This window comes from Sphingopyxis sp. H115 (assembly GCF_001468465.1).
GTDB lineage: Bacteria > Pseudomonadota > Alphaproteobacteria > Sphingomonadales > Sphingomonadaceae > Sphingopyxis.
On record NZ_LNSA01000004.1, the window covers coordinates 1 to 57,671 of the forward strand.

48 protein-coding genes and 1 riboswitch (1 of these 49 running past the window's edge) are annotated in these 57,671 nt (G+C 65.5%); of the genes, 29 read left to right on the forward strand and 19 right to left on the reverse strand.

Annotation, left to right across the window (positions count from 1 at the left end; genetic code table 11):
- On the reverse strand, positions 1–263 hold a 263-nt coding region (locus ATE71_RS22790; RefSeq protein ID WP_235587895.1), incomplete at its 3' end, for a hypothetical protein.
- Between ATE71_RS22790 and ATE71_RS04115 the strand changes: the two genes are divergently transcribed.
- The 7 genes from ATE71_RS04115 (at position 256) to ATE71_RS04145 (ending at position 14,121) form a co-directional block, all read left to right on the forward strand.
- The gene (locus ATE71_RS04115) at positions 256–2,880 is read left to right on the forward strand and encodes an Rne/Rng family ribonuclease (RefSeq protein WP_201022921.1); all 2,625 of its coding nucleotides are present in this window, start codon (positions 256–258) and stop codon (positions 2,878–2,880) included. The two genes, ATE71_RS22790 and ATE71_RS04115, sit on opposite strands and share 8 nt — an antisense overlap.
- 242 nt (positions 2,881–3,122) lie before the next feature.
- Positions 3,123–4,526: a M48 family metalloprotease gene (locus ATE71_RS04120; RefSeq protein WP_082665077.1), complete on the forward strand. Its 1,404-nt coding sequence runs from the start codon at positions 3,123–3,125 to the stop codon at positions 4,524–4,526.
- Between the two features lie 56 nt (positions 4,527–4,582).
- Positions 4,583–6,172, forward strand: a complete 1,590-nt coding sequence (locus tag ATE71_RS04125) for a thioredoxin domain-containing protein (protein WP_058802185.1) — start codon at positions 4,583–4,585, stop codon at positions 6,170–6,172.
- Positions 6,173–6,181: 9 nt separating this feature from the next.
- Positions 6,182–8,008: a tetratricopeptide repeat-containing sulfotransferase family protein gene (locus ATE71_RS04130; RefSeq protein ID WP_058802186.1), complete on the forward strand. Its 1,827-nt coding sequence runs from the start codon at positions 6,182–6,184 to the stop codon at positions 8,006–8,008.
- A gap of 128 nt (positions 8,009–8,136) precedes the next feature.
- The gene (locus ATE71_RS04135; protein WP_414892435.1) at positions 8,137–10,569 is read left to right on the forward strand and encodes a TonB-dependent receptor; all 2,433 of its coding nucleotides are present in this window, start codon (positions 8,137–8,139) and stop codon (positions 10,567–10,569) included.
- A 58-nt stretch (positions 10,570–10,627) separates the two neighbouring features.
- Positions 10,628–11,917: an APC family permease gene (locus ATE71_RS04140; protein ID WP_058802187.1), complete on the forward strand. Its 1,290-nt coding sequence runs from the start codon at positions 10,628–10,630 to the stop codon at positions 11,915–11,917.
- A 233-nt stretch (positions 11,918–12,150) separates the two neighbouring features.
- Positions 12,151–14,121, forward strand: coding sequence for an AAA family ATPase (locus tag ATE71_RS04145; protein WP_058802188.1), 1,971 nt, complete (start codon positions 12,151–12,153; stop codon positions 14,119–14,121).
- Here the strand turns inward: ATE71_RS04145 and ATE71_RS04150 are convergent.
- The 3 genes from ATE71_RS04150 to ATE71_RS04160 form a co-directional block, all read right to left on the reverse strand.
- Entirely contained in the window at positions 14,098–15,702 is a 1,605-nt protein-coding gene (locus ATE71_RS04150; protein WP_058802189.1) for a phytoene desaturase family protein, read from the reverse strand. The genes ATE71_RS04145 and ATE71_RS04150 overlap by 24 nt on opposite strands.
- Positions 15,699–16,919, reverse strand: coding sequence for an FAD-dependent oxidoreductase (locus ATE71_RS04155; RefSeq protein WP_058802190.1), 1,221 nt, complete (start codon positions 16,917–16,919; stop codon positions 15,699–15,701). Before ATE71_RS04155 ends, ATE71_RS04150 begins: the two co-directional genes overlap by 4 nt.
- A gap of 108 nt (positions 16,920–17,027) precedes the next feature.
- Positions 17,028–18,191, reverse strand: a complete 1,164-nt coding sequence (locus ATE71_RS04160; RefSeq protein WP_058802191.1) for an aromatic ring-hydroxylating oxygenase subunit alpha — start codon at positions 18,189–18,191, stop codon at positions 17,028–17,030.
- A 33-nt stretch (positions 18,192–18,224) separates the two neighbouring features.
- Here ATE71_RS04160 and ATE71_RS04165 point away from each other — a divergent pair, with 33 nt between their 5' ends.
- Complete coding sequence (locus ATE71_RS04165) at positions 18,225–18,818, forward strand: TetR family transcriptional regulator C-terminal domain-containing protein (RefSeq protein WP_058802192.1); 594 nt, start codon at positions 18,225–18,227, stop codon at positions 18,816–18,818.
- A gap of 19 nt (positions 18,819–18,837) precedes the next feature.
- On the opposite strand, the gene ATE71_RS04170 is transcribed toward ATE71_RS04165, so the two are convergent.
- On the reverse strand, positions 18,838–19,572 hold the full coding sequence (locus tag ATE71_RS04170) for an SDR family oxidoreductase (RefSeq protein ID WP_058802193.1): 735 nt from the start codon (positions 19,570–19,572) through the stop codon (positions 18,838–18,840).
- Between the two features lie 181 nt (positions 19,573–19,753).
- Between ATE71_RS04170 and ATE71_RS04175 the strand changes: the two genes are divergently transcribed.
- Positions 19,754–20,635 carry an AraC family transcriptional regulator gene (locus ATE71_RS04175; RefSeq protein ID WP_268801410.1) on the forward strand — a complete coding sequence of 294 codons (882 nt, stop codon included), beginning with the start codon at positions 19,754–19,756 and terminating at the stop codon, positions 20,633–20,635.
- 9 nt (positions 20,636–20,644) lie between these two features.
- On the opposite strand, the gene ATE71_RS04180 is transcribed toward ATE71_RS04175, so the two are convergent.
- Positions 20,645–22,018 carry a M20/M25/M40 family metallo-hydrolase gene (locus ATE71_RS04180; protein ID WP_058802194.1) on the reverse strand — a complete coding sequence of 458 codons (1,374 nt, stop codon included), beginning with the start codon at positions 22,016–22,018 and terminating at the stop codon, positions 20,645–20,647.
- Between the two features lie 46 nt (positions 22,019–22,064).
- A complete protein-coding gene (locus ATE71_RS04185; protein ID WP_058802195.1) occupies positions 22,065–22,655 on the reverse strand; it encodes a TetR/AcrR family transcriptional regulator in 591 nt (196 codons plus the stop codon).
- A gap of 76 nt (positions 22,656–22,731) precedes the next feature.
- Here ATE71_RS04185 and bdcA point away from each other — a divergent pair, with 76 nt between their 5' ends.
- Complete coding sequence (gene bdcA / locus ATE71_RS04190; RefSeq protein ID WP_058802196.1) at positions 22,732–23,445, forward strand: SDR family oxidoreductase; 714 nt, start codon at positions 22,732–22,734, stop codon at positions 23,443–23,445.
- 45 nt (positions 23,446–23,490) lie between these two features.
- Here the strand turns inward: bdcA and tadA are convergent, their stop codons facing one another.
- Entirely contained in the window at positions 23,491–23,946 is a 456-nt protein-coding gene (tadA, locus tag ATE71_RS04195; RefSeq protein ID WP_058802197.1) for a tRNA adenosine(34) deaminase TadA, read from the reverse strand.
- A gap of 153 nt (positions 23,947–24,099) precedes the next feature.
- Here tadA and rpmB point away from each other — a divergent pair, with 153 nt between their 5' ends.
- The gene (gene rpmB, locus ATE71_RS04200) at positions 24,100–24,393 is read left to right on the forward strand and encodes a 50S ribosomal protein L28 (RefSeq protein ID WP_058802198.1); all 294 of its coding nucleotides are present in this window, start codon (positions 24,100–24,102) and stop codon (positions 24,391–24,393) included.
- A 58-nt stretch (positions 24,394–24,451) separates the two neighbouring features.
- On the opposite strand, the gene ATE71_RS04205 is transcribed toward rpmB, so the two are convergent.
- Positions 24,452–25,462 carry an esterase-like activity of phytase family protein gene (locus tag ATE71_RS04205; RefSeq protein WP_058802199.1) on the reverse strand — a complete coding sequence of 337 codons (1,011 nt, stop codon included), beginning with the start codon at positions 25,460–25,462 and terminating at the stop codon, positions 24,452–24,454.
- Positions 25,463–25,625: 163 nt separating this feature from the next.
- Between ATE71_RS04205 and ATE71_RS04210 the strand changes: the two genes are divergently transcribed.
- The 14 genes from ATE71_RS04210 to cobU all read left to right on the forward strand — a co-directional run bounded on the left by ATE71_RS04210 (position 25,626) and on the right by cobU (position 38,984).
- A complete protein-coding gene (locus ATE71_RS04210) occupies positions 25,626–26,027 on the forward strand; it encodes a glycine zipper 2TM domain-containing protein (protein ID WP_058802200.1) in 402 nt (133 codons plus the stop codon).
- Between the two features lie 191 nt (positions 26,028–26,218).
- The gene (locus ATE71_RS04215) at positions 26,219–27,322 is read left to right on the forward strand and encodes a Ppx/GppA phosphatase family protein (protein WP_058802201.1); all 1,104 of its coding nucleotides are present in this window, start codon (positions 26,219–26,221) and stop codon (positions 27,320–27,322) included.
- The gene (locus ATE71_RS04220) at positions 27,319–28,044 is read left to right on the forward strand and encodes an RlmE family RNA methyltransferase (RefSeq protein ID WP_058802202.1); all 726 of its coding nucleotides are present in this window, start codon (positions 27,319–27,321) and stop codon (positions 28,042–28,044) included. The genes ATE71_RS04215 and ATE71_RS04220 overlap by 4 nt, the downstream gene beginning before the upstream one ends.
- A 13-nt stretch (positions 28,045–28,057) precedes the next feature.
- Complete coding sequence (locus tag ATE71_RS04225; RefSeq protein ID WP_082665078.1) at positions 28,058–29,530, forward strand: S41 family peptidase; 1,473 nt, start codon at positions 28,058–28,060, stop codon at positions 29,528–29,530.
- 33 nt (positions 29,531–29,563) lie between these two features.
- Positions 29,564–29,749, forward strand: a riboswitch (cobalamin riboswitch).
- Between the two features lie 143 nt (positions 29,750–29,892).
- Positions 29,893–31,845, forward strand: coding sequence for a TonB-dependent receptor plug domain-containing protein (locus ATE71_RS04230; protein WP_058802203.1), 1,953 nt, complete (start codon positions 29,893–29,895; stop codon positions 31,843–31,845).
- Positions 31,845–32,387 carry a hypothetical protein gene (locus tag ATE71_RS04235; RefSeq protein WP_058802204.1) on the forward strand — a complete coding sequence of 181 codons (543 nt, stop codon included), beginning with the start codon at positions 31,845–31,847 and terminating at the stop codon, positions 32,385–32,387. The genes ATE71_RS04230 and ATE71_RS04235 overlap by 1 nt, the downstream gene beginning before the upstream one ends.
- Positions 32,387–32,794, forward strand: coding sequence for a DUF1636 domain-containing protein (locus ATE71_RS04240; protein ID WP_058802205.1), 408 nt, complete (start codon positions 32,387–32,389; stop codon positions 32,792–32,794). The genes ATE71_RS04235 and ATE71_RS04240 overlap by 1 nt, the downstream gene beginning before the upstream one ends.
- The gene (gene cobT / locus ATE71_RS04245) at positions 32,791–33,807 is read left to right on the forward strand and encodes a nicotinate-nucleotide--dimethylbenzimidazole phosphoribosyltransferase (protein ID WP_058802206.1); all 1,017 of its coding nucleotides are present in this window, start codon (positions 32,791–32,793) and stop codon (positions 33,805–33,807) included. The genes ATE71_RS04240 and cobT overlap by 4 nt, the downstream gene beginning before the upstream one ends.
- Entirely contained in the window at positions 33,804–34,373 is a 570-nt protein-coding gene (locus tag ATE71_RS04250) for a histidine phosphatase family protein (RefSeq protein WP_058802207.1), read from the forward strand. The genes cobT and ATE71_RS04250 overlap by 4 nt, the downstream gene beginning before the upstream one ends.
- Positions 34,370–35,089, forward strand: a complete 720-nt coding sequence (locus ATE71_RS04255) for an adenosylcobinamide-GDP ribazoletransferase (protein WP_058802208.1) — start codon at positions 34,370–34,372, stop codon at positions 35,087–35,089. Before ATE71_RS04250 ends, ATE71_RS04255 begins: the two co-directional genes overlap by 4 nt.
- The gene (locus ATE71_RS04260; protein WP_058802209.1) at positions 35,086–36,054 is read left to right on the forward strand and encodes a threonine-phosphate decarboxylase; all 969 of its coding nucleotides are present in this window, start codon (positions 35,086–35,088) and stop codon (positions 36,052–36,054) included. Before ATE71_RS04255 ends, ATE71_RS04260 begins: the two co-directional genes overlap by 4 nt.
- Positions 36,047–36,985 (forward strand): adenosylcobinamide-phosphate synthase CbiB, encoded by a 939-nt coding sequence (gene cbiB / locus ATE71_RS04265; protein WP_058802390.1) that lies wholly within the window; start codon positions 36,047–36,049, stop codon positions 36,983–36,985. The genes ATE71_RS04260 and cbiB overlap by 8 nt, the downstream gene beginning before the upstream one ends.
- Positions 36,973–38,430, forward strand: a complete 1,458-nt coding sequence (locus tag ATE71_RS04270; RefSeq protein WP_058802210.1) for a cobyric acid synthase — start codon at positions 36,973–36,975, stop codon at positions 38,428–38,430. The genes cbiB and ATE71_RS04270 overlap by 13 nt, the downstream gene beginning before the upstream one ends.
- The gene (cobU, locus tag ATE71_RS04275; RefSeq protein WP_058802211.1) at positions 38,427–38,984 is read left to right on the forward strand and encodes a bifunctional adenosylcobinamide kinase/adenosylcobinamide-phosphate guanylyltransferase; all 558 of its coding nucleotides are present in this window, start codon (positions 38,427–38,429) and stop codon (positions 38,982–38,984) included. Before ATE71_RS04270 ends, cobU begins: the two co-directional genes overlap by 4 nt.
- On the opposite strand, the gene ATE71_RS04280 is transcribed toward cobU, so the two are convergent.
- The gene (locus ATE71_RS04280) at positions 38,981–40,792 is read right to left on the reverse strand and encodes a DUF885 domain-containing protein (protein ID WP_058802212.1); all 1,812 of its coding nucleotides are present in this window, start codon (positions 40,790–40,792) and stop codon (positions 38,981–38,983) included. The genes cobU and ATE71_RS04280 overlap by 4 nt on opposite strands.
- A gap of 49 nt (positions 40,793–40,841) precedes the next feature.
- Positions 40,842–42,644, reverse strand: coding sequence for a hypothetical protein (locus ATE71_RS04285; RefSeq protein ID WP_152998641.1), 1,803 nt, complete (start codon positions 42,642–42,644; stop codon positions 40,842–40,844).
- 579 nt (positions 42,645–43,223) lie between these two features.
- Between ATE71_RS04285 and ATE71_RS04290 the strand changes: the two genes are divergently transcribed.
- A complete protein-coding gene (locus ATE71_RS04290) occupies positions 43,224–45,224 on the forward strand; it encodes a hypothetical protein (protein WP_235587898.1) in 2,001 nt (666 codons plus the stop codon).
- A gap of 163 nt (positions 45,225–45,387) precedes the next feature.
- Here ATE71_RS04290 and ATE71_RS04295 read toward each other — a convergent pair whose 3' ends face one another.
- The 6 genes from ATE71_RS04295 to ATE71_RS21500 form a co-directional block, all read right to left on the reverse strand.
- On the reverse strand, positions 45,388–47,121 hold the full coding sequence (locus tag ATE71_RS04295) for a ParB/RepB/Spo0J family partition protein (protein WP_058802214.1): 1,734 nt from the start codon (positions 47,119–47,121) through the stop codon (positions 45,388–45,390).
- A gap of 99 nt (positions 47,122–47,220) precedes the next feature.
- Positions 47,221–47,664 carry a DUF2958 domain-containing protein gene (locus ATE71_RS04300; protein WP_058802215.1) on the reverse strand — a complete coding sequence of 148 codons (444 nt, stop codon included), beginning with the start codon at positions 47,662–47,664 and terminating at the stop codon, positions 47,221–47,223.
- A gap of 600 nt (positions 47,665–48,264) precedes the next feature.
- A complete protein-coding gene (locus tag ATE71_RS04305) occupies positions 48,265–51,639 on the reverse strand; it encodes a TM0106 family RecB-like putative nuclease (protein ID WP_058802216.1) in 3,375 nt (1,124 codons plus the stop codon).
- 62 nt (positions 51,640–51,701) lie between these two features.
- Positions 51,702–52,169 carry a DUF6527 family protein gene (locus ATE71_RS04310; RefSeq protein ID WP_058802217.1) on the reverse strand — a complete coding sequence of 156 codons (468 nt, stop codon included), beginning with the start codon at positions 52,167–52,169 and terminating at the stop codon, positions 51,702–51,704.
- The gene (locus tag ATE71_RS04315; protein ID WP_058802218.1) at positions 52,166–53,362 is read right to left on the reverse strand and encodes a ThiF family adenylyltransferase; all 1,197 of its coding nucleotides are present in this window, start codon (positions 53,360–53,362) and stop codon (positions 52,166–52,168) included. Before ATE71_RS04315 ends, ATE71_RS04310 begins: the two co-directional genes overlap by 4 nt.
- Entirely contained in the window at positions 53,337–53,999 is a 663-nt protein-coding gene (locus tag ATE71_RS21500; protein WP_063132292.1) for a multiubiquitin domain-containing protein, read from the reverse strand. The genes ATE71_RS04315 and ATE71_RS21500 overlap by 26 nt, the downstream gene beginning before the upstream one ends.
- Positions 54,000–54,151: 152 nt before the next feature.
- Between ATE71_RS21500 and ATE71_RS04325 the strand changes: the two genes are divergently transcribed.
- Positions 54,152–54,541: an antitoxin Xre/MbcA/ParS toxin-binding domain-containing protein gene (locus ATE71_RS04325; protein ID WP_058802219.1), complete on the forward strand. Its 390-nt coding sequence runs from the start codon at positions 54,152–54,154 to the stop codon at positions 54,539–54,541.
- Positions 54,522–55,241, forward strand: a complete 720-nt coding sequence (locus ATE71_RS04330; RefSeq protein ID WP_058802220.1) for an RES domain-containing protein — start codon at positions 54,522–54,524, stop codon at positions 55,239–55,241. Before ATE71_RS04325 ends, ATE71_RS04330 begins: the two co-directional genes overlap by 20 nt.
- Before the next feature lie 14 nt (positions 55,242–55,255).
- Here the strand turns inward: ATE71_RS04330 and ATE71_RS04335 are convergent, their stop codons facing one another.
- Complete coding sequence (locus ATE71_RS04335) at positions 55,256–55,657, reverse strand: DUF4357 domain-containing protein (RefSeq protein WP_058802221.1); 402 nt, start codon at positions 55,655–55,657, stop codon at positions 55,256–55,258.
- A 164-nt stretch (positions 55,658–55,821) separates the two neighbouring features.
- On the opposite strand from ATE71_RS04335, the gene ATE71_RS04340 reads away from it, so the two are divergent.
- Positions 55,822–56,979: a phospholipase D-like domain-containing protein gene (locus ATE71_RS04340; RefSeq protein WP_082665079.1), complete on the forward strand. Its 1,158-nt coding sequence runs from the start codon at positions 55,822–55,824 to the stop codon at positions 56,977–56,979.
- Here the strand turns inward: ATE71_RS04340 and ATE71_RS04345 are convergent.
- Positions 56,976–57,671 carry the 3' portion of an Eco57I restriction-modification methylase domain-containing protein gene (locus tag ATE71_RS04345; protein ID WP_235587912.1) on the reverse strand. The gene runs 903 nt beyond the window's last position, so 696 of the gene's 1,599 nt are visible here — the last part of the coding sequence; its start codon lies off the right edge, out of view; its stop codon occupies positions 56,976–56,978. The two genes, ATE71_RS04340 and ATE71_RS04345, sit on opposite strands and share 4 nt — an antisense overlap.

Sequence of the window (57,671 nt, forward strand, 5' to 3'; positions counted from 1 at the left end):
CGCCCTGCCCGCCCGCTCATCCCGTAACAGGTTGATGCCGCATGAGGCTTGCCATGCCCTCTTCTATTCGCGACGCGGGCGCTTTCGCCCCGGCCGTCGCCGGATACGAAGACCGCATGCGCGTCCAGGACCGGACGCAGGCCCCCCGCGGCAATAACGTCTTTTTCCTTTTCACCCTTTTCCGCCGCAGCAACCCTTCGGGGTGGTTCGCGGGATTTTTTGATGGCGCGCCGAGGCGCGCTTGGAGTGTAACGAATGACCACGCGCATGTTGATCGACGCGCGGCACCGGGAAGAAACCCGGGTCGCCGTCACCAAGGGAAACCGCATCGAGGAGTTTGATTTCGAGTCCGCCGAGCACAAGCAGCTCAAGGGCAATATTTATCTGGCCAAGGTAACCCGCGTCGAACCGTCCCTGCAGGCGGCGTTCGTCGAATATGGCGGCAACCGCCACGGCTTCCTCGCCTTCAGCGAAATCCACCCCGACTACTACCAGATTCCGAAGGAAGACCGCGAAGCGCTGTTGCGCGAAGAGGCAGAACATGCCGCCGCCGCCGCGCAGCGCGCCGAGGAGGACCTCGACGAGCTCGAGGGCGATGTCGCCGACGTCGAATATCACGACGAAGACGAGAATGGCGACGCCCCCGCGCCCGAAACCATCGGTGAAGAGACCGAAGGCGACGAGGAAGAGGGTGCCGATAATGGCGATGCCGACGACGGCGAGGAAAGCGCCGAAGAAGGCAAGGACGGCCGCAGCGACCGCAAACGCCGTGGCCGCGACGGCCGCAAGGGTGGCCGGGGTCGTGGACGCGGCCGCCGGGGCGACGATGAGGATGGCGAAAGCCGTATGTCGCTGCGCCGCCGTTACAAGATCCAGGACGTCATCCGCCGCCGTCAGGTGATGCTGGTGCAGGTCGTCAAGGAAGAGCGCGGCAACAAAGGCGCGGCACTCACCACCTACCTGTCGCTCGCCGGCCGCTACTGCGTGCTGATGCCGAACACGATGCACGGCGGCGGGATCAGCCGTAAGATTTCAAACGGCGCCGATCGCCGCAAGCTGAAGGCAATGATCGACGAACTCAACCTGCCGCCGACGATGGGCTGCATCGTGCGCACTGCGGGGATGAGCCGCACCAAGGTCGAGATCAAGCGCGACTTCGACTATCTCGCGCGCCTGTGGGACGAGATTCGCGAGAATACGCTCGGTAGCTCCGCGCCGGCGCTGATCCATTCGGACAGCGACCTCGTGAAGCGCGCGATCCGCGATATCTATCACAAGGATATCGAGGAAGTGCTTGTCGAGGGCGAGGAAGGTTACAAGGCCGCCAAGCAGTTCATGAAGCTCTTGATGCCGAGCCACGCGCGGCGCGTGAAGCAATATGCCGACCCCGTCTCGCTCTATCAGCGCTATGGCGTCGAGGACCAGCTCGCGGGGATGCTCAATCCCGTCGTCCAGCTGAAATCGGGCGGCTATCTGGTGATCAACCCGACCGAGGCGCTGGTGTCGATCGACATCAACTCGGGCCGGTCGACGCGGGAGCATAATATCGAGCAGACCGCGCTCAGCACCAACCTCGAGGCTGCGGCCGAGATCGCGCGCCAGCTGCGCCTGCGCGATATGGCCGGGCTGATCGTGATCGACTTCATCGACATGGATCATGGCTCGAACGTCCGCAAGGTCGAGCGCGCGATGAAGGACGCGCTGAAGAACGACCGCGCGCGTATCCAGGTGGGCCGCATCTCGGGCTTCGGCCTGATGGAGATGAGCCGCCAGCGCCTGCGCACCGGCGTGCTCGAAGCGTCGACGCGGCCCTGCCCGCATTGCGAGGGTACCGGGCTCGTCCGCACCGCTTCGTCGGCGGGCCTCAGCGCGCTGCGCCTGATCGAAGAGGAAGCCGCGCGCGGCAAGGGCAACAAGATCACCCTGCGCGCGAGCCAGGAGGCGACCTTCTACCTGCTCAACGAAAAGCGCCGCGAACTGCGCGAGATCGAAGAGCTTTACGGCGTTACCGTCGAAATCCTGCCGGATGGCGAGACCGAGGGTGCGCGCATGGCGGTCGAAGTGAGCGGCCCGCCGCCGGTCGCGCGCCGCAGCTTCGCACCGATCGCACCGATCGAGGACGACGACGACGAGGACTTCCCCGAAGAGGAGGAAGAGGAAGCCGCCGAGGAAGAGAGCGAGCGCCCGGCCCGGTCGCGCGACCGTGAAGACGGCGAAGGCGATGGCGAGGGCCGCAAGCGCCGTCGCCGCCGTCGCCGCGGTCGCCGCGGCCGCCGCGACGAGGATGGCAACGAAATCGGCGAAGGCGGCGATGAGAGCGGAAGCGACGCCGGCGAAACCGAAGAAGGCGATGCCGCGCCGACGGAAATCGTCGAGTCGACGCCCGAAGCAGCCGAGGCTGAGGCGGACGACGCCGATGCCAAGCCGCGGCGCCGCCGTGGCGGCCGTGGTCGCAAGAAAGCCGATGCGGTAGAGGCGGCCGACGAGGCCGCGACCGAAGCCGAAGCGCCCGCAGAGGTGGTGGAAGCCCCCGAGCCTGTTGCCGAAGAAGCCCCGGCCGCAGAGGAAAAGCCGAAGCGCAAACGCGCTCCGCGCAAGACCAAGGCGGCCGCAGCAGCCGAAGCTGCCGAAGCCTCAGAAACTGCCGAAGCCCCTGCCGCCGAAACGCCGACGGAAGAGGCCGTGGCCGAGCCTGTGGCCGAGGCCGAACCCGCCAAGCCGGCGCCGAAGAAGCGCGCGAGCCGCGCGAAGAAGGCGGTCGCCGCCGAGGCGGCAGCCGAACCCGCAACCGCGGGCGAAGCCGAGCCGGAGGCCGCCGGTGACGAAGGTGCCGATGGCGAACCGCGCCGCGGCTGGTGGCAGCGCACGTTCGGCAATTGATCGGCTAAGCCGATCGGGCGGCAATTGATCGGCTAAGCCGATCGGGCGGCAATTGATCGGCTAAGCCGATCGGGCAGCAATTGATCGGCTAAGCCGATCGGGCGGCAATTGATCGGGCAAACCGATCGGGCAGCAATTGATCGCATAAGCGCGATCTGCACCTTGCGCCCGCGCGCGCTGGACCCCAATAAGCCTTGATGGCTTCACTTGGGGTTCAGGCGCGCGGCGCAAGAGACGCGGGGATGACCGCTTTCCCGCCGCAGCCCATGTTCGGCGCGCAAAGGCTGCGCGCCATGTTCCGTATCCTTCTCACCTTGCTCGCGATGTTCGCCATCGCGACGCGTCCGGCCGCGGCGCAGTCGATCCTGCGCGACGCCGAAACCGAGGCGCTGTTCCAGGACATGATGGACCCGCTGCTCATAGCGGCGGGGCTCCAGCCGGGGCAGGTGCGCGTCCACTTGCTCGGCGACCGCAGTATCAATGCGTTCGTGGCGGGAAGCCAGGACATCTATGTCTTCAGCGGGCTGATCGAAGCCGCCGACAGCGCCGAGGAAGTCCAGGGTGTGCTGGCGCACGAACTGGGCCATGTGATGGGCGGCCATGCGATCCGGGTGAACGACGGGGCGCGCGCGGCGACGAATATCTCGCTGCTCAGCCTGCTTCTCGGCGCGGCGGCGATCGCCGCGGGCGGCGGCGAGGCGGGCATGGGCATCATGATGGCCGGCCAGCAGGCGGCGCTCGGCAAATTTCTCGCTTTCAGCCGCGTCCAGGAATCGACCGCCGACGCCGCAGGCGCACAATATCTGTCGAAGGCGGGGATCAGCGGCCGCGGCAGCCTGGCTTTCTTCAAGAAATTGCAGAATCTCGAATTTCGCTATGCGGTGAAGCAGGACGACGATCAGGCCTATGGCCGGACCCACCCGATGTCGGGCGACCGTATCCAGACGCTGCGCGAAGTCTATGTCATCGATCCCGCGTGGGACAAACCGGCCGACCCCGTCATCGAAAAGCGTTTCCAGCGGATCAAGGCGAAGCTTTCGGGCTATATGTCGGATCCCGAACGAACGCTGCGCCAGTTTCCCGAAAGCAACAACAGCATTCCCGCGCGCTATGCCCGCGCCTATGCCTGGCACAAGAGTGCCTATCCGCAAAAGGCGCTCACCGAAGTCGAGGGCTTGCTCGCCATCGACCCCGAAGATCCCTATTTCCTGGAACTCGAAGGACAGGTGCTGCTCGAATCGGGGCGGCCCAAGGAAGCGATTCCGGCGCTGCGCAAGGCCGTCGCGCGGTCGCGATCGCAACCGTTAATCAGCGCGACGCTGGGCCACGCGTTGATCGCGACCGAGGATCCCGCCAATTTCGCCGAAGCCGAAAAGGTGCTGAAGACGGCCGTTGCGCTCGACAATCAGAACCCGTTTGCCTGGTACCAGCTCGGCATCGTCTATGCCAACAAGGGCGATCAGGCGCGCGCCGCGCTCGCCTCGGCGGAACGCTACAGCCTTGAGGGTGGACAGGCCGGGCTGGCGCTGCGTAATGCCGAAACGGCGATGCAGGGCCTGCCCCAGGGGTCGCCCGACTGGATCCGTGCACAGGATATTTCGCTGGTTGCCCGCGCCGAGGTGGAACGGACACGCAAACGGCGCTAGATTCACCGGAACAATGCGGGGACCGCATCGCCAATACCGATGCGCAAGGGCAACAAGTGACTGACAAAAAAGACGATTATTACCAGCCATGGCTGCGCGACCCCGCGCCCACGCCGGGCGTGGGCGCGACCCGGCATGACGAGGGGCTGGCAAAGCCCAAGGACGAGCCGCCGGTCGGCATCGACCTATCGCGTTACACAAGCGCCGAGAAACTGCGCGATCCGCTGGTGAAGCGCGACGCGATCAAGGCCGGCGCGGCGAGCCTATGGGATCGCATCCGGGACGGCGCCGAGTCCTTTGCCGACTGGACGATCCGCGTCGGCGAGCGCGCCGACATCCCCGCGCGCGTCGAGGCGATGGAAATCCCGCGCCGTTCGCGCGAACTGGCTGCAAAGACCGGACATTTGACCGCGCGCGCGGCGCGCGCGGCCGGACGCGGTTCGGCAAAGGCCGGCCGCGTCGCCGCCAAGGCCAGCGGCGAGGCGTGGGACAGGATGGCGCTGGGCGACAAGGCGCGGAAGCTGTCGAGCGCAGCCGGGCGCGGGATCGGCCAAGTCGCGGGCAAGACCCGGGCCGGGGTCGCGGATGTCGCTCGAGCGAGCGGCGAAAGCCTTCGCGAAGGCATCGGCGATGCGGCGAGCAAGCTTCGCCCTGCTCCCCGCGAGGAACCCGCGCCGCCGCCCTCGGGACTCGAACAATTGCTCGCGCGCGAAGAGGCCGCCGCGTCAGAGGCGAAGGTGCCGACCGTGCCCGACCTGCCGCTGTTCGCGGGCGACGCCGCGATCCCGGCAACGGCGAGTACCGCGGTCTCTCTGGAGGGCGACGACCGGTCGCCACCCCCGCCGCGGGCGAAAAAGACGGCAGGAACGAAGGCGATGTCGGCACCGCGCTTGCCGGAAACGAGGGGGACGGAAATGAATGGCGTCATAACACGCCCATGGGCTGCGGCAGCGGGCGGAATCCTCATGCTCGCCGCCGTTTTCTGGCTCGGGGGCCGCTTCGGCGGGGGAATGAGCAAGAGCGAGGTCGAAACCGTCGTCGCCGATTATATCAAGGCGAATCCGCAGATCATACCCGAAGCGCTCGAAGCGCAGCGCGGGCGCGAAATCGCCAAGGCGATCGACGCGATCCGCCCGGCGCTTGAAAAGCCCTATGCCGGCGCATGGGCGGGCAATGCCGACGGCGACGTGACGCTCGTGGTATTCACCGATTATGCCTGCGGATTCTGCCGCGCGAGCGTGCCCGACGTCGACCGGCTTATCCGCGAGGACAAGCGCCTGAAAGTCGTGTTCCGCGAACTGCCGATCATCGCCACGCAAAGCCGCGACGCCGCGATCATGGCGCTCGCCGCCGCGCGGCAAGGTAAATATGACGCCTTTCACCACGCAATGTTCCAGGCAAGCTCGCTCGACCGGACGGCGATCGCCGCGGCGGCGGCGAAGGCCGGCGTGGTTACCGACGGCAGCGCCGATGCGACCGCGAACGAAGCGCTGTTCCAGCGTGAACTCGACAGCAATCTGGCGATCGCGACGCAGCTCCAGCTCAACGCAACCCCGACCTGGATCGTCGGCGACCAGCTGCTGCAGGGGCAGGTCGGCTATGACACGCTGCGGCAGGCCATCGGCAAAGCGCGGGCCGCGAGCTGAGGCGCGGCATTGGCGACGGTCACCCATGACGAAGCGCTCGCCAACGCCCGCCGGCTGCTGAACGGGCAGCCCGGCGCCGCGCTCGAGCAGGCGCGCGCGATCGTCGGTGCCGTCCCTACCTCGGCAGCGGCGCACCGGATCGCGGCAGAAGCGCTGCGCCGGCTGGGGCGCGAAGACGAGGCCGCCGAGGCCGCGCTCGCGGCGGTTGCCGCCGCGGTGCATGACGAGGCGATGATCGATACGGCGCTCGCGCTCGCCGAAAACCGCCTGCCCGATGCCGAAGCGGCACTCCGCGCGCGGCTGAAGGAAGACCCGACCGACGTCGCGGCGATCCGCATGCTCGCCGAAGTCGCCGGGCGGATCGGCCGCTATGGCGACGCCGAAAAACTGCTCACCCGCGCGCTCGAACTGGCGCCGGGGTTCGGCGCGGCGCGCGCCAATCTCGCCACCGTGCTTTACAAGCAAAACCGCTATGCCGAGGCTGTCGAAACGCTCGACGCGGTGCTGGCGGGCGACCCCGACAACCCCGCGCACGCGAATCTGAAGGCCGCCGCGCTCGGCCGGATCGGCGGCTATGACGAAGCGATCGCGCTTTATGCCGAGCTGGTCGAGCGCTTCCCCGGCCATGCGAAGCTGTGGATGAGTTACGGCCATATGCTGAAGACGGTGGGACGCCAGGAAGACAGCGTTGCCGCCTATCGCCGCGGCCTCGATGCCGAGCCGGGACTGGGCGAAATCTGGTGGAGCCTCGCCAACCTCAAAACCATTCGCTTTGGCGAAGCCGACCGGCAGGCGATGGAAGCGGCACTCGCGACCGCCGCGCCCGCCGGCACCGAGCGCGACGACGACCGGCTGCACCTGCATTTCGCGCTGGGCAAGGCCTATGACGATGCGGGCGAGCCTGCCGCTGCGTTCCGCCATTATGCCGCGGGCAATGCGATTCGCGCCGGCCAACTCGGCTATGACGCCGCCGAGACGCGCGCGATCGTCGATACGGCGATCGCGACCTGCACCGCCGGCTTCTTTGCCGAACGCGCCGGACAGGGGGACCCCAGCGGCGACCCGGTCTTCATCCTGGGGATGCCGCGCGCCGGATCGACGCTGATCGAACAGATTTTGGCTAGTCATTCGGCGATCGAGGGGACGATGGAATTGCCCGACATCCCCGCGCTCGCGCTCGGCCTCGGCCGCGAGACGAAGGGTGACGGCCGCCACTGGATCGCCGCCCTCGCCGAGGCTTCGACCGACAAGCTCGCCGAGATGGGGGCCGCCTTCCTTCGCCGCACCGCAGTGCAGCGCAAGACCGCCAAGCCGCTCTATATCGACAAGCTGCCGAACAATTGGCTCTATACCCCGCTGATCCGGCTGATCCTGCCCAATGCTAGGATCATCGACGCGCGGCGCCACCCGCTCGATTGCTGCTGGTCGAATTTCCGCCAGCATTTCGCCAAGGGACAGGCGTTCAGTTACCGCCTGTCCGACATGGGCGCCTATTACCGCGACTATGTGCGGCTGATGGCGCATCTCGACGCGGTGCAGCCGGGGCGCATCCACCGGGTCATCCATGAGGCGCTATTGAGCGATCCGGAGGCCGAGGTGCGCGCCCTGCTCGCTTTCCTCGGACAGCCGTTCGAGGAGGGCTGCATGGATTTCCATGCCAATGCGCGCGCGGTGCGCACGGCGTCGAGCGAACAGGTGCGTCGCCCGATCAACCGCGACGGGGTCGACCAATGGCGACCTTATGCCCGGTGGCTCGGACCGCTGGAGGAGGCGCTGGGGCCTGTTCCGAGCGCCTATCCGGCCGTTCCGGACGAATATCGGCCAACCACAGGGTAAATTCGTTGCCTTTGGGCAACATCTGGCGACATTTTCGACCAACGGCCGGGCGCGCCGACGAACTAGACTTGCGCTTGCGCTGCACCGCGTCATTCTCATGTCACATGCTTGTCATCTGTGGGGGGTCCATGATGCGGAATCGGTCGGCACTTTGGGTTAAGGGCGGCGCGATGCTGCTCGGTAGCACCATCCTTGCCACGTCGGGAACGGCGTTGGCGCTGCAGTCGAATACGGGGGGTGACAGCGACATCGTCGTCACCGCCTCTAAGCGCGAGGAAAATCTTCAGGACGTGCCGCTGGCGATCACCGCGATCGGCAACGAACGGCTCGGCGAGCTTCAGGTCAAGGAATTCCAGGACGTCGTCAAATTCCTGCCGTCGGTGACGATCCAGACGCTCGCGCCCGGGTTCAGCCAGGTCTATTTCCGCGGCGTCGCATCGGGCGAGAATGCCAACCACTCGGCATCGCTGCCGACCGTCGGCACCTATCTCGACGAGATGCCGATCACGACGATCCAGGGCTCGCTCGACATCCACGCCTATGACCTCGCGCGCGTCGAGGCACTCGCGGGGCCGCAGGGCACGCTCTATGGCGCGAGCTCGATGGCGGGCACGATCAAGCTCGTCACCAACCAGCCCGACACCAGCGGCACCTATGGCTCGCTGGGGATCGAACTCAACAGCGTCACGAGCGGCGGTATCGGCGGCGTTGCCGAAGGCTTCATCAACGCCCCGCTGGGCGAGCGCGCCGCGCTGCGCCTCGTCGGCTGGTATCGCCACGACGCCGGCTATATCGACAATATCGCGGGCAGCCGCATCTATCCTTCGCTGGAAGCAGAACAGGGCACCGCCGCGGCGACACAGGACAATGCCGCGCTCGTCGAAAAGGATTATAACGACGTCGATACCTATGGCGCCCGCCTCGCGCTAGGCATCGACCTCGACGACGACTGGACGATCCGCCCGACGCTGATGGGCCAGGTGCAGAAAGCCAATGGCAGCTTTGCGCAGGAACGGTCCAGCGCGGTGACGCGCAAGCTGCAGACGGTCCAGTATAACCCCGAGGTCAGCAAGGACAAATGGATCCAGGCAGCGCTGACGATCGAGGGCAAGATCGGCAGCTGGGACCTGACCGCAACCGGCGGGCACCTGCGGCGCAAGACGACAACCGAAAGCGACTATTCGGACTATGCCTATTTTTATGACGCCCTCTATGGCTATGGCGCCTATTTCTATGACAATAACGGCGATCTCGTCAGCCCGAACCAATATATCCAGGGCATCGACCGCTATAAGCGCAGCTTTGCCGAAGTTCGCGTCGCGTCGCCCGCCGACGCGCGTATCCGATTCATCGGCGGGGTGTTCTGGCAGCGCCAGTCGCACAATATCGAACAGAATTATGTTATCGACAATATCGCCGATTCGATCACCGTCACCGGGACGGACAGCGATATCTGGCTGACCAAGCAGCTGCGCGTCGACCGCGACTATGCAGCGTTCGGCGAAATCAGTTTCGATATCACCGACAAGTTGACGCTGACCGGCGGCGGCCGCGTGTACAAGTTCGACAACAGCCTTGTCGGCTTTTTCGGCTATTCGGCGGGCTATTCGAGCCGCACCGGCGAGGCGGCCTGTTTTGGGGGGCCGATCGTTTCGGGTTCTCCGTGCACCAACCTCGACAAGAGCACGAGCGACACCGATTTCATCCACAAGCTGAACCTGACGTATAAGGTCACCGACGATGTCATGATCTATGGCACCTGGTCGCGCGGCTTCCGTCCCGGCGGCATAAATCGCCGCGGCACCTTGCCGCCTTACGGTCCCGATACGCTCGACAATTATGAGTTCGGCTGGAAGACCAGTTTTGGCCCGTTCCGCTTCAACGGCGCGGTCTATCAGGAGGACTGGAATAATATCCAGCTCTCCTTCCTCGGCGCCAACGGCCTCACCGAAATTCGCAACGCGGGTATCGCGCGCATCCGAGGGATCGAAGCCGATCTGAGCTTCCGCGAGGGCGGCTTCTCGCTGAACCTTGGCGGCAGCTACAATGACGCGACGATCCGCCGCGATTTCTGCAAATTCGCCAACCCGGAGTTCGACTGCACGATCCCGGGACCTGACGGGACCGATGCCGATACGCTGCCCGACGCCAATGCCTTGCTTGCGCCGGCGGGTTCGCGCCTGCCCGTTACCGCCAAGTTCAAGGGCAATGCGGTGGCGCGCTATGAATTCCCGATCGAGGGCATGGACGGCCATATCCAGTTCGCGGCCAACCATATCGGCAAGCGCCGGTCCGACCTGCGTCCGTTCGAGAATGGCATCGTCGGCAATTTTAAGGCCTATACGACCGTCGACTTTAGCATTGGCGTCAAGGGCGAAAGCTGGGATGCCGAGCTGTTCGCGACCAATTTGTTCAACAGCAACGGCGTCATCAACAGCGCGGTCCAGTGCGGCGAATCGATCTGCGGCGACCCCGACGGGATCAGCAACACCGGCGGCGTCTTTTACGACAATGTCATCCGCCCGCGACTGATCGGGATCAAGGTGAGCAAAGATTTCTGACCGGGTAACCGATAGGACGACCAACAGCGAAAGGCCGGGCCAAAAGCTCGGCCTTTTGATGTGCGTCGCGCTCGGCATGGGCAATATGATCGGGTCGGGGGTGTTCCTGCTCCCGCGCGATCTGGCTCCGCTCGGCTGGAACGCGGTGATCGGCTGGGGCGTGTCGATCGCGGGTACGCTCTGCCTCGCGGTCGTGTTTGCGCGACTCGCGAAGCGGCTGCCCGAAGGCTGCGCCGCCTTCACCTATGGCGCCGCGGCTTTCGGCCCCGGGACGGGTTTCATCGTCGCATGGAGTTACTGGATCAGTTGCTGGACGGTGGTGGCGACGCTAGCGGTCGCGGCGATCAGCAACATGTCGATCCTGATGCCCTGGCTCGGCGACCAGGGGGCAGCGCCCGCGTGGATCGCGATCGGCTGCATCTGGTTCTTCACCCTGGTCAACCTGTTCGGCGTCCGCCGCGCCGGCGGCGCGCAGCTCCTGACCCTCGGCCTCAAACTGATTCCCGTGATCGGCGCGGTGATCGTCGGCGCCTGGGCGCTCGGCAGTGGCGCCGCGCCGCCGCCAACGATGGCGGGGACCGAACCCCTCAGCCTGTCGGGGGTCAGCTCGGCGGCGACACTGACCCTGTTCGCGCTGCTCGGTTTCGAAAGCGCATGCGTCGTCAGCGACCGCGTCAAGGACCCAGAACGCACCGTCCCGCGCGCGACAGTGATCGCGGCAGCCGCGGTCGGCCTGCTCTACCTGTTGTCGTGCACGACGGTGACGCTGCTGGTGCCGCTCGACGTGCTGCAGCAGTCGAACGCGGCCTATGCGACCTTCTTCGGTCGCCTCGTCAGCCCCGCCGCCGGCGACATCGTCGCGCTGTTTGCAGCGATCGCGGCGCTGGGCGCGCTCAACGGCTTCGTGCTGTTACAGGGCGACATCCCGCGTGACCTCGCGCGCCGCCGCCTGCTGCCGCAGGCGTTCGGCCGCGACAATGAATATGCCTCGCCGTGGGTCACCCAGCTCGTGTCGAGCGGGCTCGCGAGCCTCATCGTCTATGCCAATTATTCGCGCGGGCTCGCCGACCTGTTCGCCTTCATGGTGAAGGTCACGACGTCGACCGCGATCATCCTTTATATCGTCGGATCGCTCGCGGCGCTGGTCCTCGAACGGCAGGGCACCCTCAAAGTCTCCGCGGGCTTCGCCGCCGCCACGATCGCGGGCTTTGCCTATAGCTGCTGGGCCTTTTACGGCGCCGGGATCGAGGCCAGCCTGTGGAGTCTCGTCATGACCGCTGCGGGTGTGCCGATCTACCTGCTGATGCGCCAACGGCGCGCCGTCGTCGCCCGACGCCTTGTGCAATAACAAAAAATGGCCTATCGGCCGCGCTCCACTGGCCCGGTGCCAGGCCTTTTTTCGGAGACGTGACGTGTCGGACCGCCGAAATATTCAGGGGTTGAAACCCTGCGGCATCCGCCCGCTGTCGTAGCGCATTCGTCCTGAGGCGGTGCGCCACGGGCGCTGCCGCAATTTCCAACCCGCCAATCATCACTTCTGCCGCCGGGCGCCGTGCGTCCGCCGGCTGCAGGCAGGTATTTATGTTGCACGACAGCTTTTGGGCGCGCGCTCTCGCGCGCGCCATCGCCGCGGATCATCCCGGCAAGACCAGGACCGGCCGGGCGCTGCTCGGTTGGGCCCGCGCGCGCGCCGCCGCGCTCGGGTTCGAAGACAAGGCGATTGTCCGCGCGGGGTTGCTCGGGCCCTTGGCCCCGCCGCCCGAAACGCGCGGAGAGGAAAACCTGATTCAGGCGAACCGGCTGGCCGACGCGCTCGACCTCGCCGCCGAAGAGCGTGCGCTGCTGCTCTTCGCTACCGCCATGGATCGCGGGCCGCTGACGCGCAGCCTCGTCAAGCTCGTCGAAGCCGAGGCACTCGACATGGAGGCGCTGGCCGGAACGCTCACCGGCTTCGCACCGCACGCCATTCGCTCCGCCGAAGTAGTGCGGCTCGATCTCGTCGGGCGCTGGACAGGCAAGGAAGGAAAGATCGAGTTCGGCCTCTGCTGGTCGTTCGAGCGCCTGCTGGACGCCAAGGCCGGGCAGCATGAAAGCCTGCTGGACGGCCTGCTCGGGCAGCGGCAGCGTGCGCGCCATGCGCTCGCCGACTTCCCTGCGCAGCAGAGCGAAGCCAACCTGGCACTCGCGCTCCTGCGCGGCGCGCTGGCCGGCGGTGCGCGCGGGATCAATATCCTGATCCACGGGCCGCCGGGAACGGGGAAAACCGAACTCGCGCGGACGCTCGCAGCCGCGCTCGGCGAGCCGTTGCATGCAGTGGGCGAAGCCGACAGCGACGGGGAGGAGCCGAGCCGATTCGACCGCGTCGCCGCGTTGCGGCTGGCGCTGCGCACGCTTGAGAAGCGCGGGCGCGCCCTGTTGCTGTTCGACGAGATGGAAGATCTGCTCGGCAACGCGCAGGCCGAACCGGATGGGCGCATTCGCAACCGGGCCGGATCGAAGCTGTTCGTGAACCGACTGCTCGAGGACAATGTCGTGCCGGTCATCTGGACATCGAACTCCATCGTCGATGTCGATCCCGCCATTCTGCGCCGGTTCAGCCTGTCGGTCCGCATGGATTTTCCCGGCGTCGCGCACAGTCCGGCGATGCTGGAGCGGGTAAGCGCCGAGGAAGCGGTCGCGGTCGATCCGGCGTTGCAAGCCCTGGCGGCACGCGCACCCGAGGCGGCATCGCTGTTCCGCGTCGCTGCGCGCGCCGCCGGGCTGGCCGGCGACCCGGCGAGCGCAAGCCGCTTTGCGGGGTCTGTGCTTGGGGCCATGCACGGGCACGACATCGAACCCCGCGCGCCGCGCGCCTTCGACGAAAGCCTGCTCGTCGCCGATACCGACCTGCCGGCCCTTTTCGCGCAGTTGACGCGCGCAGGAGCGCCGGCCGATTTCTCGCTGCTGCTCACCGGATTGCCGGGAACGGGCAAGACCGAGGCGGTGCAGGCGCTGGCCCGGCAGTTGGGGCGTCCGCTCCACGTCAAGCGCGCGTCGGATCTGATGTCGAAATGGGTCGGCGAGACCGAGAAGCGCATCGCCGGCGCGTTCGCCGAAGCAAGGCGCCAAAGAGCGATGCTATTTTTCGACGAGGTCGATTCGCTGCTCGCCGACCGGCACGGCGCGTCAGCGGGCTGGGAAGTCAGTCAGGTCAACGAACTGCTGACCTGGATGGAGGAGCATCCCCTGCCCTTCGCCGCGGCGACCAACCATGCCGCAAGGCTCGATCCCGCATCGGCGCGCCGCTTCGTCTTCAAGGTCGAGATGCGCGCACTCGACACGGCACGGGCACGGCGGGCATTCAGCCATTTCTTCGGACGCGAAGCGCCCGCCCTACTCGACCGGGCCGACGGGCTGACGCTCGGCGACTTCGCGGTCGTTGCACGCCAGTTGCGCTTTCTGGGGGCGCAGGACGACAAGACGCTGGTCGAGCGTCTGCAGCGCGAGCAGGCGGCGCGCCCGGCGATGCTGCAAGCGATCGGTTTCTGCTCAGCGCCAGCGCGGGGCGAATAGGCTCCGGTCGCGCAGGATCACATGCGCGGCATTGTGCCCCGGCGCGCCCGTGACACCGCCGCCGGGGTGCGTGCCCGCGCCGCAGATATAGAGCCCCTTGACCGCCCCGCGATAGCCGCCATTGCCGAGCACCGGGCGCGCGGCCCACAGCTGGTCGAGGCTCATATTGCCGTGCATGATGTCGCCGCCGACGAGCCCGAACTTGCGTTCGAGGCCCTTGGGCGACAGCCGCGTCTGGGCGATGATGCTCGCGCGGAAACCGGGAGCGTGCTTTTCGACGGTGTCGATAATGCAATCGGCGGCGGCTTTCTCCTCGTCGTCCCAGTTGCGGCCGTCAGGCAATTCGGGCGCGAACTGCTGACAGAAGAGGCTCGCGACATGCTGGCCCGGAGGCGCGAGGCTGTCGTCGACGGTCGACGGGATCAGCATCTCGACGATCGGCGCCTTCGACCAGCCATATTGCTTCGCGTCGAGGAAGGCACGGTCCATATAATCGAGCGTCGGCGCGAGGATGATCCCCGACTGGTGATGCTCGCCGGGTTCCGGAAGGCAGGTGAATTTTGGGAGCTCGCTGAGCGCGACATTCATGCGGAAGGTGCCGCTGCCCGCCTTGAACCCCTTGATCCGGCGTTCGAAACCCGCGGGCAGGTCGCTTGCGTCCATCATCCGTTCGTAGAGCAGTTTCGGCCCGACGTTTGCGATGACGCGCGCCGACGCGATCTCCTCGCCGCCGACGAGCTTGACGCCGACCGCCTTGCCGCCATCGACAAGCACTTTCGCAACCGGGCTTTCGAGGCTGATCTCGACCCCCATGTCGCGGCAAACCTTCGCCATGATCTCGGTGATCTTGCCCATGCCGCCGACGCTGTGGCCCCACGCGCCCTTCTTGCCGTTCACCTCGCCAAAGACGTGGTGGAGCAGGACATAGGCGCTGCCGGGCGTGTCGGGGCTGGCATAATTGCCGACGACCGCGTCGAAGCCGAAGGCGGCCTTGACCGCTTCGCTCTCGAACCAAGCGTCGAGCATCGTCCGCGCCGACTTGGTGAAGAGGTCGAGCACGTCGCGCTGTTGTTCGAGGCTGAGCGTCGCGAAGCGCCGCCCCTGCCGCGCGCCGTCGAGCAAGGTGCGCAGCCCCTCGCCGACGTTGGGCGGTACCTTGAGCGCGAGATCGCGGAGCAATTCGGCGACATTTTCGAGCGCGTCATAATAGGCGGGCAGCACCTCGGCGTCGCGCGCGCTGAACTTGCGAAACTCGGCCTGCGTGCGTTCGAGCCCGCCGCCGAGCTTCAAATAGCCGCCATCCTCTTGCGGCAGGAAATTGCTGATCGGCCGCTCGATCACGCGATAGCCGTGATCGGCGAGCTTCATGTCGGCGATCACCTTCGGCTGGAGCAGGCTGACCGTGTAGCTCGCGACCGAATTGCGGAACCCCGGCGCGAACTCCTCGGTCACCGCGGCGCCGCCGACGACGTCGCGCGCCTCGACGATCCGCACTCTCAGCCCCGCCTTGGCAAGATAGAAGGCGCAGACGAGGCCGTTGTGGCCGGCGCCGATAATCAACGCGTCATAGGCTTTGGTCATGAAAAGTCTTTCGCAAGCGGGGATTGGACATGCTGCCGGCCGAAGCCAAGGCCGAGAATGCGGCCTGGAATGCGGCGGAGCAGCGGGATGCGGTCGAGCAGGCGCACCGCGAGGGGCACGCGGGTAATTTCGCCGCGGAGCATCGGTTCGATGATATTCCGGTGCGCGAAACGCTGGAGCCCCTGCATCCGTACCGTCGGTTTCCAACGGCGCGCCTGCACGCGGGCGAGCAATGGGTCGGGATCGGCGCCCCCGGCAAGCGGTGCGGCAAGGATATTCGCCGCGGCAACGGCATCCTGCACCGCAAGGTTGATGCCGACCCCGCCGACGGGGGACATTGCGTGCGCGGCGTCGCCGATCGCGAGCAGCCCGGGACGCGACCAGCGGGTCAGCCGGTCGAGCGCGACCGAAAGCAATTTTACATCTGCAAAGCTGTGGATCGCATTGATCCCCGCGGCAAGGCCGGGGGCGATAGCAACGACCTGCTCGCGGAAGGTCGCGATGCCGCGCGCCTCGATCGCGGCAAAACCGCCCTTTTCGATGATCCGGGCACATTGCCAATAATCGCCGCGCGGGATCGCGACGACCATCCCGCGCGTGTCGACCGAGCCGAGTGCGACTTCGGACATGTCCATACCCGCAGGCACGGGGACGCGGAACCACAGCACGTCCATTGGCGCGCCCAAATCTTCGAGCGGCAATTCGGCGGCATCGCGCAGCACCGAGCGGCGCCCGTCGGCAGCGATGACGAGCCGCGCGGGCAAGACCTCGCCGTTCGCGAGCGTCACACCGCTGACGCGTCCGCCGGCGTCATAGATGAGCCCCGTCGCCTCGGTCGACATGCGCAGGTCGAAGGTCGGGTAACGCCTGCCCTGCCCCGCGATGAAATCGAGCAGGTCCCATTGCGGCATCATCGCGACGAAGCGCGCCGCGACGGGCAGATGCTTCATCGTCGCAATCGTATAGCGCCCACCCAGCAGGCCCAGCGTCATCGTGTCGATCGCGGCGTGCGGTTCCTTGAGAAGTTCTTCGAGCAGTCCGATTTCGTTGAACAGCTCGAGCGTCGAGGGGTGGACGGTGTCGCCGCGGAAATCGCGGAGGAAATCGGCGTGTTTTTCGAGCACGGTCACGCGCACCCCGGCGCGCGCGAAGAGCAGCCCCGCGACCATGCCGGCGGGTCCGCCGCCGACGATGATGACTGGAAGGTCGCTCTTCATTCTCCCCTCCCGCTTGCGGGAAGGGCCGGGGGAGGGCCTGTCCCACTGACAATCGACCGGGAGGAAACAGGCCCTCCTCTAACCCCTCCCGCAAGCGGGAGGTGAATTTTACCGGCTCCAACCCGCCCGCGGCGCGTGCTCCAGCCGCGCCTCGGGGATGATGTCGCGCATCCGCGAACAGAAATGCTTGAGGCACACTTCCTTGTCGCTGAGCGGCCCCATCGAAAAGCTTTTCGACTGCATGCCTTGCTGGACGCGGGTGATCAGCGCCGTATCCTCGGCGTTGACCTGCCGGTTGATGCGCCAGTTGAGATAACGCGCCGCCTTCATCTCGCGCCGCTCATCGGGCAGCACGTATGAAATTTCGCGGATCAGGCAAGTCGTCGGCCCGGTCGGCAACCATTGCATGAAATCGACCTGGTCGGGATAGATGTCGAAGGCGACATTGGGCCAGAGCTTGAAATAGAGCCAGTGACGCTGCCGGTCTTCGGGCAGGTGCGGCACCGGCGGCAGCAGGCGCTGATACATGCGCTCGGACCAGTTCACCGAGGGCCGGTCGATCAGGTCGCCCCACATGCGGTCAACCCGCTCCTCGGCCTCGACGCCATAGCTTTTGCCGAACAAGCGGGTGAGGCCGGGATGGGCGACGGGAATGTGGAGGCCGTCCGAATAATTGTCGCCGACATTTTTCCAGTTCACGTCGCGCGGGCGGAGCGTGACGCGGCCGAGCGCGCCGAGGTGCTCGAAACGATAGGGTTCGACCATCGCCTCATAGGGCGCCATCATCGCCGCGACCGACGGGCCACCGTCATTCTCGAGCCGGACGAACCAGAAGCCGCGCCATTGTTCGAGGCCGACGACGACGAGCCCCGCATTGCTCTTGTCGAGCGTGGGATAACTCGCCGAATCGGGAACGCCGCTCAGCCGGCCGTCGAGTTCGTAAGTCCAGGCGTGATAGGGACAGACGAGCTTTTTCGCGCAGCCTGCCGCGCCGTCTACGAGGCGCGAGCCGCGATGGCGGCAGACATTGGTGAAGGCGCGAACGTTGCTGTCGGTGCCACGCACCAGAATCACGCTCTCGCCGCAATAGTCGATGCTGTGCCAGTCACCGACGTTCGGGATATCGCTGTCGTGGCAGACGACCTGCCAGCTCGGGCGGAAAATCCGCTCCATTTCAGCATTGTAGAAATCGGGGTCGCTGTAGGTCCACGCAGGTAACGACCAACCGTCGAGAGGGTCCAGATTCGAATCGCGAAGCGGTGCAGTTGCCATGGCTCGTTCCTTGTTATACGAACGTATAACAACATGCAGACCGCTCGCCAAGCCTTTACGCGCGAAAGCGCCGACGCCCGCCGCGCAGACCTGATCGAGGCAACCGCCGCGGTGCTCGCGGAACATGGCCTTGCGGGAACAAACGTCCGTGCGATCTGCGCAAAGGCGGGGGTGTCGCCGGGGCTGCTGCGCCATTATTTCGGCGGCATCGACGATCTGGTCGCCGCGACCTATCAGGCGACGAGCGACCGGATGGACGCGATTTTCGCGGCTGCCGAGGACGCAGTCGGCGCCGATCCGCGCGCGCGGCTGACCGCCTATCTCACCGCCAGCTTCCGCCCTCCGGTCACCGACGCCGAATTGCTCGGCGCGTGGACCGCCTTTTGGGCGCTCGCGCGAAGCGACGCGCGCATGGCGGCGATCCATGCGCAAAGCTATGCGGGCTATCGCGCCCGGCTTTGCGAATTATTGGCCGCGTGCGGTGCATCGGACGCGGCGCGGCTCGCGATCATGCTCACCGCGATGGTCGACGGCCTGTGGCTGGAACTGTCGCTCGACGCCGACAGTTTCGGCGCCGAGGCGGCGGTGACGATGATTGAAAAGGCCGTGGCGGCGCTGCTCGATTAGCAACGCCGCCGGCAGGGGCTCAGAAGCTGCCCTTGACCGGGCGCACGATGATCTCGCTGACATCGACATCGTCGGGCTGTTCGACCGCGAAGCGGATCGCGCGGGCGATCGCGTCGGGGGTGATCGCAATGCTTCGAAACTCCGCCATCGCGGCGGCGCTGCCCGGATCGGTGATATCATGGCCGAGTTCGGATTCGACCACACCGGGCGAAATGATCGTCGCGCGGACGTCGCGATGTTCCTGGCGGATGCCGTCGGTGATGGCCCACACGGCAAATTTGGTCGCGCAATAGACCGCGCCGGTCGGCACGACATAATGTGCGCCGAGCGACGCGACATTGACGAAATGCCCCGACCCTTGTGCGGTAAAGCTGGGCAGTGCTGCCGCGATGCCGTTGAGGACGCCGCGGATGTTGACGTCGATCATCGCGTCCCAATTCTGCGTCTCCAGCGCGGCGAGCGGCGACAGCGGCATGATGCCGGCATTGTTGACCAGCACATCGACGCGGCCGAAACGCGTCATGGCATGATCGACAAACGCCTGCATGTCGTCGCGGCTGGTGACATCGAGCGCGCGATAGTCCGCGGTGCCGCCGGCAGCGGCGATTTCGGCCGCGAGCGATTCGAGCCGGTCGGTGCGCCGCGCACCAAGGAGAAGCCTTGCACCGGACGCGGCGAGTTCGCGCGCCGTCGCGGCGCCGATGCCGCTGCTCGCGCCGGTGATCAGGATGACTTTTTCGGTTACACTGCTCATGATCGTCTCCATCGAGGCCGGGCGGCCCTTTGCCGTCCGTCGACCGGCTTTTGGACGCGTCGGGCGGGAGAGCGGTAGAACACGCCTCCGCGATAATTGCACGATCCTGCGGAAGAAAAGCTTTCCGCTTGCCGAGGCGCGGCAAGACTGCAAGATCAGCATCATGACGACACTTCAGGAAATGCGGTCATTGTTCCTTCGACACCGGCCGACCGACGGGATTCACCCCTGCCCTTTGCCGCGTGTATCGCTTGTCCGTAGCTCCGAACCCAGCGCCCCCATGCCCGTCGTGTACGAACCTTCGCTTTGCTTGGCGGTCAGCGGCCGCAAACGGGTGCTGATCGGCGATGCGAGCTTCATTTACGACAGCGCGCAATTCCTGGTCGTATCGGTCGACCTGCCGGTGAACGGGATGGTCGTCGATGCCAGCGCAGACGATCCTTATCTTTGCCTGAAACTGGACCTCGACGTCGCGGTGCTGAGCGACCTGCTGCTCGCGCACGACGCGCGCGTGCCGCACAGCAACCATGCCTCGTCGATCGCGGTTGGCGACACCGATGCGGGGTTGCTCGACGCTGCCCTCCGCCTGCTGCGGCTGCTCGACACGCCGGCCGATATTGCCGCGCTGGCGCCGCTGATCGAACGCGAGATATTGTATCGGCTGCTGACTGGACCGCAGGGTGCGATGCTGCGCCACATCGCGACCGCAGACACGCGGCTGCACCAGATCAGCCGCGCGGTGGCCTGGATCAAGGACCATTATGCGAGCAGTTTCAGCATCGACCATCTGGCGGAGCTCGCGGGAATGAGCCCGTCATCCTTTCACGAGCATTTCAAGAGCGTGACCCGCTTCAGCCCGCTGCAATATCGTACGCGGCTGCGCTTGCTGGAGGCGCGGCGCTTGATGGTCTCGGAGGCGATGGACGCAGCGAGTGCGGGCTTCCACGTCGGCTACGAAAGCCCGTCCCAATTCAATCGCGATTACAACCGCGCCTTTGGTCTGCCGCCGCTGCGCGACGCCGCGCGACTCCGCGCGGCGCCCGAGATCGGATTATCGGCATAGCACCGCCGCCTATTTCGACAGATCGCGTAGCAGGCTGTCCCAATGCGCGAGCGCCGGGGCGATCGCATCAACGGGGACGCGCTCGTTGAGGCCGTGCGCATAGCTGTCGCTGGCCTTCGAGAAGAGGCCCGCGACGCCATAGCTCGGCACGCCCTGGATGCGGAAATGATAGCTGTCGGTTGCGCCCGCGCTCATCGACGGGATGATTGGCAGGCCCGGCGCGCGCGCATGCACCGCCTTCGTCACCGCCGCCATTACATCGGGGCGCAGCGGCGAAGCGTCGCTGGCGCTCGCGTCGGGATCGGGGTTCACCTTGACCGCCGGGTCGGCGATCGCCTTTTCGAGTTCGGCGCGCACCGTTTCGACCGGGACGCCGGGAAAGATGCGGCAATTGATGTTCGCGGTCGCGCGCTGGGGCAGCGCATTTTCAGCATGGCCGCCCTTGACCAAAGTCGGCACGCAGGTTGTACCGATCTGGCCGACATATTCGGGGTCGGCGCGGATCGTCGCGATCGCTTTCGTATCCGATGGGTCCGCGGCAAAGGCTTTCAGCGCCGCGCCGATGTCGCCGTCGACCTGCTCGGCGACGATCGGCATGCCGACCTTGGTCAGCTCGTTCTGCTGCGGCGCGAAGCGATAGGCGCCGACCTTGGCGAGCGCGTTCGACAGCTGGACGATCGCATTGACGTCCGACGGTCGCGAGCTGTGTCCGCCGGGGTTGGTGACCTCGAGCGTGAAGTCGGCGTAGGTTTTCTCGCCCGCCTGAAGCCCATAATATTGCGGCTTGCCATCCTCGCCGATCAGCCCGCCGCCGCCGTCGCCATTCAATGCAAATTCGGCGTTCTTATATTTCGCCGCCAGCGCGCGCGTTGTCGCCATCTGCGTTTCCTCGTCGCCCGAAAGCAGCAGGATGATCGATCGCTTCGGCCTGAACCCGTCCTTCTTCAGCTGCGCCATCGTCGCGACCATCATCGAAACGTCGAACTTGTTATCCTCCGACCCACGGCCGAAAATATAGCCATTCTCCTCGACCGGCACGAAGGGATCGCGCGTCCAGTCCTTGGAGTCGGCCTCGACCACGTCCATATGACCGAGCAACACGATCGGCTTTTGCTTCGTGGTACCATGGAGTGTTGCGGCGAAGGTCGCGGTCTCGCCCATCGGGGTGATCTCGATATCGGCGTCGGCATAACCGGCGGCCTTGAGCACGCCGGCATAATAGGCCGCCAGCTCGGGCACCTTGCCGCGCCCTTCGACCGTCGGGATCGCGATACTGTCCTTCAGGATCTGCTTCGCGGCCCCCGCATCGGCGGGCTTGGCGTGGACGGGCGCGGCGGCGATCAGGGCGGCGGCGAGGGCGAGCGGGGCGTTGAGGCGGTGCATGACAGCGACTATGCCGCGTCTGGGCGCCTTCGCAAGAGGGCGTCATTCACGCGGGCAGGATTTGCGCAAGGACCCGCCCGGCGAGGCGCGCTGTCGCGAGCAGGCGCGGCAGGTCGTACCCGGCGCGCGCCTTGGCCGACAGTCCCGACATCGTCGTGCTGACAAAATCGGCCGCCTCCTCGGCCGCCTCGGGGTGCCGCGCCGCGATATAATCGCGGATGAAGCTTTCCGCCCCGAGGTTAAGCGTCAGCGCAGCTTCGCGCGCGCCGTCATCGGTGCAGCGCGTGCCTTCGAGCACGAGGCAGCCGCCCGCAGCCGGATCGGACGCATAGCGGCGCGCGGCGTCCTCGAGCATCGCCGCAAGGGCGGTGGCGACGGGGACATCGGCGCGCAATATGTCGGCGAGCGGGATGGCTTCGGTATCGGTCCAGTGATCGAGAACGCGCTGGTAGAGGCCGACCTTGCTGCCGAAGGCGGCATAGAAGCTGGGTGGGTTGATGCCGAGCGCATCGGTAACGTCCGCGACGCTGACCGCGTCATAGCCGCGTGCATGGAAGAGCCGCTGCGCGGTCGCAACCGCCGCTTCGGGATCGAAACGGCGCGGGCGGCCGCGGGTTCTGGATTTATTTGTAGTCACTATTACAAAATACCTTGACGATGGCTTGTGTGATTTTATGTAATGCTCCCTACATTAATAAGCAAGGAGTCTCCCTATGTCCGAATTTCAAGGAAAATCCGTGCTCGTCCTCGGCGGCAGCCGCGGGATCGGCGCGGCGATCGTGCGCCGCTTCGCCGCCGACGGCGCAAAAGTCGTGTTCACCTACAATGGCTCGCGCGAGGCGGCCGAGCAGCTCGCAGCCGAGACCGGGACGAGCGCGGTGCCGACCGACAGCGGCGACCGCGACGCGGTAATGGCGCGCGTACGCGAGAGCGGTCCGCTCGACGTGCTGGTCGTCAATGCGGGCTTTGCGCTGTTCGGCGATGCACTCGACCTCGACCCCGACGATGTCGACCGGCTGATCCGCGTCAATGTCACCGCCCCTTATCACGCGTCGGTCGAGGCGGCGCGGCAGATGCCCGAAGGCGGCCGCATCATCGTCATCGGATCGGTCAACGGCGACCGCATGCCGGTCCCCGGCATGGCATCCTATGCGCTCAGCAAATCGGCGCTGCAGGGCATGGCGCGCGGGCTGGCGCGCGATTTCGGGCCGCGCGGGATCGCAATCAACATCGTGCAACCAGGCCCGATCGACACCGACGCCAACCCCGAAGACGGCCCGATGCGCGAGTTGATGCACAGCTTCATGGCGATCAAGCGCCACGGGCGACCCGAAGAGGTCGCGGGCATGGTCGCCTGGCTGGCGGGTCCCGAAGCGGGCTTCGTCACCGGCGCGATGCACACGATCGACGGGGCGTTCGGCGCCTGATGCGGCCGGGGGGACGGTCGCGAGGCCGTCCCCCGCCTGCCGCAGCTAACGCCGGACGGCGAAGAACTCCCTCAGCAGCACCGACGCCTCATTATCGCCGATCCCGTCATAAATCTCCGGCCGGTGGTGGATCGTCGATTGGGCGAAGATACGCGGGCCGTGGACGACCGCGCCCCCTTTCGGATCGTCGGCGCCATAATAAAGCCGAGCGATTCGCGCATGGGCGATCGCCCCCGCGCACATCGCGCAGGGTTCGAGCGTGACATAGAGGTCGCATCCGTCGAGCCGCTCGTTGCCGAGCTTCGCCGCAGCCATGCGAATCGCGACGATTTCGGCGTGCGCGGTCGGGTCGTGCGATTCGCGCGGGCGGTTGTGCCCTTCGGCGACGATGACCCCATCCTTGACGATCACCGCCCCGACGGGCACTTCGCCCCATTCGGCGGCGATACGCGCAAGATCGAGCGCGCGACGCATCGGTTCGGGGAGCGGAAACGAGGGCATAAAACCGCCCTATTCGCTTGACGAATCTCCGGCAAGCCGATAAGCGCGCGCCTTTCCCGGCTCACTCCGGTCCTGTTCTGCCCGTTTTGCGGGACGTGCCCGGACGCCGATCCGAAATTTTTTTGACCCAGTTATTGGACAAGGACGAAGACGATGTCGCGCATCTGCGAACTGACCGGCAAGGGCCGCCAGGTTGGCCACAATGTCAGCCACGCCAACAACAAGACCAAGCGCACCTTCCTGCCCAACCTGCAGAATGTGACGTTGCTGTCGGACGCGCTCGGCAAGGGCGTGAAGCTGCGCGTGTCGACCCATGGCCTGCGTTCGGTCGAGCATAATGGCGGCCTCGACAACTGGCTGCTGAAGGCCGGCGACGACCAGCTGTCGGCAAACGCCCGCAAGGTGAAGAAGGAAGTGGCGAAGAAGCTGGCCGAAAAGGCCGCTTAAGCGCTTTCATCTGGTGGAGAAACGGGCTGGAACCGTTTCAAGATCACCAAAAACGCAATCAGGCCGCCGGTTTCCGCGCGGCCTTTTTGCTGTCCGGCGCCTTTCGGGGCGGCAGGTCGACGAGCTCGAATTGCAGCAGCAGGCTGCGCTGCCAGACGTTGAAATTATCGTCGGAGACAAGCCACAGCCAAGTGCGGCCGCCTTCGACCGAAACCGCCGCGCCTTCGTAATTTTCGGCGAGCGGCACGGGAACGCGGCCGATCGTCCGCGCACGAACCACCGCATCCTTGGCGATATCGGCCGGGTCGAGAACCGCGAGGATCGTCGTGAACACGGGATCGAACCCCAACCGCCGGTGGACAAGCAGGATGCGCCCGTCGGGAAGCGGCGCGGCGTCGCTGACGAGCCCGCGCCCGTCCGAATCATAGAGGAAGCGAATCGGCGCCGCCCCCGGCTCGGCGGGGTCGCCGGTAAAGAGCAGCGCCTCGCGCCCGCGCGGATCGTCATCGGCATCTTCCGAAAAAACGACGCTGCGCGCGTCGGCCAGCCGGACCATCGCCTCCGGCCCGCGATTCGCGGGCCAGCGCGCGCCGGGCAGCTTGCGGCGCGCCTTGATCGCCGAAAGATCGGGGTCGAGCCGCCAGACCTGGTTGATCCCTTCGAGCGCGATCCACGCGCAGCCGCCCGCCGGGTCGAGCGCGAGCGCTTCCGAATCGACCATCGCCTTGCGCCGGGGACGTCCGTCGGGCGTCGGCAACGCCTCGATCCGCACGTCCGACACCGCCCCGTCCGCGCCGATGCGCAAGCGGGTCCAATACCCATTGTCGCCGATCAGCAGGAAAGCGTCCCGGCGCGTGCGGGCGAGCGCCGAAAAGCCGCCGAACCGGCTGTGCGGACTTTCGAGCCGCCACCCGCGGACGAATCGCACCGCGCCCGCATCCTGCGGCGCGAAAAGAAGCGGCCGCGCAGCAGCGTGCTGCGTCAGGTCGACCGCAGGAAAGCGAAAAGCGGTGCCCGGTACCGGACCAAGGAAAAGAAAGATCAGGGCAGCGAAAAATAGGCGGCGCATCGCGCGGGGGTTAGGGCCGCGCCGCTGGAAAGGGAAGCATTTCGGTGCCGGAAGCTGAACGGCAGCCAACAAGGATGTTCAGGCTTCGCTCAATGCGATGGGCCCATAAGGGCTTCATCGACAACGCCCAGAAGGGCCCAACGACGAAAGAAGGAGAACGACGATGAAAAAGATGGTGACCCTCTCGATCGCCGCCCTGATGTCCACCGCGACTCTGGGTATCGCGACCCCCGCCGCGGCGCAGAACGGCTATTATGACCGCGACGGCTATTCGAGCTATTACAGCGGTTACGACCGCGACGACCGTCGCTACGACCGTCGCGACCATCGCCGTTACGACCGCCGCGACTACCGCAACGACCGCCGTTACTACCGGGGCGACCGCCGCAATTATCGCCAGTGCGATAAGGGCACCGGCGGGACCGTGATCGGCGCGATCGCAGGCGGCCTTGCCGGTCATGAAATCGCCGGCCGCGGCGACAAGACCGTCGGCACGATCATCGGCGGCGCCGTCGGCGCCATTGCCGGCCGCGCGATCGACAAGGGAAATGACGGCTGCCGTTAAGAGGTAGGCCCGATCCCCAATAAGTTCATTCCCCCCTTCCCCCGTCCGGCCCCTTGCCGGGCGGGGTTTTTCTTGTCCGCGAGCGGTTGCCGGGAGGAGGTCTTGCCATAAGCGCGGGGGAGGCCTAGGCTCCGCGGCAAGTGCACGTTCGCGGTCTTGCGGACGCGTGAGCAGAACAGGTTATACTAGCCATGCGGCAAATGGCAGCGCCATCAGGGCGACCGCCGCGACCGGGTTCAAGGACGGCGCCGGCGGCGAAAGGACGAAACAGGGCCGGCGGCGACGCGCGCCCGATGCCTGTCATCCGTCCTCGCAGCTATGCCGCGATCGACCTTGGCACCAACAATTGCAGGCTGCTGATCGCGAGACCGCAAGACGGCGAACTTGTCGTGATCGACGCCTTTTCACGCATCGTCCGTCTCGGCGAAGGCCTGCACGGCACCGGCCGGATCAGCCAGGCAGCGATGGACCGGACCGTCGCTGCGCTGTCGATCTGCGCCGACAAGCTGCGCCGCCGGCACGTGTCGCTGTCGCGCGCGGTGGCGACCGAAGCCTGCCGCCGCGCCAGCAACGGCCGCGAGCTGGCCGAACGCGTCCGGCGCGAAACGGGTATCGTGCTCGACATCATCTCGGCCGCCGAAGAAGCCAAGCTGGCGGTCCTCGGCTGCCACAACCTGATGGAGCCCGGCGAAGGTCCGGCGCTGATCTTCGACATCGGCGGCGGATCGACCGAACTCATGCACGTCGATGTGACCGACCATGACGTGCAGATCCGTGACTGGGTCAGTGTGCCGTGGGGCGTCGTGTCGCTGACCGAATATGCGCCCCTGCCCGAAGACAGCCTTGTGGCGCGGCAAGTCGCCTACAGCCGCATGCGCGACGTCACGCGCGATGCCTTTGCCGCCTTTGCCGCGCGCGCCGAACGCTTTGCCGGCCAGCCGCTGCGCCTGCTGGGCACCAGCGGCACCGTCACGACGCTTGCCAGCGTGTTCCTGAACCTGCCGCGATACGACCGCCGCGCGGTCGACGGGCTGGTCGTGCCGGCGGACGCGATGCGCGACATCAGCCGCCGGCTCGCCGAGGCGAGCATTGCCGACCGCGCCGAAATCGCGTGCATCGGCCGCGAGCGCGCCGACCTGGTGGTCGCCGGTTGCGCGATCCTGGAGAGCATCATCGACCTGTGGCCCGCGGCGCGCGTCGGTGTCGCCGACCGCGGCATCCGCGAAGGCATTCTCCGCACGCTGGCAATGCAGGGCCGCGACATACCCGTCACCCGCCGCGAATATCGCAAATGAGCGGCAGCGGCGGGAAAGGCGGCGCCAAGGGACCGGGGGCGCGCGGCGGGTTGCATGTGCGGGTCAAGACCGCGCGCAAGCGCAGCGTGTCGTCGACGCGCTGGCTGCAACGGCAATTGAACGATCCCTATGTGCGGCGTGCGCAGGCCGAAGGCTATCGATCGCGCGCGGCGTACAAGCTGATCGAGCTCGACGAGAAATTCGGCTTTCTCAAGAAAGCGCGCGCGGTCGTCGACCTGGGCATCACGCCGGGCGGCTGGTCGCAGGTCGTGCGCAAGGCAAATTCGCGCGCGCGCGTCGCGGGGATCGACCTGCTTCCCTGCGAACCGATCGAGGGCGTCGAAATCCTCGAAATGGATTTCATGGACGATGCGGCGCCGGGCGCGCTGATCGAAGCGCTGGGCAGCGCCCCCGACCTGGTCATTTCGGACATGGCGGCGAATACGGTCGGCCATCCGCAGACCGATCACCTGCGCACCATCGGGCTGGCCGAGACCGCGGCCGATTTCGCGGTGCAGAACCTTGTGCCCGGCGGCGCGTTCGTCGCCAAGGTGTTCGCAGGCGGCGCCGACCGCGAGTTGTTGACGATCCTCAAGCAGAATTTCACGACGGTAAAACATGCCAAGCCGCCGGCGAGCCGCAAGGGATCGCCCGAACTTTACGTCATCGCGCAAGGATTCAAGGGCCGCGTAGATCGCCACGCGGACCAATCGATGGAATGAACCGGGAGAGACTATGATGGGTCGGTCGAAACAGTCGGTGGCCGCGGCGACGCTGGCCGCGCTGATGCTTGCATCGTGCGGCGGCGGGGGCGGCGGCTCGAGCGGCGGAGGCGGCGGTCCGGTGACGGTCGCCCCGACACCCTCGCCCACGCCCACGCCGACCGCCAGGTGCAACCTGTCGACGCGTCAGGCCTTTGCCAAGGCGGTGATCGACGAATGGTATCTGTTCCCCGGCGACGTCGCGAGCGGGTTGAACGCGGCGAACTATGGCGATGTCGAATCCTATATCGACGCGCTGGTCGCCCCGGCGCGGGCGCTCGGCAAGGATCGTTATTTCACCTACATCACCTCCATCGCCGAAGAGGACGCTTTTTTCTCGAGCGGGTCGAGCGCAGGTTTCGGGGTTCGTTTCGCCTATGATCCTGGAGCGCAGGAAATCGCGGTGATCGAAGCCTATGAAGGCGCGCCGGCGCTGGCCGCGGGCATCGACCGCGGCACGCGGATCATCGCGATCGGGACCAGCACCGCCAATCTGCGGAGCGTCGGCGCGATCGTCGCGGCCGAGGGCACGGCGGGCCTTACCAACGCGCTCGGACCGAACGACCCCGGGGTGACCCGCGTGCTGCGCATCAGCAATGCCGGGGTGGTTAGCGACGTGACCGTCGCCAAGGCCGATTATGAACTCGACCCCGTTTCCGACCGCTATGGCGCCAAGATCATCAGCGAAGGCGGACGCAATTATGGTTATATCAACCTGCGCACCTTCATCTCGTCGGCCGACCCGCAGCTGCGCGCCGCCTTCCTGAATTTCCGTAACCAGGGCGTCACCGACATCGTCGTCGATTTCCGCTATAACGGCGGCGGGCTGGTATCGACCGCCGAACTGATGGGCGACCTGCTCGGCCGCAATCGCAATTCGAGCGAGATATTCTCGCAAACGCGGTTCCGTCCGTCGAAGGCGGCCGACAACGACGACGTCCATTATTTCGCTGCCCGGCCCGAATCGATCGCGCCGACGCGCATCGCTTTCATCGGGACCGGTTCGACCGCCTCCGCCAGCGAACTGGTGATCAATTCGATGCTGCCCTATCTCGGCACCGACATGACGCTGGTCGGCAGCAACACCTATGGCAAGCCGGTCGGTCAGATCGCGCTCGACAAGGCCGAGTGCGACGACCGGATGCGCGTCGTCGCCTTTGCGACAGGCAACTCCACCGGCCAGAGCGATTATTACGACGGGCTGGCTTCGAAGATCCCGAACAGTTGCGCCGCCTTCGACGATCTTGCCTTTCCCCTGGGTGATCCGCGCGAATCGTCGCTGCGCACGGCGATCGATTTCCTCGCGGGCAATGCCTGCACGGTGCGGATCGCAGACGCCAGCGCCGGCGCAGCCGCGCGCAGTCGGTCGGCGGCGACGGCCGCTCCCGAAATTCTTGTGCCCGACCGACCCAGCGCGGCGCAGCGCGAATTGCCGGGGCTGTTCTAGCGGCGATTGACCGCGGCCGCCGAATGGGGCTATCGGCCGCGGCAAGCGACAGGTTCCCCGGCGACGGGGATTAATAGGGAACGGGAAAACCCCGGCTGCCCCTGCAACTGTACGCGGCGAGCCATCGGCCATATGCCATTGGGACCCCAAGTCCCGAGAAGGCGGCAGACCGGCGCTGACCCGCAAGCCAGGAGACCTGCCCGTCGCCGTCGTCTTTCGCGCGGACAGGGTGTGCCGGGCGGACGGGGGTGAACCCGCATGACGACAAAGCTGGCTGCGCAGGTGCGCGGGCGATGTCGTGCGTCCCCAAAGGACGAGCCATCGACCGCGCGCATGGGCGGCATTGTCGATGGGTTTGTCCTATGTTCAAAGTTATTTACCGAAGTTCGATCTGTCTCGCGGCCGTCGCGGCTTCCTCCACCGCCTCCGCCGACGAAGCGGCGCATGCTGTTGCCGCCGAGGCCGACAGCATCGTCGTCACCGCAACACGCGCGCCGCTGACGCTGGACGAGATCCCGTCGTCGGTCGCGGTGCTCGACAAGGCGGCGATCGACCGCGCGCAGGATATCGGCGTCACCGAATTGCTGCTCCGCACGCCGGGGATCAGCATTTCGCGCAACGGCGGCTATGGCACCTCGACCTCGCTGCGCATCCGCGGCGCCGAGTCCGAACATACGGTGACGGTGATCGACGGGGTCAAGCTCAACGATCCGTCGTCGACCGGCGGCGGCTTCAACTTCGCCAACCTGCTCGCGGGCGACATCGACCGGATCGAGGTGCTGCGCGGGCCGCAATCGACCCTCTGGGGCAGCCAGGCGATCGGCGGCGTGGTCAACATTGTCACCGCGTCGCCCCAAAAGGAACTCGAAGGCAGCTTCGACCTCGAGGCGGGGTCGCGCCAGACGGTGAGCGCGCGCGCCGCGATCGGCGGTCGCACCGGACCGCTGAACTGGCGCCTCGGCGGCCAGCGCTTCACCACCGACGGCATTTCGTCGCACGCCAAGGCATTCGGCGGGGTCGAGCGCGACGGCTATCGCAATACCAACGTCTCAGGCCGCGCCGAACTGGCGCTTGCCGACAATGTCAGCGCCGAAGTGCGCGGATATTATTCGAGCGGCCGCGTCGAGTTCGACGGGTTCAACACCGACAGCAACGACTTTGGGCTCAACAAGGAGTTCGTCGGCTATGCGGGGCTCAATTTCGACCTCGTCGGCGGGCGCTTCCGCAACCGGATCGCCTACGCCTATACCGACACCAATCGCGACAATTTCAACCCCGACCGCGCGCGGCCGCGCAGCTTCGAGGCCGACGGCAAGAACAAGCGCTGGGAATATCAGGGCAGCTTCGACGTCAGCGACCGCATCACCGCGATCTTCGGGGTCGAGAATGAGCGGTCGAACTTCCGCAGCCGTTCGCCTTCGGCGTCGCTCGCCACGCCGCTTCCCGACTTCGTGCGCGGCAAGGCCGAGATCACCAGCGTTTACGGCCAGCTCGGCGTCGAACCGCTCGACGGGCTGACACTCAACGGCGGCGTGCGTTACGACGATCATGACCGGTACGGCGGGCAGACCTTGTTCGCGGCGGGCGGCGTCTGGCGCCTGCCGTCGGGCACAGTGCTGCGCGCGAGCTATGGCGAGGGGTTCAAGGCGCCGGGGCTCTACCAACTGTTCAGCGAATATGGGAATGTCGGGCTCGATCCCGAGGAAGCGCATGGCTGGGAAGCGGGGGTCGAGCAGCATTTGTTCGAAAATCGGCTCGTCGTCGGGGCGACCTGGTTCGACCGCACGACGAAGAACCAGATCATCTTCAACAGCTGCACCGACCCCGACGACCCGCTCTGCGCCATTCCGGGCAGCAATCCGCCGGCGCCGCGCTTCGGCTATTATCTCAACGTCGCGCGCAGCGAGGCGCACGGCATCGAGGGCGCCGCGGCTTTGACGCTCGGCGGGCTGACGGTGGACGGCAATTACAGCTGGATCGTCGCCGAGGATCGCTCCGAAGATAGTGCCAACTTCGGCAACTGGCTGCCGCGGCGTCCGCGCCACAGCGCCAACGCCTCGGCAAGCTATGCCTTCGGCGCCGGGTTCGAACTCGGCGCCGCGCTGCGCTGGTCGGGAAAAAGCTATGACAATACAAGCAACGCCCAGCGGCTCGACGATTATATGCTCGTCGACCTGCGCGCCGAAGTCGCGCTGTCCGGCGAAGTGAAGCTGTTCGCACGCGCCGAGAATATCTTCGACGAGGAGTATATGACCGCCTATCGCTATGGCTCGCTCGGCCGCAGCATCTACGCCGGCATAAGGGGGCGTTTCTGATGGCGGCGCTGTCGAACCGGGGCCGGTCGGGGCTGTGGGTCGCGCTGCTCACCGCGGCGAGTACGGCAACGACGCTCGCGCTCGGCTGTGCGACGCCTTTCCCGTCGCTCGCGGCGCTTGCGGCGGTGCATATGCGCCGCCGCGACACGCTTGCGCTGATGCTGCTCGCCTGGGCGGCCAGCCAGTTCGCCGGCTTCCTCCTGCTCGGCTATCCGCGCGACGGCAGCACGCTCGGCTGGGCGGCGGGGCTCGGAACCGCGGCGGTCGGATCGGCGCTCGCGAGCTATGCCGCGCTCGGCGCGCTCCAATACCGATCGGTCGCGGCGCGGCTGAGCCTTGCCTATGCGGCGGGCTTCACCGCATTCAAGGCGATCATCCTCGGCTGGGCGCTCGTTCTCGGCGGGCTGCACACCGCGATGGCGCCCGACCTGCTCGCCGAACAGTTCGTGCGCAACGCCGCAATCCTGATCGGGCTGTACGCGATTTATCGCGCGCTCGTCGCGGTGGGCGTTCCGGTGCCGCCACAAGCGGCGACCGCCTGATGCTGACGCGCGTCGACCCGGGTCCAGCAGTCGTGGTATGCAATACTTGCCGCCACAGCCGCGAGGCGCAAATCGACGCCGAAGGCGTGCGCGGCGGCGCACGGCTTGTCGCCGAGCTGAAGCGGCTCAAGGATGCGGAGCCGCGCTACGCCGGAATCGCGGTGCAGGAGATGGCGTGCCTTTTTGCCTGCCAGGATCATTGCACCGTGCATCTGCGCGCGCCGGATAAGGTCGGCTATGTGCTCGGCCGCCTTCGCGGCGACGCGGAGTCGGCGCGCGCGATCCTCGACTATGCGGTCCATTATGCCGCGAGCGCGCACGGCCGCGTCGCCTATGCGCTGTGGCCCGAGGGCATCAAGGGCCATTTCATCACCCGCACCCCGCCGCCAGGATTTGTCGCAGAATGACCAGCTTCACCTCGATTGCTGCCTTCGAGGCCGCGCTTGCCAATCTTCGCGAACCCGACGCCGGTGCCGCTGCCGATGCGCGGGTGCGGCAGGCCGAACTCACCAAGCCGGCGGGATCGCTCGGCCGGCTCGAGGATCTCGCGATCTTTTTTGCCGGCTGGCAGCGCCGGGCGCGGCCGCGCATCGGCGGCGCGCGCTCTGCGATCTTCGCGGGAAATCACGGCGTCACCGTCCATGGAGTGAGCGCCTTTCCGCCGAGCGTGACCGCGCAGATGGTCGCCAATTTCGCTAGCGGGGGCGCGGCGATCAACGCGCTGTCGGAAGCGGCGGGGCTTGAGCTGACCGTGATCGCGCTCGACCTGGACCGGCCGACCGCCGATTTCACCGTCGCACCGGCGATGAACGAAGCCGAATGCCTAGAGGCGCTGAACCGCGGCGCGGCTGTGGTCGACGCGGAGCTCGACCTGCTCGTGCTCGGCGAGATGGGGATCGGCAATTCGACCGCCGCCGCTGCGCTGTGCGCGCGCAGCTTCGCGGGCAGTGTAGGGGGATGGGCCGGGCCGGGAACGGGGGTCGACGGGCACGGGATCGTGCGCAAGATCCAAGTGATCGAGCAAGCGCTCGCCTTCCACGCCGAGGCGCCGCGGTCAGCGTTCGAAACGCTGCGCCGCGTCGGCGGTCGCGAGATCGCCGCGATTGCGGGCGCGATCCTGCACGCGCGCCAGCTTGGCGTCCCGGTGCTGCTCGACGGCTTCATCTGCACCTCGGCCATCGCCCCGCTCGCAGCGGAAAATCCCGCGATCACGGCACATTGCATCGCGGGCCATTGTTCGGCCGAACCGGGGCACAAACGCCTGCTCGACCTGCTTGGCCTCGATCCGTTGCTGTCGCTCGACATGCGGCTCGGCGAAGGCAGCGGCGCGGCGGTCGCCGCGAACATCATCCGCAGCGCGCTCGCCGCGCACGACCGTATGGCCACCTTTGCCGAGGCCGAGGTTTCGGCGTCGCTGTGACCGGCTTCGCGCTCCACCTGCTGCGCCACGGCGCACCCGCGACGCCGGGCCTGCTGATGGGACGAACCGATGGCGCGCCGACGCGCGAGGGGATTGCGGCGTGCACAGCGCGGGCGGAAGGGCTCGGTATCGAACGCCTGATCGCATCCGACCTCTGCCGTAGCCGCGCGGCCGGCGAAGCGATCGGCGACGCGATCGGCCTGCCGCTCGCCACCGACCCGCGCTGGCGCGAGCTTGATTTCGGCGACTGGGACGGCGAGGCGGCAAGCCTGATCGACCGCGAGGCGCTGGCCCGGTTCTGGGACGACCCCGACGCCAACCCGCCGCCGGGCGGGGAGCGTTGGTCGGTGCTGGTCGCGCGCGTCGCGGCCGCCATCGCCGATCTTACGCCCGCGCCAACGCTGATCGTCACCCATGGCGGCGCAATGCGCGCGGCTTTACATATCCTGTGCGGGTTCGGGCCGCGCCAGACGTGGGCGTTCGACCTGCCCTATGCGTCGCTGCTCTCGCTCAACGTCTGGCCCGGCGAACGGCCGAGCGCCCAGATCACAAGGCTTTGCGCATGAAGGGGCTGATCGTGGCGATCCAGTTCCTGACGCGCCTGCCAACGCCGCGCATTGCGGTGTCGAGCGACGAATTCGCCGCGTCGATGCGCTGGTTTCCCGCGGTCGGGCTGATCGTCGGCGCGCTCGTTGCCGGTGCGGGCTGGGCGGGCGCACGGATCGATCCATGGACCGGCGCGCTCGCCGCGCTGATCATCTGGGTCGCGGTGACCGGTGCGCTGCACCTCGACGGGCTCGGCGACATCGCCGATGCGAGCGGCGCGGCACACAAGGACCGCGTGCGATTGCTCGCGGTCCTTCGCGATCCCCACGTCGGCAACTTCGCGGTGGTGACGATCGGATTGCAGTTGATCGCGAAGCTCATACTGCTCCACGCGCTGATCGAGCGCGAGGCGTTCGTCGCCGCCTTGCTCGTCCCCTTTGCGGCGCGGATCGGCCCGCTGTTCTGGTCGCGCGCGCTGCCCGACCTGCACGCGGGATTGGGCTCGCGCTTTCGCCACGCGGTGCGTCCGGCCGATTTCGCGGTCTGGGGTATCGTTCTTCTCGCCGCAGCGTCGGTTTCGCCCTCGCTGCTCGCCGCGCCGTTGATCTTCCTTGTCTGGGGCTGGTGGCTGCTGCGCCGGATCGGCGGCATCTCGGGCGACGGGCATGGCGCGGGGATCGAAATCGGCGAAAGCCTGCTCCTCGCCGCCGCGCTGCTGTGGGCGCATCTGGCATGACCGAGCCGTGGACCTGGCACGGTGGAGGCATCGAGGCCGCGACGCGCACGTTCGGCGGCGACAACTGGATCGACCTGTCGACCGGAATCAACCCGCACCCCTGGCCGGGCGCCGCGGGACTTGCGTTCGACTGGCAACGACTGCCCGACCCCGAGCATCTTGCCCGACTCGAACACGTCGCGGCGGACCATTTCGGCGTCGACCCGCGCCATGTCTGCGCGGTGCCCGGCAGCGAGATCGGGCTCCGCCTCGTGGGGACGCTGATCGGGGGCGGTGCGCGCCATGTCGTGCCGGGCTATCGGACGCATGGCGACATGATCGCCGACAGTGTCGCGACCGGCTGGCGCGAAACGCCCGACGCGGCCGGAAGCCTGATCCTCGCCAACCCTAACAACCCCGACGGGCGCGTCCTTGCCCCCGATGCCTTGCTCGCATCGCTCGAACGCGGCGCCGGCTGGCTGCTCGTCGATGAAGCCTTTGCCGACGCCAACCCGGCACTGAGCGTCGCGGCGGCGGTCGGCGACGGCAAGAGGCTGATCGTCTTTCGCTCGTTCGGCAAATTCTTCGGCCTCGCGGGGGTGCGGCTCGGCTTCGTCCTCGCTCCGCAAGCAATCGTCGCCGCGCTGCGCGCGTGGCTGGGCGCGTGGCCGCTATCCCAGGCGGCAATCGCGATCGGCGCCGCTGCCTATGCCGATGCCGGCTGGATCGAAGCGACGCGGCGGCGCCTGCCCGCCGAAGCCGCCGCGCTCGACGCGGTGCTGGCACGGCACGGCTATCGCGCGGCGGGCGCCTGCCCGCTGTTTCGCCTGATCGAAGCCGATAACGGCCGCGCGCTGTTCGAGCGGCTTGCGCGACACGCAATCCTCACCCGCCCCTTTGAAGGTCAGCCGCGCTGGCTGCGCCTCGGCCTGCCCGCCGATGCCGCCGCGCTGGCACGGCTCGACGCGGCGCTTCGTCATGGCTGAACCCGTCGCGTTCACCGCGCTCGCGCTCGACGCGGCGTTCGGCTGGCCGCGCGGCCTCTATCGCCGCATCGGCCATCCGGTCGGGCTGTTCGCGCGCATCATTGTGGGCTGCGAAGCGCGGTGGAACCGCGCAGAATATGGGTTCGGTGCGCGGCGCGCGCTTGGCATGCTGACGCTGCTCATCCTGATCTTTCTCACAGGCAGCGCCGGCTGGGCGATCCAGCGCCTGCTATTCGCACACTTCGGCACATGGGGCTGGATCGGCGTCGCGATCCTCGCCTGGCCCGCGCTTGCACAGCGCAGCCTGTTCGATCATGTCCGCGCGGTCGGCGAGCGGATCGACGCGGGCGACCTTCCCGGCGCACGCGCGGCGGTCGCGATGATCGTCGGCCGCGACACCGCCGAACTCGACGAAAGCGGCGTCGCGCGCGCCGCGATCGAAAGCCTCGCCGAAAGCTTTTGCGACGGCATCGCCGCGCCGCTTTTCTGGCTGCTGCTGTTCGGCTTGCCAGGGGTCTGGGCGTATAAGGCGGTGAACACCGCCGACAGCCTGATCGGCCACCGCGAGGCGCGCTGGCGTGCGTTCGGCTGGGCGGCGGCGCGCATCGACGACCTTGCGAACTGGATTCCGGCGCGAGCGGCGGGCGTGCTGATCTGCCTCGCGGGCGACGGCGGATGGCGCATATTGCGGCGCGACGCGCGCAAACACGCCTCGCCCAACGCCGGCTGGCCCGAGGCGGCGATGGCGGGCGCGCTGGGGCTTCGGCTTGGCGGACCGATCGCCTATGACGGCGTGATGCGCGACAAGCCATGGATCGGCAACGGGACCAGCAAAGCGGGCGGCGAAGAAATCGACCGCGCACTCGCCGTCTATCGGCGCGCCTGCCTGTTGCTGTGGCTGGTTGCGGGGGGCGCGGCATGGCTGCTTTGATGCTGCAGGGCACCGGGTCCGACGTCGGCAAGTCGGTGCTTGTCGCGGCGCTTTGCCGCGCTCTGACCAATCGCGGGCTCGCGGTGCGGCCGTTCAAGCCGCAGAATATGTCGAACAATGCCGCGGTCACGATCGATGGCGGCGAGATCGGCCGCGCGCAGGCGCTCCAGGCCATGGCGTGCCGCGTGGAACCGCACAGCGACATGAACCCGGTGCTGCTGAAACCCCAGGCCGACCGCACCTCGCAGCTGATCGTTCATGGCCGCGTGCGCGGAACGCTGGGCAGCGGCAATTTCCGCGAAGCGCGCGGCGCGCTGATGACCGAGGTGCTCGAAAGTTACGAGCGGTTGCGGCGCCAATGCGATATCGTCATCGTCGAGGGCGCGGGATCGCCCGCCGAGATCAATTTGCGCGCCGGCGATATCGCGAACATGGGCTTTGCGCGCGCCGCCGATGTTCCCGTGATCCTGATCGGCGATATCGACCGCGGCGGGGTGATCGCCTCGATCGTCGGGACGCGCGCGGTGATCGATCCGCAAGATGCCGCGATGATCCGCGGCTTCCTGATCAACAAGTTCCGCGGCGATCCGGCCTTGTTCGAGGACGGCTATCGCGAGATCGAGCGGCAAAGCGGCTGGCCAGGGCTGGGCGTCATTCCGTGGCTAAGTGCGGCGGCGCGGCTGCCGAGCGAGGATGCGGTGATCCTGGAGCGCCCCGCCGACCCGCGCGAAGGGCGCCGGATCATCGCGTGCCCGATTCTGCCGCGCATCGCGAATTTCGACGACCTCGACCCGCTGAAGCTCGAACCCGGGGTCGAGGTGGTGATGGTGCCGCCTGGCCGACCGATCCCCGCCGAGGCGGCGATGATCATATTGCCGGGGTCGAAGGCGACGATCGCCGACATGGCGGCACTGCGCGCCGAGGGCTGGGATATCGACATCAAGGCGCACCACCGGCGCGGCGGAATGATCGTCGGGCTGTGCGGCGGGTATCAAATGCTGGGGCGCCGGATTGCCGACCCGCTGGGGATCGAGGGCGCACCCGGCGAGATCGAGGGGCTGGGGCTGCTCGACGTCGAAACGACGCTCTTTCCGGCAAAGACCCTGCGGCATGTGCGCGGCAAGGCGCTGGGCGCCGCGGTGGAGGGATATGAAATGCATATCGGCGAAACCGGCGGCGATGCCGCAGCGCGGCCTTTCGCGCGGCTCGACGATGGTCGCGGCGACGGCGCGATCAATCGCGAGGGCAATGTCATGGGGTCCTATCTCCACGGGCTGTTCGCGTCGGCCGACCTGCGCCGCGCGCTGCTGGCGCGGGTCGGCGTCGCGGGCGGCGCGCGGGACTATGCCGCCGATGTCGATACCGCGCTCGACGAAATCGCGGCGGAATTTTCTGCGCACGCCGATCTGGGCGCGCTGCTGCGCATGGCGGAGGCAGGCGCATGAGCGGATCGTCGCTGTTCGTCATCGGCGGCGCGCGGTCGGGGAAGAGCCGCTATGCGCAGGCGCGCGCCGAAAGGACGGGGGACCGCCTGGTCTTCGTCGCGACGGCCGAAGCCTTCGATGACGAGATGACGGCGCGTATCGCGCGGCACCGCGCCGATCGCGACGCGCGCTGGCGCACGGTCGAAGCCTCGCGCGACCTGCCGCGCGCGATCGACGCGTTGCGCGGCGACGGCGACGTCGTGCTCGTCGATTGCCTGACGCTGTGGCTGTCGAACCTGCTGCTCGCCGACGTCGACCTCGTTCGAGCGGGTGAGGAATTATGCGGCGCGATCGGTCGTTTCGGAGGCCCGATCATCCTCGTATCCAACGAAGTCGGCATGGGGGGCGTGCCCGGCAATGCGCTGGCGCGGCGCTTCGGCGACGCCGCCGGACGGCTCAACCAATCGGTTGCGGCGATCGCCGACGAGGTCGTCCTGCTCGCCGCCGGACTCCCCCTCACCCTCAAACCCCGCACCGGCGGCGCCGGGGACGCCGGGCGTCGGGCCGCGCTCTAGCCGCGCTTTTTCGCGGCGATGTAGCGTTCGACCTGCTCGTCGAGGATGTTCAGCGGCAACGCGCCCTCGCCCAGGATCGCCTCGTGGAATTCGCGGATATCGAACCGCGGCCCGAGTTCGCGTTCGGCGCGCGCGCGCAGTTCGGCGATGCGGAGCTGGCCGACCATGTAGCTCGTCGCCTGCCCCGGCCAGTTGAAATAACGGTCGACCTCGCGCGCGATATCGGTGTCGGACACCGAACTGTTCGCGCGGAAATAGGCGATCGCCTGCTCGCGCGTCCAGCGTTTCGAATGGATGCCGGTGTCGAGCACCAGCCGGATCGCACGCCACACCTGGAGCGACAACATGCCGAACCGGTCATAGGGGGTCTTGTACACGCCCATCTCGTTCGCCAGCCGCTCCGAATAGAGCCCCCAGCCTTCGACATAGGCGCCATAGCCCCCGAATTTGCGGAATTTCGGAATGCCGGCCAGTTCCTGCTGGCGGGCGATCTGGAAATGATGGCCGGGCGCGCCTTCGTGCGCGGCGATCGCGGCAACCTGCACCTTATGCGTCTGGTTCATGTCGACAAGATTGACATAATAGATGCCGGGGCGCGTCCCGTCGGCCGACGGCTGGTTGTAAAAGGCCGTCGATGCGGTTGCCTCGCGCCATTTTTCGACCGCGCGCACCTCGAGCGCCGCCTTGGGCAGGACGCTGAAATAGCGGGGCGCCGCCGCCATCGCGCCCGCGATCACCGCGCGGGCGTCCTGTAGATATTGTTCGCGCCCCGCCTCGCTATTCGGATATTTGAACTGCGGGTCGGTGCGGATATGGTCGAAAAACTGCTCGAGTGTGCCTTCGAAGCCGACCTCGCGCTTGATCGCTTCCATTTCCTGCCGGATCGCCGCCACCTGCGTAAGGCCGATGTCGTGGATCTGGTCGGCGGTCAGGTCGGTCGTCGTCGACGCCTTCAACCGGTCGGCATAATAGGCCGCGCCATCGGGCAGGTTCCACACGCCGAAATTGCCCTTCGATTGCGGCTCGATCTCGTCGAGCGCCGCGATCAGGGCGCCATAACCGCGCCGGAACGGCCCCGTCAGCGCCGCCCGCGCGTCGGCGAGCAGCCTCTCCTTCGTTGCGGCGGGCGCGTCGAGCGCGCCGACCTTCTTGCGAAAATCCGCCATCAGCGTCGAATCGGGGCCATCATCGAACGGCGCGCCGACGAGTATCTTTTTGGCATCGTTGCGCGCCGGCGCGAAGTTGACCTTGTTGGGGATGACGCCCGCTGCCGCCTGATCGCGCATCGTCGCCGCGACCTCGCGCATCACGCGATCGGTGTCGCGCAGGCGCGCGATATAGGCCTCGGCATCGGCATCGGTGTCGATCTTATGGTTGTTGATGAGCAATACCGGGATCGCGCCCGCCGGACTGCCGTTGGTCGTAACGGGAAAACGCAGCTTGCGGAACGCAAAGGCCTCGCGCCGACGCTCGGCATCATATTCGAACAGGCGGTAGCTCACGCGCGCGTTTTCGCCCAGCTTTCCGGGCTCGAAACGCGCGCGCATGTCCCTGAGCTGGCGTTCGACGAGTTTCTGCTCGCGGACATCGGCGGCGTCGGTGTAATCGTCGAGCCGGTCATAGCCGGTCTTGAAACCGAGCCGCGTCAACGCCTCGGGATGCAGCATCACCCGCGCATCGAAGGCCTGATCCATAAACACGAGCAAGGCCGCGTCCTGCGCATTCGCAAGCGCCACCTGCGCCGCCGCGGGCGCGGCAAGGGCAAGCGGCAAGGCCGGGGTCAACAACAGAGCAAGGGCGAGGCGCATGACATTCTCCTATCGGAGCGCCGCTTGTCGCCCACCGCCGCCACCGGCGCTAGCGATATTCGTCCTCCACCCCCAAGGCAGGGCCGGCGCTGCTGCCGAAACCCATAAGGCATTCGAGTGAGTTGGCGGGATTTTTGCATAGCCGGCGACACGGGTACAGGTTGGCCATCGGCTTGGCATTTGCCGCCGCCACGCAGGCGTCCTTGAGTTGATCGTCGGTGGCATTGGCATATCGAATCTGGTTTTCGGCCGCCCCGGCAAAGCGGCTCGGCCAGCCAAAATGCCATGATGCATATAGGGCGGCAACCGCGACGGCGAAGGCGGTACAGATGCTCAAACTCGTCCCCCATGTCGTCCAGCCATGACGCGGGGCGCCGAGCATGTTGGTGAGATCCAGCTTCCGGCTCAGCTGTCTGAGTTGCCGTCGCAGGAGCAGCCGAGCAGTCAAGGCCCAGGCTATCGAAACAACGAAGAGTACGCCGACATATATCAACGCGGTTTCTCGCCAGTCTGCCCCGCGCGCGTCCTGATATGGGAAATGAACGAGGATGACGATGCCCACCACCAGACCGAGCAGCGCGGCGATGCCCAAATTCTTGCGCCAACTCTTGCCCGCGACCCGATCCTTGAGCGGCTCGATGCCTTTCATCACCATATTGCCGAGAGACGCCGCACCCTCCGCGCCGATCAACGCGCCATACCGGCCGATCATCTCGTCGCGGACCTCGGCGATCTGCGCGGCCTGGTAGGCATCTTTCGATTGTCCCTTGTGATCGGCCGCCTTTTCTTCGGTCACATCGATCGCTTCACGAAGCAGGCGCTTGCCCGCGAGCCCTGCGGTCAAGGCGACCCAGTCGGCGTCGCCATCGGGGTCGGGAAGATCAAGCGCGCGTGCCAGAAGCGGTTCGCCACCGACGATCGGCCAATCCGAGCCGACGGAATAGAGTTGGGCCGCGGTGTCGCCGCTTCGAACCGTCGCGCGCGCGGCATCGGCGGCGGCGGAGAAATTGATCCTCAGAACGTCGCTCGCCTGTTCGTCCTTGGCCTCGACGCCCGAAAATTCGATGGCGCCCTTCGTCACGAGCGCGTTCCAGTGGTCGCGCAGGATGCCCGCCCAACCTGCGAACCCGATCTCGTCCAGCGCGAGACCGCTGCGGCCGGACACCAGGGCGCGGCGGATATAGATATAGAGGCGGCTTCCGCGTCCCTGACAGTCCGAACAGGTAAGCTGGCCCGACCCCCGACAGCGACCGCAGGTGACGCGGCCCGATCCGCCACATGAACCGCATCGTTCGTTGATACGTCCGCCGCCGCCGCAGCCCCAGCAGGTGTCGCGATAATGTTCGGTCTGGTTGTTGGGGCCCATCCGGGTGCGGGAAAAATAGCCCATCCCGCCGCAGCTGCGGCACATGACCCGGTCGGTGCCGCTTCCCGAACAATTTCCGCAGGGGACGCGACCGCTCGCGCCGCAGCCGCCGCAGTCCACCGTTCTTTTGCCGGCGCAGCTGTCGCAGGTTTCCACGCGGGTATGCCGAAACTCATGGCCCGGCAGCGCCTTACGCGAGACTGGCAGGAGCCAATCTTGCGGCCGGGAACACACGCATTCGGTCAGCGCCAAATGAATCGGGCGCGCATCCAGCGCCGCCTTGACCTGCTCGTCGATTGGGGGATTCGATAGGGCAGCGTTGGCCCGCGACCGCTCTTCGTCCCAGGCGAATGTGAAACCCGCCTGCCCGCGGAACGATATCCGTCGGGCCTCCATATCGTCGAGATGCCAGTCGTCGAGATTGCCGTCCAATCGCGTCCGGACCCACGCCTCTAGCGCGCTCGATGCCGATTTCGTTTCCTGCACGTCGCCCGTCTCCCCGATCCAATGCCGAGCGGGCTACGCCTTTCGCGCGCCGGAATCTTCAAATCATCCTCAAGTTTTTCTCAAGCCGAGCAACGATCTGCTCTTGGCGCCGAAAGCGGGGATCCCGGGCCAAAACCGGTCACTTGCCCGCGACCGCCGCGCTGACTCGCCGCGAGCCGGTTCGGGAGACACCAAATTGTAGGGATGGAGCGGTGAAGGGAGTCGAATAGAGCCAAGAATTGGCTAAAAACCGGCCTATTTCTGAAGCATCGTCTATCAGGCCCCCAAATAAGCCCCCGAAGGCGCGGCTTCACCTCGGGATCGGGCACCCGTCTGGGGAAAATGACCGCGAAGAATCGAGGTTAGCGGTCCAATCTACGACGGGGAAATTTTTATTTAGGGGCTGCTCAGAGGTCAACATCTATAGCGCTGGCTGCGCGCCTTGAAAGGCAACGCACACTGAAATTCGGATCATTTTGACGGCAGCATAGCCCGCTGTCGAACTCTGCCTTTCAATATTTTCAGATTATTATAGGGCGCTCAGCCCACCTCTAAACCCGGAAAGAAGAACCAAATTTCATGACGTTGAAGAGCTCTAGCTTTTCGACGGCCGCTGCCGTTGCGCCGTCGGAAAACCAATCGATGCAACCTCGCAAGCGCGGCCGCAAACCAAAGCCCGTCGTTGAGTTTCCCCAAGCGGTCATATCTGAATGGACGGACGTCCCATGCTTCCACGAAGCCTTTGCCTTGCACCTCGAACGACACGCCGATTCCATTGGGCACCTGCACAAGGCACTCAGCTATTTCGGCGCGAAGATCGAACGCTCGACGTTCGTCCAATGGGCAGCCGGGAAGAAAGCTCCGACTTCCGTAAAGAGCATCGCGATCCTAGCGATGATCGAGCGACGATATCGTCTCCCGGCTGGTTACTTCAAAGCCAAGTTGACCAACAATATGCGAGCCGCGAGCGGGCACACACGGCTATGCGGCGTCACTCGCTCCGAGCGGCGGAGGCTCGCATGGCATCTGCCCGAAGATTTCGATGACCGGCCTGCGCGAGAACGGCAGGAAATATTGCAGTGGGTACGATCGGTCATCATCTCCGGCACGACGGATTACCGACGCTATCAGGCAGAGGCAGCAAAGCACCGGTTTGCAATACGCTTCCCTTCGCTGACACACCGCCGGCGTCTGCGTGATTTCGATCCAGCGAACGAGGGCGAGATTCAATCAGCCGATGAAGCAGACCTGGAACTAGCCGTGGCCCGCGCAGATGCGCCACCGCCGTTGGAAGCGGAGATGGCGGACCTCGTGAGGTTCAAGACAGCTACGTTGACGGACATTGGGTTCCACAGGAACGGTGTCTGGAATGAAGCCACGGCCTTTCAGAAAATCGAGCACTTGGGGCTTCTCTTCGGCGCTCTCGCGGCGTCGCCGCGTAGCGTGGTCAAGGGATACGGTGTTCCGACCGAAAGGCTGGCGATGGGACTGCTGGTCTTTCCTGCCATCCTAGATTGGTACGTCCAGTGGCGCGAACGCCGCCGCGGCTTCTACACGGTCTGGGAAGCGAACATGTTCCAACTCGCGCTCGCTTTTTGCCGTGTCGAAACCGGCTGGCTACGCCAGTCGCCTGGCTTGGCCTCGCGTCTTCAACCGATCGCCGGGTTGGTGTCGAGCGCTGACATCGAAGAGGTACGGTCGGATTGGGATGGGGCGTGTGACAGGCTTTACAGGCATGGCCTTTCCCGCGTGAAGGAGATCGAGCGCGTTGCTCGCGTACACCGCGACCCGTTCGAGCCTATCATGCCCGTCCTTGAGGCCGACAGCCCGGTGGGCGAGTATCGCAAGATCACCGACGAGATCCTCAAGCTGATGCCGAACGCCCTTCGCTATCCTCGCGCCGCAGCGGAAGCCTCCCGATCCTTCCTAATGCTTCGCCTCGGTCTGCACTTGGGCGTGCGACAGAAGAATCTTCGCCAATTGCTAATCTGCCCCAAAGGGCGACTGCCGACCGCAGAACGCCATCTCGAAATGCGGAAACGCGGCGAACTCAGATGGAACGTCAAGGAGCATGGCTGGGAAGTCTTGATCCCAGCGTCGGCCTTCAAGAACGCTAGCTCATCCTTTTTCGGGAACAAGCCCTTTCGTTTGGTGCTGCCAAACCTCGGCGGTCTCTATGAGCATATCGAGGCTTATATCGACCGGCATCGCCGCGTCCTTCTCGGTCGTGCCAAAGACCCCGGAACATTCTTTGTGAAGACGGTCAAGACGAAGACCCGCGATGCCTCATATAATCAGACGACCTTCTACGAGGCTTGGCGACAGATCATTCAAAGATATGGCATCCGGAACCCCTATACCGAACGCGGCGCGATAGAAGGCCTCTTGCCTCATGGACCGCATAATGTCCGGGACGTGCTGGCTACTCATATCCTCAAGCAGACCGGGTCATATGAACAGGCCAGCTATGCGATCCAAGACACGCCCGACACGGTCGCCGCACATTACGGACGTTTTTTGCCACAGGACAAGGCCGCTCTGGCGGCTCAAATTCTGAACAGAGTCTGGGACGCGGCTTAGGCGATGGGCGATCCCATTTCGTTCTCTGACTTACTGCCCAATTGTCCGGCCATGACTATTTGATCGGCCATACAATTTGCCGCGAGCCCGGACCGGGCGAGCGGCGCGCGATTTTTCGGACCTAAGGCGTAGGGGCGGCGACATGACATCGCCGCCCTCAGCTTTACGCGGCTTTACGCTGCGGTTTTTCCTCCGCTCCCTGAGGGGCCGCTTCGCTAAGTGCGACCACGGCACCGATCCCGCCGCGCTCGGTGTAGCCGGCGGGCGGGAAGGCCATCCACCTCGGCACCCACCCCTCGACCTTAGTGCGACCATTGTTGCCGTCCAGATGATCGCGGACGATCGCCTTCAAGGTCACGCCCTTCTCTTTGGCGTTCGCCGCTGCAGTGTCGTCTCCGCCGACCTCGGCAACCAGCGCGGTCAGCACCTCCTTGTCGCGAAGACCGGCGAAGAACGCATCGTCGGCGTTCCACCATGCGGCCATGTCGATACCGATGTGGAGGCCCACCGCTTCGACCGCCGCGCTCCCGGCGAACAGCGTTTCGCCCATGACGATGGCGATCACGTCCGTCACCGCACGTTCGGGCAGGTCGAGCAGCCGCTGGAACAGGTCCGCGAGCGGCATCGAATTGCCGCCCGTCACGGTCGGTTCCTCGGTATCGAAGCCGAGCAGCGCCAGCACCGCGCGCCGCTTTTCGTCGAACACCGCCTCGGCGCGACAAACCTCGACGCTCTCGCGCACATCGTCGTCCTTCGCCGATTGCGGCTCGACCCGCACATTCCAGAGCGGCGACCCCGCGATGGCGTGGGCAACCATCAAGCGCAACGCGACCGCCGGATGGCCGGTCATTTCGGCGCGCACGGCGGCATGGCGATGAAGATCGACATAGGTCTGCATCCGCGAAGTCAGTTCCGGACGCGACACCTTGGGCCCGGTTTCGATCTTCCTGCCCTTTTCAAGCCGCGCCGCTTCCTTCGCGGTGACATAGCCCTCGTGGATATCGACCTCGCCGCTATCGCGGACCTCGAAATAGACACGCCCGCCCTTGCGCTTGGCGGCGTGGCGATGCTCCCATTCGCGGAAGTAATCACCCTTGGGCAGTACGACGACCTCGCGCCACCCGTCGTCCAGAAAACGCGCCCGCCGTTCCTCGACGGCGGCAAGCTGGGCGGTCCAGAAAGCATCGCTGTCCGCGAAATAGCGTTCGTCCCCGAACAGGTCGGCAATGATCGCAAGGCCGCTCGCTTCTACATCGAAGAGGGCATGGGCCGCACTGATTGCGCCGCCGCCAAACAGCCAGTTCTTGAGCTGCTGACCCTGCGGGCAATAGGCGTCCGCGTCATCGAACAGTGTCAGCCATGCGCGCTGCTGCGATTTGGAGGCCATCGTCAGGTGCCGGACCGTGCCCGCGCTGATCTTCTCTTTCGCATAAAGCGAACGAATGCGCGGCAACAGATTGCCGAGCGCGAGGATGCGCTTCACCATCGCCTCGGGCATTCCGAACGTATCGGAAATATCGGCGATGCTCCGCCCCTCGCGGACCAGCCGCGTGTAGGTGACCCATTGGGTGACCTCGTCGGCATCGCGCCGCGCCACATTCTCGATCAACGAGGCTTCGAGCGCGGCGGCATCGTCGCCATCTTCGAGGATAGCGCAAGGAAGCGGCTCGGCCTCGGCCCTTTCGCCCGCGACGATGGTCGCCGCTGTGAAGCGACGCGCGCCCGCCACGATCTCGAATGCGCCCTCGGCGCAGTTCGGACGGACGATGAGCGGAACGAGGATGCCCCGCGCGCGGACGGTCGGCAGTATATCCGCCACATCCGGCGCCTTCTTGGCGTAGCGCATGTTGGTCTTGCTGATCGACAGCTTGCCAAGGTCGATAAAGTCGAGTTTCATTGTCTTCACCTTTCTTTGTGGAAGGTGCCGGTCCGTCGAGTTTCGCGATTGGGCGGACCGGCTTAGGTTTGGCGGCGAGACGCGCCGCCCGCGTCTGCCTCAGCCCTCGGACTTCGGAAGTTCTTCGCCACGCGCGGCACGGCGGAAATTCTGTTCGGCAGTGATGATCGATGCCGCACGGCGACCAGCGGCGGTCCAACTCGACAGCGGAACCTCGGAGGTAAAACCTAGATCGCGCTCGATGCCGAGACCGAAGGGCAGCCGCACCGACGCGAGTTCGGACAGGCTGAACGAACCGATTTCGGGGCAACCGAACCCAAGGTCGGCCAACCCGAAAAGCGTATCGCCATCCTCGCCCAATTCGGTCGCGAGCCATGTCGCAGCACCGACCGGCGAGAAGAATTTGGCAACCGGCACGAAGTCCGGCTCTACCGCACCCGCCATCACGGCAGCACGTCGCGCCTCGTCATTCGCGCGCAAGGCAGCATGTAAATCAGCGGACAGGAGCTTGCCCCCATCGCGGCGCTCTTTGGTCTTTCCCATGTCATCCTCCATTTCCCGCCCCCTAACCATCAGGCCCCCGGCGGAGCGGGGGTGGGCGGCGAGAGCGACCTGCCGGGCGCGGCCAGAAAGGCGGCCCGCACCCGAAGGGCTGGAACGAAGAGGAAGAGCCGCGCAGCGGCTTGCGGGACGGCGGGACGCGCCCAGAGGGGAGAGCCGGCCAACCCAGCGACAGACGGGAGGCCGATCGACAACGCCGCCGCGCTCCGCGCGGCGCCAACATGATCGTCAAATCTAACGATCTATCGCCGCACCTGCGGATTTAAACAAAGATCGCGCTCTCGGACCGGCCGCAGGCGGTGCGGCGTGCGTGCGCAGATGTGCTTAGCCGCCGCACCGCCAAGATAGCCGGGCCGGGTGCGCAGCGCGGTCAGGACAGACGCGCGATCCCTGTCGGCGCCTGCCGCCGGCAGCGAGCGCCCATTTTCAACCGCGCACCATATCGGGGGTGTGCGGAGGCGGCCAGCCCCTGCGAAAGATGTACGTGCGGACCAAGGACCAGCGGCTCACGCGCCTTGCCGAATGGTAGGGTCGGATGTCTGCGAACGCGAAGTCAGGCGGAAGCGTCCAACTGCCTCGGCCCTAGCCCGCGCGACTTCGCTGCTCGTCGGCGAAGCGCCGTGCCCAGCAGAGACCGTTGACGAGCTCCATCTCCGTAATCGTATGGCAGGGAATTTCGAGCAGCCGCGGGTTCGCATAGATCACTGCGAGACAGCGGGCGCGGCTGATTGCGACGTTGAGCCGGTTGCGACTGTAAAGAAATTCGATGTTGCGCGGCAGGTCGTCGCCACTCGACGTCGCCATGGAAACCAGCACAACGGCCGCCTCCTGGCCTTGGAACTTATCGACCGTGCCCACGCGCGCGCCCTCCGGGAGCACGCGCTTGAGCAGCTCGACCTGCATATTATAAGGGCTGACGACGAGAATATCGTCGCGGCAGATCTCATGTTCGACGCCTTTATTGTCACGCCAGCGCTGTCCGAGGAGCGCCCTGTAGGTCCGCTCGACGCGCTCGGCCTCGGCTGGCGACCGCTGGGTGCAGCCGATCGTATCGACGGGCACGAAGCGCAGGCCCGCCGCCGCAATCGCTTCGGGGTCGGACGAGGGATCGGCGAGGATCTGCTGAGCCTTCGTCTCCTCGGTCGAACGGAGACGTCCCTCATAGACGGCGGCCGAGACGAACCCGCAAAGATCGGGATGCATGCGGCGAGTTTCGGAAAGGAAAATGCCGCGATCCGGTGGGACCGTCGCATGGCCCTTAAGCAGATGCTCGAGCGCCGACACGCCGCTGCCGCGCGGGTGGCTGCCTTGGATCGGCTGCGATAGCTGCATCTGGTCGCCGATCAGAATGATGTTGCGCGCCGCGACTCCCATCGCCACCGCGTTGGCGAGGCCGACTTGTCCCGCCTCGTCGACGAACAGATAGTCGAAGGCCTGGTCGTGCTCGTCGCGCGCGAAGAGCCATGCGGTGCCGGCCACAAGCCGGTAGGACCCAGTCACCGCCTCGTTCTTGAGCGTGTCCTCAATCCACCCGCCGGTCCCGAGCATCTGATCCTCGCGGCTGCTCTTCTTGATCGCCGTGCAGCGGAATCCCCGCTCGGCACCGAGCGTTTCGATCTCGCGCAGGAGCTGGTTGATCGCTTTGTGGCCGTTCGAAGCGACGCCGACCCGCATCCCCCGCTCGAGAAGCGCGACGATCGCCCGCGACGCCGTATAGGTCTTGCCAGCGCCGGGCGGCCCCTGGATCAGCAGGTGACTGCGGTCGAGCGCGAGAAGCGCATCTACCGTCGCTGCGAGCGTATCGGTCCCGTTCCCGACGATACTCTGGCCCGCTTTCCGCCCGGAAAGACGCGGCAGTTCGCCGCGCAGGATCGACCCCACGGCAGCATAATGCTCCTCGTGCCCGTCGCGCACTGCCTCGGCATAGCGATAGACCGCAGCGCGAAGTTCCCTGTCGCCGACGGGGCCCGGCGGAATCAACGACGTTCCGGCCTCGACCGGGCTGCGGCTCGGGCCGATCTTGAGCTCGATCGTCCGGGCATCGTCGTCGATGGCGACAACATCGCCCGCGGGTTCGAGCGTGCCGGCGCGTTTAGGCTTATCGCCGATCTTGAGCTTGAAGTCCTGTGCGGGGAACCGGAAGCTGTGGATCATCGACTTCTTTTCGGGGCGCGGCGCAACGTCGGGATTGGCTTCGAGCCCGGCCATGCACTCGGCATCTTCGAGAAGCTGGATATAGGGCAGATCCTGCCGCGAGAAGACCGCCCACCAAGCGGGCTTGCTTTCCCGGCGGTGGAACTCGAGGAGGTCGACGAGAAGCTGTCGCCATGGCTCTCGGGCATGATCCCCCGCAAGCAGCGCCAGCGACATGGCCGCGACCCGTTCTTCGGCCTCTGCCCGCTCCGCTGCCTGCTTGGCGTCATCCTCTCCCGGCTCCCATTCCGCCCAAGCGAGGCCTGCGGGACGCATCCCTACAAGCCAGTCGCGGCATTGCAGCGTGGAGCTGCAGTCGATTCGGTTATAGTCGGCGATGTCCTCGAGGAGCTTCGGCTCGTCGAGACGGCGCCAGCGCTCGTATATAACGATACTGTCGCCCGCGGTTGTCACTTCGCCCTCACGCGCTTCGGCGAGATAGAATTTTTCCATATTCTTAATCGAATAAGCGGGCTCCGAAGTGCGTACCGCTTCGCGCACAACGCGATAAAGATCGACGAGCCGGTGCTGGCGAAGAAAATCATCGACCGCGGCCTCGCGCGTTCCGTGCAGCATCGCGAGACGTTTGAGCGCCGATTCCTCATAGGACGCATAATGATAGATGTGCGCGCGGGGATAGCGCGCGAGCCGCGCGGTCATAAAATCGACCGCGTCCTGAAAGGCCGCTTTTTCCTGCTCGCGGTCATGTGCCCAGAAGGCATGGAAGTTCTCTCGGCCGCCGTCGACGGTCACTACCCCGAAAAGATATTCGAGCCCGCCTTCGAACAGTGGATCGCCCTCCATATCAAAGAACATGTCGCCCGCATCGGGGCGGGGCAGGCGGGCGAGCCCGCGGCCTGGCTCGACCTCGAGACGCTCAACCTGGCGCTCGCCCGTCGCACGCTGGTGCGCTTGGAGCCGTGCCTGTTCCCGCAGACGCCAGAGGGTTTCGGGCTGGATGCCCTCGACCCGGGTGCCCTGGGGCATCGCCGCGAGAGCAAGGAGATCGCCGATCCCGGCGCTCGTCAGCGCTTCGGCCTGACCGCGACCGAGCCCGGCGACAAGGCTGAGGTGATGCGCGGCATCCCACTCGGCATGGCAGGTCTCGGCCCAGTGGCAGTAACTGCAATGGCCGCACGGCGCGCTCGCCGAGACTGCCGGCGGTGCACCGGCGAAGTCGAGGAAGCGCGCGCGTGCGAATTCGAAATAATGGATGATCGCATCGACGCGGACGCTTGCAATGCTGCCGTCGCCGAGGACAACATGCATGCGCTCGGGCATCAGGCCCTGCTCGCGCGCTAGGATATCCGAATAGATGCACATCTGGATGAGATGCTTGGGCTTTGCCGATCTCGCGAGCTTGGTGTCGGCGACTTCGTAGGAATGGTCGCCGAGCAGGTCCGATTTGCGGTCGACCTTGAGGAGGAAATCCGAATAGCCCTGCCAGGGCCCCTCGAGAAAGGCGCCCTGATAGATGACGTCGGCGCCGGATCGCAGCGCGGCGCGGGTCCGTTCGGCCTTAGCCTCGATGCCGTCTTCGCCATCGATCTCGACGACTGTCCGGCCTTCGGCTTTAAGCCGTTCGAGATAGGCGCGCTCGTGCGCGATCCCCATCTCTTGGAGGAGCTTCGTCTGCTCGTTGTCGGGCGCGAACACCACTGGCGTGTCGAGGCGACCGAGATCGAGCATGGTCGCGTGCATGCAGCCCATGAAATTGACGAGATCGCTCGCCGAAAAGAGCGTGCCGCCGCCATGCTTCTGCATTTCTCTCTCCCCCTCTTAGCCGTCATGCTCAGACGAAGCTTGTTTTTGCCGATCTTAGCCGATCAGGTCCGGCCGAACCATCGCGCGACCCGGTGGCGGATCCCGTCAAAGCAGGAGCGCGGCGGTGCGGCGCGGACAGTCGTCTCCGAAACGGCGCTATCGGCCTCTTGGGCTGGCTTCATCGCCGGCGCCGCGCGGGACTGTTTGCGCGCGAGGTCGAGCGCCCGACCCGCCGCGATCTGCTTGTCGGTCCACGCCCCTGCCCAGCGAATCTGGCCTTTGTCGATGATATAATGTGAGCGACAGGGCAGACTCCAATTCCCCACCGATGGCCAGACCGAGATCGTCTCGCCGTCATAGCGCAGCGACCAGTCGAGCGGCGTCAAGGGCAGCACGACCTCGCCGCCGCAGCCGCACGCGCAGCCATGGATCATCGAGCCATATTCAAGCGAGACATAAAGGATGCCCGGCTCGATCGTGTCGGGCATCGTTTCGACGAAGCGCGGATCGAGCTGCTTGACCCGGCTCACGCCGCCTCTCCGCGTCGATCCTCGTTCAGCAGATGATTGCCGTCGAGCGTGAACAGCGAAAAATGCTCATCCTCGAGATCGGCATAAAAACCGCGAAGGCGCTTCCACCGGATTACCGCGAAAGCGGCATTGGCCATGTTGAGATCGGCAACCTGGATGTTGCGCGCATATAGATCGTCGAGTCCCGCGCCTTCGAGCGGAATACGCCCCTTCGTACGCACCTGCTCGCGCATCCCGGGGGTGCTCGTGGTGACACGTAGCTGCCCGACGAGCGCGCCGTCGACGAGATGCAGCCCCATGCCGACATCGATGAAGGGCAAATCGCGGCGCTCAAGCTCGGCGATGATCGCCGCCTTCGCTTCGCCGGCATCGAGGCAGAGAAACACGAAGCTCGCACTGCCTAAAAGGTCGAGGTTGCTCGGGCAGAGCCGGACCGCATGCGGCACGATATGGCGGTGCATCTGCGAATAGATGGCGGCGAGATAATCGACCTTCTTCGGCCGTTCGCGCAGTGTATCGAGCGCCGCCGCGCCCGGCGACCGGAAGGCATTATGCTGGAGGAAGTCGTCGTCGTCGAAAAGATCGATGCGCTCGACTGGAGTCTTGGCGATCTGGTCGAGCACATAGGAACCGGTCCCGCCAAGACCGATGATCGCGACCCGCTCGCCGACCAGCTTCTGCGTCACCTCGCCGATCCCGGCGCGCGACGTCGCCGTGTCGAGATAGACAAAAGGTGAAAGATCGTCGTCGTTCGCGACGACGCGGCGCGTTCGCGCGGTCGCTTCAGGATCGATCGCCGCAGCTTCATTGGCGAGGATGGCAGCGTAGGTTGTCATCTTTTCGTGATAGTCGGCATAATGGCCAACTGCGGGCTTGCTAGAGAAACTATGGTCGATCACCAGCCCCTCGCCGAGCGGTTGCCGGGCGCTGCTGTTGATGATCCGGGCGAGCGGGTGCCCCCGGACATCGCAAGGCGTTTCGCCGGCGAACATCGCGACATGCGTTTTCGGGCGCTGGGTGCGATCGCCGGCCAGAGTTAGCTCCGAGACGAGCTTGCCGCGCGCAACAAGCCCTCCCGGCGTCACATAGGGAATGTTGGACAGGACGAGATGGCCGGCCTCGACGGCCACCTCATAGCCTTCCTCCTGCAGGCGGAGGAGGTCGGGATTACGACTTATCAGTTGCTGTGACATGGAACGTCATCCCTTCGATCAAATGGACGCTCTGGCCGGGCAGGAGCGAGCCTTCGGGGTGGGGTTTGGGGCCTTTGCGATAGCTCACGGTGAAGCAGACGTTGGGGCCGCTCGGCGCCGAGGCGAACGCCAGCACGAGCAACTCCTCGAAGCTGATTGTGCCCGTCTTCACTTGATGCTTGCGCGCATTGACGATGATCGTGATCGTCTTCGGTGCAGCCTTGCGCGAGCGGATATGCTCGACGCCCTTGCCCGAAAGAGGGACCGCGCTCCCACGCTCGATCAGGCGATCGGCATCGGAATCGAGGTAGAGGTCGTGATCGTCCGGGATGCCCGCGATGTCGCGAACCTCCGCTTCACCGATTTCATCGGCACCCCATTCCCAACCGCGTTCGTTTACCGTGAACATGTTTGTATGATCGGCTTCGAAGGTACGAAAGCGAAGACGTTTGCCCTTCTCAAGCTGGACGGCCTCCTCGAGCCCGACCGACTGGGCGATTCCGCCGTCGATCTGGATGAGCACAAAAGCGCTCGCGGGATTACGGCCGGCCGAAACGCGCACCGCGCGCCCGTCAATGAGGTCATCGGTGGCACGAATGACGGCGCCATCGACTTGATATTCAAAATAGGCGGACATCAGGCTTCTCCAATTTGCCCCCGAAAGCAACACGCCCGGGACTCTTGCGAGCGAGTCTCAAATGGACTAGAACGTCAATCGAGTCTCGCTGTGGACTGTCTATATCGAGACTTAATACACTTGCAAGTCCAAATCTGGAGAAGGGGAAAATTATGACTGCGCTATCCGTCGCCTGGGAGGGCGGGGGACGATCAGCGATTCCCGTAGCGCTGGACGTCTTCACCCCACTCGCGGAAGCTTGGGGCCTTTCGACCGACGAGCAGATGCGTTTGCTAGGATCGCCGCCGCGTTCGACATTCTTCAAATGGAAGAAAGACGGAGGCACACTTCCCCGCGATACTATCGAGCGAATTTCGAACCTGCTTGCGATATGGAAGGCATTGGAGATATTATTCACCGATCCTGCGGAATCGGAGGGGTGGGTGAGAAAACCCAATGCGTTTTTCGGCGGGGCGTCAGCGCTTGACGTCATGCTGGACGAAGGAAACTTCTTCGACATTGTTCGAGTAAGGCAATATCTCGATGCACAGCGAGGCGGCTAAACTGCCCATCATCGCGATCGATGATGACAAGTTCCACAACATCATTCCGTCGCGTTTTCCGACGGTGCGCCTCTACGAGCGCATTGCGGACGGACGCGACGAGCTTTTTGCCAAGATCGAGGAAATCACGAACCCGCGTGTTCGTGAAAAGGATCGGCTGACCCGTGGCATGGCGGCTGTCGACCAAGACCAGCCGCGTTTCAAAAACTGGAATCACGCACCGTTTGTTTATCCTAATCCCGAGGGAAGCCGTTTTTTCGGTGCGAACCGCAATGTTCTGGAACTGGCTGGCTGCCTTCAGACCGCTCTTGCCATCTCAGTCGCTAAACGCGAGCTCTTCCTCTCTCGTACTGCCCAAGCCGCGACCTATGTAGAAATGCGTCAATTCGTGCGGCCCGTCCGCGGTACGTTCATCGACGCGCGCGGATGGGATGGTCAGGATGATCGCGAACGCTGCCTCGCGCTCGGCAAGGAAGTTGACGAGGCGGGTCGTGACGGGCTGCTCTTCAGTCCCCGCGAACGCCGCTCGGCGACCGGAATCACGGTCCTCAAACCCGAATGCCTCGGCCGCCCAATCCAAGCCGAGCATTTCAAATATATGTGGAACGGCGAACGGATCACGCTGCTCTACGCGTTTGGTACTGGCCAGGAATATGATCCGCAGGACCTTTCCGAGCAGGCCCAGATCCTCGCCGCCTGAGACACATCAGACGATCACGCGCGAATTCGCAGATCTTCAAGTACCCGGAAGTCGCCGTCGCCCGGGCGCTTCACTTTCCAGAAGCGCCATCCGTTTACGTTACCTTTGGTGATGGCGCAGGCTGCGTCTGAAGGGCTGTTTCGGCGAATGCCATCTTCGCCGATCCACGCGCCCTCCTTGATTGCTGCGGCGTAGGTACGTCCCTTATAGGTCACCCGGAACTCGGTGCCATCGGGCAGGAAGACGCCTTTGAACTCGCACCCCGCGAGCCCGGTTCCACTCGCGGTGAGAGGAACTTCCGCCCTAGCGTCGAGGTGCAGCAGCTTGCGGAGCACGTCGTTAATCGTTGTGGCCTCGTTGGGCCGCATGACGGTGAGAGCCTTATACACCTCAAAATCCACATCGATAACTGCCACCCGAACCTCCTCAAGCTATCGAATCACGTAATAGCAGAAATAGTAGAAATAGCGAAAGTGAATTTTATTCGAACGTGCAGCGTGGCACGAGCCTGCCTTGCCCCTAAGCGGCGACCCATTGCGCTCGCTGCGTCTTTGAATGTAGTCCGGGTGCAGGGGGAACCATGTCGCGTGAACTGATTCTGCAAGGTCTGACTAAACGGACCCATGCGGACGCCTTGAAAGAAATGTTCGGCGGAAGCGTATCGCGCGCGATCATGAGCGTAGCGTTTGTCTCGGAAAGCGGCGTCGAATTGGTGGAGCCATTCGTGCAGCCGCACGCCGCGAACGTTTTGGTATTCGCTGGCATTCGCAACGAAATCACTTCGGCGCAGGCGTTGAAGAAATTACTGGCGGCCGGCGTATCGTTATTTGTCGTAGATACAGGCTCGCGCTCACTGCTTTTCCACCCGAAGCTCTATTACGTCCGGGGCGACGATGGCGGGAGACTGTCGATCGGCAGTGCCAACCTGACGCTCGGCGGCCTGAACAACAATGTCGAAGCCGGGGTTTTGCTGCGCCTTGCCCCGGATGCCGATGTAGACATCGCCTTTGCAACCGAGCTCGAGGAGTTGTTCGACGGACTGGCTGCGGCGCACCCCGAGAATGTGTTTTCGATTCCAGATAATGCGGCAGTGGATGCACTGCTCGCTGCCGGTCGCGTGATCGACGAAACGCTGCGACCACCTCCCAGGCCTGCAACCGTCGCCAAACCGGGTAGCGCTGATCCCACTCCGCGAATGAAAATGGCGCCGCCGCCGATCTACAAGAAGAAGGCGGCCGCTGCCCCGGCAGCGCCCGTTGCTGCGCCTCTTGCTGCGCCCCCTCAAGTTGCTGCGGCTGCAACGGTTGAGCCGGAATTGCTGCTCGTGTGGGAGAGCAAGCCCCTGACCCGCCGGTCGCTTGGCATACCGACCGGACCGAACTCGAATCCGACAGGGTCGACTACCCTCGGTTCGGGTACCTTCGATCATATCGATCGGGTGACCTATTTCCGCAATCAGCTTTTCGGTCATTTGCTCTGGGCGAAGAAGGGAACGATCGAAACGGCCGAACAGGCTTTCGACTTAGTCATCAAAGGGGTCTTGCTTGGCACATTCCCCCTCACTCTGCGCCACAGCCTGACACGCGCCGCCGCGGCGCCTGTCGACCATAATTCGCCATCGGGACTAAGCTGGAATCAGGCGCGACCCTTAGTAGCTCGGGAAGACTTGCTGGGGCGTACAATGCGAATTTGGCAGTCGACTGTGGACAATTCGAAATTCCGCATCGACATCGATTAAACCTTCGCCTCGGGCAGATCCTCGGTCGAGGTGCGTTGCCTGCGATCGCGCAGTTTCCGCCACCCTTCCAACGCACTCAGCTGGCTCGCTTTCGATATACCGAGCGCGCCGAGAACCTGCTTGCCCTGCTTCTCCAGCGTCTCGTGCGTGGGCCGATTCCGGATCGAGGCGTCGAGTGCTTCAAGGTCGATGTCGGCATCCTTGGGGAGAGGGATCAGTAGGCGCTGGATCTCGGATGGGATCAGCTCGAGCACGCCTCCCCCATAGTGGCGACCCTCAAGTTCGGCGCTGAGCGCGGTCATTGGGTTGAGAAAGCAGCCGACCAGTCGTTCGCCCGCTATGTCGCGCGTGCGAATGCGGTAGGCGGTGTCCGTCGTGTAGGCGCCTACCCTATTGAGGATCAGGCGCGGCGTGTCGTGTGATCGCTTGAGCATGCCCACCTCGGTCGCATAGACTGACGGCACCTTGAACCAAGGCGCGCGGGTCCGGCATTTGAACCGCGTATGAAGCATTTCGCGTTCGCCGCTCTCGATGTAACGCTTAGGCCCGCTTTGCATGCTCGCGGGGGCATCGTCGAACCAGAGGAAGTTCGTCGGACTTCCCTTCTCGGCATTGGCGGCATGCTGCCGCTCGTCGTAGATCACGCCTGGACAATGCTCGCTGCGCCCGAACATCGGATGGGCATATTTGGC

Excerpts from the sequence above, each read along its gene's own strand:
- ATE71_RS04115 (WP_201022921.1), top strand. The coding sequence starts at position 256 with ATGACCACGCGCATGTTGATCGACGCGCGGCACCGGGAAGAAACCCGG.
- ATE71_RS04120 (WP_082665077.1), top strand. The coding sequence starts at position 3,123 with ATGACCGCTTTCCCGCCGCAGCCCATGTTCGGCGCGCAAAGGCTGCGC.
- ATE71_RS04135 (WP_414892435.1), top strand. The coding sequence starts at position 8,137 with ATGATGCGGAATCGGTCGGCACTTTGGGTTAAGGGCGGCGCGATGCTG.
- ATE71_RS04140 (WP_058802187.1), top strand. The coding sequence starts at position 10,628 with ATGTGCGTCGCGCTCGGCATGGGCAATATGATCGGGTCGGGGGTGTTC.
- ATE71_RS04145 (WP_058802188.1), top strand. The coding sequence starts at position 12,151 with ATGTTGCACGACAGCTTTTGGGCGCGCGCTCTCGCGCGCGCCATCGCC.
- ATE71_RS04150 (WP_058802189.1), bottom strand. The coding sequence starts at position 15,702 with ATGACCAAAGCCTATGACGCGTTGATTATCGGCGCCGGCCACAACGGC.
- ATE71_RS04155 (WP_058802190.1), bottom strand. The coding sequence starts at position 16,919 with ATGAAGAGCGACCTTCCAGTCATCATCGTCGGCGGCGGACCCGCCGGC.
- ATE71_RS04160 (WP_058802191.1), bottom strand. The coding sequence starts at position 18,191 with ATGGCAACTGCACCGCTTCGCGATTCGAATCTGGACCCTCTCGACGGT.
- ATE71_RS04165 (WP_058802192.1), top strand. The coding sequence starts at position 18,225 with ATGCAGACCGCTCGCCAAGCCTTTACGCGCGAAAGCGCCGACGCCCGC.
- ATE71_RS04170 (WP_058802193.1), bottom strand. The coding sequence starts at position 19,572 with ATGAGCAGTGTAACCGAAAAAGTCATCCTGATCACCGGCGCGAGCAGC.
- ATE71_RS04175 (WP_268801410.1), top strand. The coding sequence starts at position 19,754 with ATGCGGTCATTGTTCCTTCGACACCGGCCGACCGACGGGATTCACCCC.
- ATE71_RS04180 (WP_058802194.1), bottom strand. The coding sequence starts at position 22,018 with ATGCACCGCCTCAACGCCCCGCTCGCCCTCGCCGCCGCCCTGATCGCC.
- bdcA (WP_058802196.1), top strand. The coding sequence starts at position 22,732 with ATGTCCGAATTTCAAGGAAAATCCGTGCTCGTCCTCGGCGGCAGCCGC.
- tadA (WP_058802197.1), bottom strand. The coding sequence starts at position 23,946 with ATGCCCTCGTTTCCGCTCCCCGAACCGATGCGTCGCGCGCTCGATCTT.
- rpmB (WP_058802198.1), top strand. The coding sequence starts at position 24,100 with ATGTCGCGCATCTGCGAACTGACCGGCAAGGGCCGCCAGGTTGGCCAC.
- ATE71_RS04205 (WP_058802199.1), bottom strand. The coding sequence starts at position 25,462 with ATGCGCCGCCTATTTTTCGCTGCCCTGATCTTTCTTTTCCTTGGTCCG.
- ATE71_RS04210 (WP_058802200.1), top strand. The coding sequence starts at position 25,626 with ATGAAAAAGATGGTGACCCTCTCGATCGCCGCCCTGATGTCCACCGCG.
- ATE71_RS04215 (WP_058802201.1), top strand. The coding sequence starts at position 26,219 with ATGCGGCAAATGGCAGCGCCATCAGGGCGACCGCCGCGACCGGGTTCA.
- ATE71_RS04220 (WP_058802202.1), top strand. The coding sequence starts at position 27,319 with ATGAGCGGCAGCGGCGGGAAAGGCGGCGCCAAGGGACCGGGGGCGCGC.
- ATE71_RS04225 (WP_082665078.1), top strand. The coding sequence starts at position 28,058 with ATGATGGGTCGGTCGAAACAGTCGGTGGCCGCGGCGACGCTGGCCGCG.
- ATE71_RS04230 (WP_058802203.1), top strand. The coding sequence starts at position 29,893 with ATGTTCAAAGTTATTTACCGAAGTTCGATCTGTCTCGCGGCCGTCGCG.
- ATE71_RS04235 (WP_058802204.1), top strand. The coding sequence starts at position 31,845 with ATGGCGGCGCTGTCGAACCGGGGCCGGTCGGGGCTGTGGGTCGCGCTG.
- ATE71_RS04240 (WP_058802205.1), top strand. The coding sequence starts at position 32,387 with ATGCTGACGCGCGTCGACCCGGGTCCAGCAGTCGTGGTATGCAATACT.
- cobT (WP_058802206.1), top strand. The coding sequence starts at position 32,791 with ATGACCAGCTTCACCTCGATTGCTGCCTTCGAGGCCGCGCTTGCCAAT.
- ATE71_RS04255 (WP_058802208.1), top strand. The coding sequence starts at position 34,370 with ATGAAGGGGCTGATCGTGGCGATCCAGTTCCTGACGCGCCTGCCAACG.
- ATE71_RS04260 (WP_058802209.1), top strand. The coding sequence starts at position 35,086 with ATGACCGAGCCGTGGACCTGGCACGGTGGAGGCATCGAGGCCGCGACG.
- cbiB (WP_058802390.1), top strand. The coding sequence starts at position 36,047 with ATGGCTGAACCCGTCGCGTTCACCGCGCTCGCGCTCGACGCGGCGTTC.
- ATE71_RS04270 (WP_058802210.1), top strand. The coding sequence starts at position 36,973 with ATGGCTGCTTTGATGCTGCAGGGCACCGGGTCCGACGTCGGCAAGTCG.
- cobU (WP_058802211.1), top strand. The coding sequence starts at position 38,427 with ATGAGCGGATCGTCGCTGTTCGTCATCGGCGGCGCGCGGTCGGGGAAG.
- ATE71_RS04280 (WP_058802212.1), bottom strand. The coding sequence starts at position 40,792 with ATGCGCCTCGCCCTTGCTCTGTTGTTGACCCCGGCCTTGCCGCTTGCC.
- ATE71_RS04290 (WP_235587898.1), top strand. The coding sequence starts at position 43,224 with ATGACGTTGAAGAGCTCTAGCTTTTCGACGGCCGCTGCCGTTGCGCCG.
- ATE71_RS04295 (WP_058802214.1), bottom strand. The coding sequence starts at position 47,121 with ATGAAACTCGACTTTATCGACCTTGGCAAGCTGTCGATCAGCAAGACC.
- ATE71_RS04300 (WP_058802215.1), bottom strand. The coding sequence starts at position 47,664 with ATGGGAAAGACCAAAGAGCGCCGCGATGGGGGCAAGCTCCTGTCCGCT.
- ATE71_RS04305 (WP_058802216.1), bottom strand. The coding sequence starts at position 51,639 with ATGCAGAAGCATGGCGGCGGCACGCTCTTTTCGGCGAGCGATCTCGTC.
- ATE71_RS04315 (WP_058802218.1), bottom strand. The coding sequence starts at position 53,362 with ATGTCACAGCAACTGATAAGTCGTAATCCCGACCTCCTCCGCCTGCAG.
- ATE71_RS21500 (WP_063132292.1), bottom strand. The coding sequence starts at position 53,999 with ATGTCCGCCTATTTTGAATATCAAGTCGATGGCGCCGTCATTCGTGCC.
- ATE71_RS04325 (WP_058802219.1), top strand. The coding sequence starts at position 54,152 with ATGACTGCGCTATCCGTCGCCTGGGAGGGCGGGGGACGATCAGCGATT.
- ATE71_RS04330 (WP_058802220.1), top strand. The coding sequence starts at position 54,522 with ATGCACAGCGAGGCGGCTAAACTGCCCATCATCGCGATCGATGATGAC.
- ATE71_RS04340 (WP_082665079.1), top strand. The coding sequence starts at position 55,822 with ATGTCGCGTGAACTGATTCTGCAAGGTCTGACTAAACGGACCCATGCG.